Genomic DNA, 54,959 nt, shown 5'->3' on the forward strand with positions numbered 1-54,959 from the left:
ATCAAGGATGGGCGGGACGTCGTGCTACTCGGTGCCCTGCCCGCTGTCGAAATCATCATCCTCGACCAGATCGACACCGGACAGGCAGATATCCCCTTCCCCGTCGATCGTCACGTCGATCGCGGTGAGGCGCTGGCCCATGCACGGTCCCTGAACGCATTCGCCGCTGCCCAGGTCGAACAGCGCGCCGTGTTTGCCGCACTGGATGCGCGTACCCTCGCCATCGAGGAATTCACCGCGTTCCCAGTCGAGATGCGTATCCTGATGCGGGCAGCGGTTCTCGAAAGCGCGGACATTACGGCCCCAGCGCAGAATGAAGATCGGCCAGGGCACCACATCGCCTTCGCCATTGCGGCGGGCGAGAACCAGCGGAATCGCGCGCCGGTTGGGGATCTCTTCCAGCGCGCATACCGCGAAAAGCTCATCCGCCATCATGCCGGGGCACCAAGCGGACGGGCTTTCGGCTCCGGAAGCGGCAGAAGCCCCATCTTGAAACTTTCAGTCATATGCCGGGCGCGCTGCATGGCCGGTTCGGCCAGCTCGGGCGGAAGCTCTTCTTCCACCGCCTGCCCGAAAGCCGCCATCCAGCGGTCGAAGTGCGCTTCCTCGACTTTCAGCCTGGTGTGATGGACATAGGGCGTGCCGCGCTTGTAGCGGTCGGTGCCGAGCAGCGCGTGCGACCAGAAATCGGCCACGATGCCGTAATGCTCCTCGAAATCGTCGATCTCCGCCCGGAACATCGGCCCGAGCAGGTCATCGTCAAGCGAAAGGGCGTAGAAGCGGCGGACCATCGCCATGATCGCGGCTTCCGGGTCATTCTTCACTGGCAGGCCTCCTGTGCCGAAACAGATTTGCCGTTCGCGATCCGGGCGAGCAGGGCTTCGCCGTCCTCGGCCCCGAAGCAACTTTCGAAATCGTCGCACTCGGTGCAGACCGGGGCGGAGCAGAGCCGGAACCCTTCCGCGCTGCACATCATGCGGTAGAAGAACTTCTTCCACTTCATGTCGGCACTGTTCTTCATCGCCAAACGCGGGAAATGCTGTTCCATCAGCATCGAAAGTTCGATCCGGCTGGCCAGCCCCAGATCCTGCCAGAGATGATTGGGCCGCTGGCAGCGCCGGGCGATCATCCGCGTCAGCAGCAGTTCGAGCACCGAGGCTTCGGAACAGTTCATCCAGAGGATATCGCGCAGCGCCTGCTCCTCCTTGCCCACCACGGGATCGCCCGCTTCGGGCAGGCTGACATTCGGGTAGACCAGCCGGCAAAGCTCGGAGAGTTCCTCTCCATCCAGCCCCGTGGCATCGGCCAGACTACTCCCCTCACACTCGGATTCGAACAGCGACAGAGCAAGGATGCAGGAAGCGATGTGAACGTCGAATGCAGGGACATGCGCGTTGCCGCCCTCCCAGAGAAGCTCCGCGTAGATCGATTCGGCACGTCCCATCACCGTTCTCCTTGCTATATCATGCCATGCCTCCGGCTCCTCTCCGATAGACTGCCCGCCGTTTTGTTTTTTCAGGCCGCCAGACCGTGAGTCTGGCAGTTGGTCGGGCACACGCGCGCGCAGGCGCCGCAGCCGATGCAGGCATCGACGTCGTTCATCGCCATCACGCGCTTTTCGATTTCATCGTCATCGTCGTCGTCCAGCTCGACGATATCGCCATCCTCGTTAAGGCCCTTGAGCGTCATCACGTCACGCCCGCAAACCTTGAAGCAGCGGCCGCAGCCGATGCAGACTTCGGGATCGATCGAGACGAGGTAGTCCGGCTGCCAGTCCCGCCCGCCTCGTGTCAGGAACGCGGTCACGCCGCCGCCTCCAGCGCCTTCAGTTCGGCGCGCTTGGCAGTCAGCGCGGCATAAGAATCGCGCACGCGCTCGGCAGTGGCCATGACGTTTTCCACGCCCACCGGCAGCTCCTCTGACAGATCGTGCAGGTCCATCTTCGCCTGCATGGCCTTGGCCGAGAGCTTCTTCACTTCAGCCTTCAGAGTCTCGACATCGGACATCTTGAACGTCTCCCTCAGTAGTCGGCGACCGCCGGGAATTTCTCGATCATATCGACCGCCTGACCGATCAGCTTTTCCGCCTCGGCATTGAGCTTTTCGAGGCTGTCGAAGCCGAAGCGGTGCGCGTCGCGCAGCTGCTTGTTGAGCACGATCAGGCGCCCGGCGATCAGCACCATGCGGCCAAAGCCCTCATGGCTCATCTTCATCATCGGCTGGACCATGCGCTTGGTCCGCCGCTCGATCTCCAGGCACATCGCGCCATAGAACAATTCGAGGCGCCACAGCGTATCGGGATCGGGATCGCCGATGATCGGGATCGCACGGCGCTTTTCTTTGTCCATGATATAGGGTTCGAGCAGCTGGTAGTCGCTCTTGCGCTCCCAGTGCCCGTGCGTGTCCTGCGCCCGGACCTGGCGCACCAGCGCGGCGGCAAAGCCTTCGACAACGGGTGTTTCAACGACGGCTTCGCTCATCTCAGGCTTCCTCTTCTTCGAAATCTTCGGCATCGAACTGGCGCTCGCCGCCCTTGGCCATGACCTTGCGCAGCCACGGCGGCGGCGTGCCCCGCAGCACTTCGCGCAGCTTTTCCAGCATGCCCTCGATCGGTTCGGGCTGGGGCACTTTCATCGGGTGAATGTTCTGCGCGACGACGCGCGCCGCCCCCGAACCGCCGATGGCCGCAACCACCAGGATCGAAACGCCCTTCAGCGCATCGAGCTTGGGCGCCAGCTTGTCCTCGTCGCCATCTTCCTTGAGGTCTCCGGTGAAGGATTCCACTTTGTCGAGCGACCAGCCCTCGGGCGTCAGATCGTAGATGGCGAGGTTCTTCGCCCATCCGAAGTGGGCATCGATCCGTTCCAGGTCCTGTGTGGCGAAAGCGACTTTCATGGGACAAGCTCCTTTTCGGGCTCTGGTGAAACGGGGGAATTTCCTTGCTCGGGCCAGGCATTGCGCCAATCGTCCGGCTGCGGCTCGTGGTGGCGGTGCATCAGCATGTTGCCGATCGCGAAGATCAGATCGCGCGTGCCGCGGTATCCCACCGTGACGAGATGCCCGGCGCCCAAAGTGTCGAACATCGGGATGCCGATGCGGAAATGCGGCATGTGCAGGCGCTCGGCCGCCTGACGGCCGTGGCTGTGCGTCACGAGGATATCCGCATCCGCCGCCCCGGTTTCGAGATCTTCCAGATCGCCGATCATCACCGTTTCGCAGGGCAGCTTCGCCAGCACCGGGGACGTCGTGGTGGTAATGGCCGAAGCGATCACTCCGCCCATCTCGGTCAGCGTCGAAACCAGTGCGTAGAGCAGATCGGGCTCGGCTCCGATGGCGAACCGCCGCCCGCCGATATGGAAATGCCCATCCAGCATGGCATCGACCAACTGACCGCGCTGGCGCCGGTACTTGCGCGGCACGGCTTTTCCGGAAATCTCGCTGAGGAACAGCATCAGCTCGTCGCAGGCGGCAAGGCCCGTGAGGCGCTCGAACAGACGATAGGGGACACTACTGCGTCGTTCGAGCGCCTCCGCTGGGGACCGCATCTGTTCGCCGACCGCTAGGGTCCAGCCTGCGTGGCCCAGCGCGCGGACCTCCTCACATCCGGCGCCGCCCAGCGTCGTCGGGGTGAAATCTTCGGGAATATGCCCGTCCAGCGAGCCGGAAAGATCGGGCACGAATGTGGGCTCCAGCCCGAAAGCCTCGATCACGTCCCGCAATTCATCGATGTCGCCGGGGGTCAGGTGGCATCCGGGCAGAACGTTCACCCGCTTCATATCCCGCTTGGCGACGGTGGCTTCCGGCACGATCTCCTCGATCATCGCCGTCACCGCTTTCGACCAGCCATCCTCGAACGCCCCGGAAAAGTCCGGCGTGGAGCACTGGACAATCGCCACGTTGTCCAGTTCCGGATGGCGCTGGCGAATGGTGTGCACGAAACCCTTGAGGTCATCCCCCTTCACTTCGGTCACGCCGGTAGAGCAGATGCCGATCACCTCGGGCTTGGTCTTCTTCACGATGTTGAGCACCGCCTGCTCGACATTCTCGAAACCGCCCAGCACCGTGGCGACTTCGGACATCGCCGTGGTCTGCAGCGGAATCGCCTCGCGGAAGTGGCGCACGAACAGCACGAGGCCGAAGCTGGTGCAGCCCTGCGAGCCATGCAGCAACGGCATCGCCCCGCGCAGCCCCATGAACGCGAGCGCGCCGCCGATCGGCTGGCTCATCTTGAGCGGGTTGACCGTGCAGGCCTTGGGGTTCTTGACCAGTTCGGCCATCACGCCGCCTCCGCCACGGCGCCGCCCGCCTCGACGATATCCTCGACCAGCGGCCCGCAGCCGCCGCAGCCGGTGGAGGCGCCTGTCGCGCTGGCGACCGCCTCGCGCGACTTCGCGCCTGCCGCCACGGCATCCTCGATCTCTCCGGCGCTGACCTGCTTGCACTTGCAGATGCGTGCGGCGCGGCGCTGGGCTTCGGCTTCCTCGGGTGTCATGGATGCGGCGATCTCGGCTTCCTCGGCCATCGCCTTGTCCTGCCAGCTCACCTGATCCGGGGTTTCCCAAGGCGCGGGCTTGCGGACCTGCTCCCACATCGGGTTGGAGAGCGTGCGGTCGATCTCCTTCACCATCTCGACCATGCCGTGATAGCCGGCGAAAGCGACGTGGCGCTCCTGATTGATGTCCATCCACGGCATCGAGGCCTTGAGCGCGATGAACTGCGAACGCCCGCCCGAGAGCATGATGTCGGCCTCTGCGGTCTTCAGCTTGCGGTACATCTCGCGCGGGGTCAGATCGTCGAACATGTGGGCGTCCTCGCCCATCAGTTTCTTGATCTTGTCCTTGTCCTCCTTGGTCGATTTCTTGACCGAGGTGCCGACGATCTCCATGCCCGCTTCCTGCAGCGCAGCCACGACCGACCATGATTTCACGCCGCCAGTAATCAGCAGGACTTTCTTGCCCTTGAGCCGTTCGGCATATGGCGCGATCGCCTCCCAGGCGCGCGCTTCCTCGCGCGCGATCACGGCTTCGGTACGGTCCATCAGTTCGGGATCGGCGCCGCGCTCGATGAGCAGACGGGCAATCTCGCGCAAGGAGTCGGACATGTCGCCGATGCCGTAGAACGAGCCTTCGAAGAAGGGGATCTCGTACTTTTCCTCCATCTTGCGGGCGACATTGATCATCGCCTTGGAGCAGACCATCATCGCCGCCTTCGCGCGGTGCGACCAGGCGACTTCCTTGTACCGGGCATCGCCCGAAATGCAGGAAAGGATGCGGATGCCCAGTTCGTCGAGCAGCGGCTTCACCTGCCACAGTTCTCCGGCAAGGTTGTATTCGCCGATGATGTTGATGTCGTAAGGCGTGGTGTATTCGGGCTCCTCGGTCCCGATCACGTGCTTGAGCATCGCTTCGCCCGCGAGCTTGTTGCCCAGGTTCTTGGGGCCGACGAAGCCCGGCGACTGGATCGGGATGCACGGCGTCTCGAACTTGGCCGACGCGGCCTTGCAGACGGCCTCGATATCGTCGCCGATCATCGCGGGCACGCAAGTCTGATAGACGAAGACCGCAGGCGGGGCATATTTGCCGACGATCTCCTTGATCGCCTTGAACAAGTGCTTCTCACCGCCGAAGACGATGTCGTTCTCGGTCATGTCGGTAGTGAAGCCGGTGCGGTAGAGCGAAGAACCCGAGCTCTTGGCGCCGCGGTTGTCCCAGGAATTGCCTTCGCAGGCGATGGGACCATGAACGAGGTGCGCCACGTCCGTAATCGGCTGAAGCGCGATCTTCGCCCCGTCGAAGGCACAGCCGCCGGCCGCGCCCCCGGGCTGGAGTTGCTTGGTGCAGCCCTTCTTGCGTTCCTTTTCCGACTTGGCCTGGTTCTTCGCGCAACCGGGTTCGTTGAACACCTCCTGGATGGTCTGGTTCACACTGCTCATGGAAAAGCTCCCCGGTTGCGCTTGAAACCTCCCCCGTCATTCCTGCCGCAGCGGGAATGACGGGAGCGAATGGGACATCAGCGAATGATGTCGTAGCTGTAGTCGGTCTTGGCGGGCACGTTGGTGGTCGCGTCCATGTGCTCGAAGATCCGGTCGAGGATCGTCACGAGGACGTTGAGACCGCCCTGATAGCCCCACACCGGATAGCGGTGCTTGTGATGCCGGTCGAAGATCGGGAAACCGATCCGGATCAGCGGCACCCCGGTGTCACGCTCCAGATACTTGCCGTAAGTGTTGCCGATGATGAAGTCCGGCTTCTCCGTGAACAGCAGCGAGCGCATGTGCCACAGATCCTTGCCCGGATAGGCCTTGCAGTTCGCACCGAACGGTGAGGACGCGAACAGTTCCTCCATCTTCGCCGCCCAGGCCTTGCCGCCGTTGGTCGAGAGGACCACCGTCGGCTCGCCGCCCAGTTCCATCACGAACTTGGCAAGACCATAGGCAAGATCCGGATCGCCGTAGATCGCGAACTTCTTGCCGTGGATATGGGCGTTGGAGTCCGCGATGGCATCGACCAGACGGCCGCGTTCCTTGGCCAGCTCCTCCGGAATTTCGACACCGGCAAGGCGGGCCGCTTCCATGATGAAGCTGTCAGTTGCCTCGACGCCAATCGGGTGGTTGAACGCCGCCGTTTCCTGGCCGTGGTTGGCGATGAAGGGCAGCGTCTTCTCGGTGCAGTATTCCTGCATCGAGATGGTCGCCTTGGCGTGGATCGCATTGGCGGCGTCTTCGAGCGTAGTGCCGCCGTCGTACATGCGGAACTCGCCGTCGGTCGGGGTGTCCCAGACGTCCGACTGATCGCCCAGGATCGTGTAGTCGATCTTCATCATGTCGAAGATGCGCTTCACTTCCCGCAGGTTGCCCACGGCATAGCCATCGAAGCCGTTGAGGAAGTTGATCTTCCCGTTGGGTTCGCGCACCAGCGGCTCGGCGGTCTTGGCCTTGCCGTCCCAGAAGTGCTCCAGAATGCCCTTCATGGCATTGTCGTAGCCGGTGATGTGGCTGCCGACGAAAGCCGGGGTATGGGCGAAGGGAACGTCGAATTCCTGCGGAACCGATTCCTTTTCCTTCGCCGTCTTGATGAAGGCGTTGAGGTCGTCACCGATGACTTCCGCCATGCAGGTGGTGGAGACCGCGATCATCTTGGGCTTGTACATGTTGTAGGCGTTGGCGAGGCCGTCGACCATGTTGTTCAGCCCGCCGAATACCGCCGCATCCTCGGTCATCGACGAGGAGACGCACGACGTCGGCTCCTTGAAGTGGCGCGAGAAGTGCGAGCGGTAATAGGCCACGCAACCCTGCGATCCGTGAACGAACGGCAGCGTGCTTTCGAAGCCCACCGCGGCGAAGACGGCGCCGAGCGGCTGGCATGCCTTGGCCGGGTTGACGGTGAGCGCCTCGCGGCTGAAGTTGAGGTCTTTGTATTCCTCGGTCTTGGCCCATTCGCGAACCCGGGCCACCTCTTCGGCGGGATGCGGGTTCTCGAATTCGGCCTTCTTGCGGGCGAGCATGTCGGTGTATTCCTCACCGCGGAACAGCTCGAAGTGGTCTTTAACCTTTTCTGCGTCCTGGGGCATCTGAGCCTCCTGTCAAAATGGTTGGTGAGAAAAGCCGGTTACTCGGCCGCGATCGCCATGTAGTCGCCGTCGTCCTTCTTCCAGGGCGTCGGGGCCATCTTCCAGACCGGCGAGTTGATCGCCATGTCCATGTCGCGGGCGAAGATCGCGAAACCGTCGTAGCCGTGGTAAGGGCCCGAGTAGTCCCAGGAGTGCATCTGGCGGAACGGCACGCCCATCTTCTGGAAGACGTACTTTTCCTTGATGCCCGAACCGACGAGGTCCGGCTGGATCTTCTCGACGAACTTCTCGAACTCGTAGCCGGTCACGTCGTCATAGATCAGCGTGCCGTCCTTGACGTAGTGCTGGGCGGTGCGCTGATAGTCGTCGTTATGGCCGAATTCGTAGCCGGTGCCGACCACTTCCATGCCAAGGTCTTCGTAAGCGCCGATCACGTGGCGCGGACGCAGGCCGCCAACATAGAGCATGACCTTCTTGCCTTCGAGGCGCGGCTTGTACTTGGCGATGACCGCTTCGGTCAGGGCCTTGTACTTGGCGATCACGCGCTCGGCGCCTTCCTGAATGCTCTCATCGAAGTAGCTGGCGATCTTGCGCAGCGATTCCTCGATCTTGGTCGGGCCGAAGAAGTTGTATTCCACCCAGGGAACACCGTACTTTTCTTCCATGTGGCGCGAGATGTAGTTCATCGAGCGGTAGCAGTGCAGGACGTTGAGCTTCGCCTTGGGCGTCGCTTCCAGTTCGGCGATCGAACCGTCGCCAGACCACTGCGCAATCACGCGAAGGCCCATTTCCTCCAGCAGGATGCGGCTGGACCAGGCATCGCCGCCGATGTTGTAGTCGCCGATGATGGCCACGTCATAAGGGCCGGGTTCGAACGCGGCGGGCTTGTCCTCGGTCTTGTCGAAGACCCAGTCACGCACGGCGTCGTTGGCGATGTGGTGCCCCAACGACTGCGAAACGCCGCGGAAGCCTTCGCAACGCACCGGAACGATGGTCTTGCCGTCGTATTCCTTGCTCTTCATCTTGGAAACGGCTTCGATGTCGTCACCGATGAGGCCGATCGGGCATTCGGACTGGACGGTGATGCCCTTGTTCAGCGGGAACAGCATCTCGATCTCGTCCATGATCTTGGCCAGCTTCTTGTCGCCGCCGAAGACGATGTCCTTTTCCTGGAAGTCGGAGGTGAACTGCATCGTCACGAAAGTGTCGATGCCGGTCGTGCCGATGTAGTAGTTGCGGCGGGCGGCCCAGCTGTACTGGCCGCAGCCGACGGGGCCGTGGCTGATGTGGATCATGTCCTTGATCGGGCCCCAGACCACGCCCTTCGAGCCGGCATAGGCACAGCCGCGGATGGTCATCACGCCCGGGATGGACTTGATGTTGGACTTCACGCCGCAATCGCTCTTGCCGTCCTCGTGGACGTTGAGGTGCTTGGCGCGGCGCTTGGCGGCCTTGGCCGGATAGACTTCAAGGACTTCCTGGATCAACGCCCGGTTGCGTTCCTTGACTTCTGCGATGTCGGTTGGTGTCGAGACGCTCATTTCGATACACTCCTGCTTTTATCGGGCCCGTTGGATCCGGGAACCGTCCCCCGCCGGGTTGCGGGCAGCGGGGGACGGGCCTTGCGGCTACCTGGGATCAGGCTTCGGCAGCGGTCAGGCCGATCTGGCTTTCGTCGACCGCCGACATGATGCCGTGCTCCATGAGCAGGTCTTCGAGCTCGTCCATGGTGATCGGGGTCGGGATGATGCCGTTGCCCGAGTTGTTGTGGACCTTCTCGGCCAGCTGGCGGTATTCGTTCGCCTGGTTGCTGTCCGGTGCGTACTCGATGACCGTCATGCGGCGCAGTTCGGCGTGCTGCACGATGTTGTCGCGCGGAACGAAGTGGATCAGCTTGGTGCCGAGCTTGGCAGCCAGCGATTCCGCCAGTTCCAGTTCCTTGTCGGTCTGACGTTCGTTGCAGACCAGGCCGCCCAGACGCACGCCGCCCGAGTTGGCATACTTGAGAATGCCCTTCGAGATGTTGTTGGCCGCGTACATGGCCATCATCTCACCCGACATGACGATGTAGATTTCCTGGGCCTTGTTCTCACGGATCGGCATGGCGAAGCCGCCGCAGACCACGTCGCCGAGCACGTCGTAGGAGACGTAGTCGATGTCGTCGTAGGCACCGTTTTCTTCGAGGAAGTTGATCGAGGTGATAACCCCGCGGCCAGCGCAGCCGACGCCCGGCTCCGGACCACCCGATTCAACGCAGCGGATGTCCTTGTAGCCGATCTTCATGACGTCTTCGAGTTCGAGATCCTCGACCGAACCGGCCTCTGCAGCGAGCGAGAGGATCGTGTCCTGGGCCTTGGCGTGAAGCATCAGGCGGGTGGAGTCGGCCTTGGGATCGCAGCCGACGATCAGAATGCGCTGACCGAGATCGGCGAGCGCGGCGAGGGTGTTCTGCGAGGTGGTGGACTTGCCGATGCCGCCCTTGCCGTAGAAGGCGATTTGACGAAGTGACATTGCATGCTCCTAAGCTGTTCTTCGCGGTTCTCCGGAGTGGTTGCCCGTCTCCGGCTCTCCCCGTCGCCCATGTTCTCCTGCGGCGGGTCAGCGGGTCGAAACGCCGCTGCACCGGCCTTTCTGCAATGGCCGTGCCAAACGCTCGCAGACGCAACAAAGTGGCTATTTTCCGTGCATTTCACCGCTGTGTCGGACGATGTTGCGACATGTGACAAAGCGGACAAACGGGCCGTGCTTGTCGCAAAAGGCACATGTGTCATGGCAGCCTGAGGGCATCTGCCTAGCGGTTTGTGCGGCGCAGCACGATTGGCGCGCGACTTGCTTGACCAAAAGAGCAAACAACTGATGGAGATGCCCCATGCAGATCGGTGTCGAAACCTCCAAGGCCGTCGACCAGCGGCGGATATTCGTCGTCGATGAAGACGAGATCACCCGTGCCGCGCTCCAGTTCATGCTGCACGACGAAATCGAGACGCACGAACTGACCACGCTCGCCGAAGCTTTCGAGAAGGGACAGGACTGGCTCCAGCCCGACGTGTTCATTCTGGGCATGTCGGTCCTGAAAGCGCAGGGCATCGAAGCTCTGGCCGAAATCGCTCAGCGCTACCCCGCCGCACGTGTGCTGATCGTCGCCGGGCCGGAGGACGAGGAACTGGGGCTGGCCGCCTTGAAGGCCGGAGCCTCGGGAGCCTTGCTCAAGCCGCTGCGGATCGAGGCCGTGCGCCAGAAGGTGGACACCATCCTGGGCCGCGCAGGCGGCGCCGAATTGATACAGTTGGGCGGCCTCTAACAAGAGCGGCCTCTGCCGGGAACAGGATGTCTGCGAGGCACACCTTCAACCAGGGAGTGCCAGCAGATGAAGATCAGTGCGCGAAATCAGATTTCCGGAACCGTTACCGCCATCACGCCCGGCGCCGTGAACGGCGCAATCAAGGTGGATATCGGCGGCGGGACCATCATCACCTCGAACATCACCGAAGAAGCCATTGCCGATCTGGGCCTGGCGGCGGGCGATGCCGTAACCGTGATCATCAAGGCAAGCGATGTCCTGATCGGAAAATGACAGTGCCTTCCCGCCGGTAAATCAGTATTCGGCGGCGAGAATGATGTGCGAGGCCTTGAAACAGGCCAGCGTCTGGGCGCCGGGGACCAGATTCAGTTCGCGGCGCGAATGGCTTGTCACGATCGCGGCCAGTTCCCGCCCGCCACCGATGTCCAGAACCACTTCGCTTTCGACGGGGCTGTCGGTCACTTCGACCACAGTCCCGCCGATCAGGTTGCGCGCCGAAAGCCGCAGATCCGGCGTATCGGCCAGCAAGGTGATGAAGCTGGCATTGATGAGCGCCACCGCACGGCCGCCGGGATGAAGATCGAGCGAGGCAACGCACGAATTCGTCACCAGCGCGTCAATCACGATGCAGTCGTTGACCAGCAGCCCCACTTCCGCGTTGACCGGCCCATGGACGATAGCCGTCACGATACCGTCGAGCATGTTGCGGGCACTGGTGCGCAGGCGCCGCTGGACCAGAGCGCCCGGCCGTGCGCCAAGGCGGGTGGCACTCGCCACGGTCACGCGCTCTCACCTGCGAACAGCGCCTGCAGTTCGCCGCTGGCGAACATGTCACGCACGATATCGCAGCCGCCCACGAATTCGCCGTTCACATAGACTTGCGGCAGAGTCGGCCAGTCGGAATATTCCTTGACGCCTTCGCGCAGGAACGGATCGTCCAGCACGTTAATGCCCACATAGGGCCTGCCGATCGCGTCCAGCACTTTCACCACGCCTGCGGAAAAACCGCATTGGGGAGCGTCGGGATCGCCTTTCATGAAAACGACGATTTCGTTTTCGCTGACAAGCGCCTTGATACGGTCTGACGTGGCCATGGAAAATACTCCCGCTAGCGTGAAAGGACGACGACCAGATCTTGGGCCAATTGATCCTTGCGCACGTGGCTTTCAAAGATCCTGTCGATATCGTCTTCGTTCTGCGGCCTGTACCAGACCCCTTCCGGATAGATGACCATCAGCGGACCGGCGGAGCAGAAACCCATACAGCCCGCGATCGTAAAACCGACTTCGGCGGAAAGGCCGCTTTCCTCGATCTTCTTGCCCATCCGTTCCCAGAGCGGCTGCGCGCTGTTGCTCCCGCAGCTTCCGCGCGGGTGCATCGGCGGGCGCTGCGTCGCGCAGGCGAAAATGTGGCGTTTGAAAAGCTGCGGCAGTTCCTCGGGAAGCTTCATGCTCATGCCGCTCCCTGCGGGGTGACGAGGGCCTGCAGCTCGCCGCTTTCGTACATCTCGCGCACGATATCGCTGCCGCCCACGAACTCGCCCTTGATGTAGAGCTGCGGAATCGTCGGCCAGTCCGAATATTCCTTGATCCCCTCACGGATGAAGGGATCTTCCAGCACATTGACGCTGGCGTAGGGCTTGCCCAGCGTTTCCAGCACTTTCACGACGGCCGCCGAAAAGCCGCACTGCGGCGCCTGCGGCACGCCCTTCATGAACAGGACAATGTCATTTTCGGTAACTAGCTTCGTGATCCGGTCGCTGGTGCTCATGATCGCGTTTCCCCTGTTTGGGCGGTAAGGTCAGGCATCGGGCGTGAAGGTCTGAAGGGCGAGCGCGTGCAGCTCGCCCCCCATGTCGGTACCGATGGCCGCGTAGACCATCTTGTGCTGCTGCACGCGGCTCTTGCCGGCGAAGGCGGCAGACGTCACGCGTGCCGCCCAGTGATCGCCGTCACCGGCCATGTCGACCATCAGCACTTTGGCATCGGGAAAGGCCTCGGTGATGCGGCTTTCGATTTCGGCTGCGTCCATCGGCATGGCACGGCTCTCCTGTTGCGAAAGGCGGATCTCAGACGAATGAAAGGACTTCGACAGTCACGTCCTCGGTACCCAGCACCGTCGCCATGCAGGCGTAACGCGACTTCGAACTGGCTCCGACGATCATGTCGAGCTTGCCGTTCTCGTCCGGCGAAATCTTGGACAGACCCTTGCGGCCTTCCAGCACGAACAGATGGCAGGCATCGCTGCACTGGTGATCGGCCGGTTCGCCGCCGCCGATCAGTGAAAGCAGCGAGGCACCTTCCGGTGCATCAACGGTCTTGCCTGCCGGCATGATGGTAAGCGTAGTCATTTCAAGTCTTACTCCGGGTGTTAATAAATCGCAGCGCCCGCGCCCGAATTGATCGAGGCGTCCTTCATGCGTGCAACCATGAAAGAGACCTGCTCGGGCGTGAGGTGGGCATGAAACGGCAAGGCGACGGCCCGGTCCGCAACCTTCTCGGTCACGAACAGGTCGCCCTTCTTCCACCCCAGTTCGCGATAGACGCGCTGCAGATGGAGCGGGCTGGAATAGGCATGGGCATCGATCGCCTCGGTGCGCATGTCCTCCAGAATCGCATCGCGCGAGGACTTGCTGAACCGGGTGCCGAGATGGACGACGTAGAGGAACCAGTGGACCTCCTCCACTTCCGGCGCAATGTAAGGCGGCTTGATCCCTTCGAAGCTCTGCATGAAGCCATCGTACATGGCCTGCACCCCGCGCCGCCGCTCCAGCAGCACGTCGAGCCGGGAAAGCTGGGAGAAAGCGAGCGCGGCGGTCATTTCGCCCATGCCCGCACCGAAAGGCGCATCGACACCGGCGGAAACCGAAGTCCGGTCCGCCAGCGAGCGGGACCGCAACCGGCGCATCGTCATCGCGAGCGTGGTATCGTCCGTCACGATCATGCCGCCCTCGCCGCAGCAGATCACCCCGGGCTGCGCGAAGTCGAACACCGCCACATCGCCGAAGCTGCCGACAATGCCCGCCTTGTGGCGCGAGCCGATCGCCTCGCTGGAGTCCTCTATCAGGAATAGGCCATGGGCATCGGCGAGTTCGCGAAAGACAGGCCAGTCCGCAGGGTGCCCTGCGGTATTGCCAGCAACGATCGCACGAGTCTTGCCGGTGATCTTGTCCGCTGCCTTCTCCGCGGAGAGGCAGCCCGACCAGTAATCGATGTCCGCAAAGACCGGCACCGCCCCGCTGCGCAGCACGGCATGGCCCAGTTCGCGAAAGCTGTGGGCGGACAGGATCACTTCGTCACCGGGGCCGATGCCCTTGGCGGTGAGCGCGATCAGCAGCCCGATTCCGGCGCCCGACACCGCAATCCCCTTGGCCCGTCCGCAATGGGCGGCAAAGGCACGTTCGAGCTTTTCGGCCACCGGGCCATCGCCCAGCCGGTCGCCGCACAGGACGGCATTGATCGCTTCCAGATCCTCCTGCGTCAGATCGGGATCGCAGAGCGGGATCTGCAGCGGCTCGCCCGTGGCGATCGAGACGACTTCGCCGCTCATGCCGCCACCTTCGCCGCGAGCAGGAGGCCTGTGGCTTCGGCCGGATCATCCGTCACCCGGATGCAGTGGTTGGACGTGTCGAGCAAATGAATGTCGCAGGCCCTGACGGCCCGGAATGGGTCTTCCAGCACATCGGCGGCATCGCACTGGCGCAAGCCAAAGCCGGGCAAGAGGCGTTGCAGCGCGTAGGCCACGCTACCGGCATCCGCCTCATCCCCTATCGCCGCGACCAGCGCATCGATCCGGGCGATTGCTTCGGTTTCAAGCGCCATCCCTTCAACCCTCCTTCACTGCCAGAACTGCCGCGCCGGATCGGCATTGAGGCGCATCAGCAGTTCGCCCAGCCGGGCGAAGCGGCCATCCTCGATCCAGCACTGCGCCGCGTGATCGCGGCGCGAAAGCGACCATTCGCGCAGCCCGTCGTCCCAGGTGAGCAGCGCCACGTCGATTTCCCCGCCTTCGGGATCGACATTGCGCGAGCAGCAGGGGCTGCGCACCAGATAGCCATCGGCCACGGACAGCACCGTTGGCGTGACGTATTTGTACCGTTCGCGCTGTTCGAGCGAACGCGTCACGCGCATCAGGTCGATCTCGTTCGGCTGGCGGGCCATGACCGGTTCGGCGGTGCGTTTGCGCAGGGCAGAAGCGATGGACATCCCCTTCCTCCCTCAGGGCCGGACCAGTTCTTCTTCAAGGCAGCCGACGACCACCGGGCCGTTCGACTCCGTGAGGAATTCCACCAGATAGACAGGGGTATTGCTGTCGGAATGGTGCCCGACATTGACGATTTCCCCGGGCGTGCCCGTGGCCGCCAGCACCGCTTCTTCCGCAACGCCGGGATAGGTGCCGTCGTTCACCAGATCGACAGCGGCAATTACCCGCTCGCCCCATTGATAGACCGGCTCGCGCAGATCGAACATCATAGTCCCCTCCCCGCCGGAAGCGCGCAGGGCAGTTCGTCTTCCTCCTCGCCATCCCAGATCGGCAACAGTTCGCGGCGCTTCATGCCCACGCGGTTGCCACTCTCGGTGAATTCGACACCGTAAATATAGAATTGCTGGAGGAACGTGCCGATCGAAACGACAACACCTTGCTCGCCTTTCTTGACCAGCAGTTCGCCGATTTCCTTGCCGGCATACGTGCCGTCGTTGCGCACCATGCGCTTGGCCTTCACCTTTTCGCCATAGCGGAAGGCGGGCGGGCGGTTGAGTTCGACCACCTCGCTGTCGCGGACGATGTTACTCATCGGTTTCTTCCTCCATCCGGTCGAGGACATCGATCAGAACTTGCGCGCCGATCCGGTCACGCGGATCGAGTTCGAGCAGCTTTTCCGCCGCCTCCCGGCCTTCATCGAGCTTGCCCAGCCGCATCGAGAGATAGGCATAACCCTTGAGACTGAAGAGAAAGAAGCGCGGCAGCAGCGCTTCCCATTCGCCGAACGCGGCATCTTCGGCCCTGACCCGGCGCCAGTTCTCGTCCAGAACATTGAGACGCAGCGCCTTTTCGACGCAGACACGCGCCACATCGAGCGCTTCGGAAAGCCGCCCCTTGTAGAAATAGAAGCGATAGAGCGCGATCAGCACCGCGGCGTGATCGGGCGCTATCGCCTCGGCCTGGAACAAGTGCGTTTCGGCCACATCGGTGAGGTGATAGCGCTCCGCCGCCCTGTCGAGGTGGGCGCGCGCTTCGGCGGGCAGCCCACCGCCGAGCAGCGGGCTGGCAAGGATCGAACGCTCGACTGCGTCCGATGCCCCGCCGAAGCCTTCGAAGAGCGGCCCCTCCATCACCGCCTCACGCCTCGTACCGGGGGTAGGCGTTGTCGATCACGCATGTGTCGTCGACCGGACAGATGGCGACACATTGCGGCGAGTCGAAGTGGCCGATGCACTCGGTGCACTTGGCGGGATCGATGACGAAAGTGCCTTTCGCCTCCGATATCGCCATGTTGGGGCACAAGGCCTCGCAGGCGGTGCAATTGGTGCACTGGCTGCCAACGATCTTGTAGGCCATGGCCGCCTCAGCCCGCTTCGCTGATCAGCGCACCCTGACGGATGGCTGCATCGCCGCGATCGGCATGGACGATTTCGCCCGATTCCACCTTGTCCAGATAGTCCTTGAACCAGACCAGCGCCGACTTCTCGATGAATTCGTGCGCGTACTGGTCCACGGGCTCGATCCCGGCTTCGGTGAGGTCCGCCTTGGGGCAGCCGCCGATCTTGGCGACGAACACCGCGTGGCAGTCGTTGATCGCCTTGATGACGGTTTCGAGCGCGTCTTCCTCGCCGTAACCGCCCTGGCAGTAGAGATCGACGCGGCGGTGGCCGACGAACTTGGCGCCCGTCTGCGAGAGTTCGTAGATCTGGAACTCCTTGGCATGGCCGAAGTGCTCGTTGATGATGCCGTGGCCCTTGGTGGCGACAGCGACGAGGATCTTCATGTCGCCCGCCTTTTCAAGGCCGTCGAGTTCGTCCTGCTTGGCTGCGACCTTGGCCAGACGCTCGGCTTCCACGGCTTCCTGATAGGCCTTGCGGCCCGCGGAGTCGTAGTTGACTTCCATCGCCATGATCTTGTCGGTGGTGAATTCGGCCGAACGGTCCTCGCCCAGCAGACCCACCGCGTCGGCACGGCACTGGCGGCAGTGGCGCATCATGTTCATGTCGCCTTCGCACTCGTCCTGCAGGGCCTTGAGTTCCTGCGCCGTCGGGCCGCGCTGGCCGTTGAGGCCGAAGACAGTGCCGTGCTCGGGCGCCGAGATCAGCGGCATGATGTTGTGCAGGAAGGCGCCGCGCGATTTCACCGCCTTGTTCACTTCGACAAGGTGCTTGTCGTTGATGCCGGGGATCATCACCGAGTTGATCTTGGCGAGAATGCCGCGCTCGGTGAGCATTTCGAGGCCCAGGAGCTGACGTTCGGTCAGGATCTTGGCGGCTTCGTAGCCGGTGAGGCGCTTGTTCTCCCAGAAGATCCAGGGATAGATGTGCTGGCCCACTTCGGGATCGACCATGTTGATGGTGATCGTGACGTGATCGACCTTGTACTTGGCGATCTCGTCCACCCAGTCAGGCAGCGCGAGGCCATTGGTCGAAACGCACAGCTTGATGTCGGGCGCCACTTCGCTGATGAGACGGAAAGTCTCGAAGGTCTTGCCCGGATTGGCGAGCGGATCGCCGGGGCCGGCAATGCCGAGAACGGTCATCTGCGGAATGGTGGAGGCCACGGCCAGCACCTTCTTCGAGGCCTGCTCCGGCGTCAGACGCTCGGACACGACGCCCGGGCGGCTTTCGTTGGCGCAGTCATACTTGCGGTTGCAGTAGTTGCACTGGATATTGCAGGCAGGCGCCACGGCCACGTGCATGCGCGCATAGTGATGGTGCGCTTCTTCCGAATAGCAGGGATGGTTCTTCACCTTTTCCCAGATTTCGGGGGGCATGTCTTCCGGGCCGCCACTGCTGCCGCAGCTGGCCTTGCCGCTGCCGCCTTCGGTGCCGCACCCTTTGTGCTCGGCCATCTTCTGCATCACGTCTGCGATATCGACGGCGGAATCATCGGACCCATTCGAATGGCTGTCCTCGAACATAGCTTCGGTCATGGAAACTCCCCGGTCTGTCGCGCGGCGGTGGGGGCTACCGCCGGCATTTGCTGATGGAATGCTGCGTCGCAAACACCATGCCAAACATCGAAAACGCGGGATTCCGGGCATTCCTTGCCGCGCTGCAACAGGCAATGTCACAAATGTCCCGTGCGCTTTGTTCCATTGTCGCCATCGCGACAGACGCGGCACGCTTGTGACAAGGATACGACGCGCGGCACGGCGCTATGCGACAAGGACGAAGAGCCAAAAAAAGGGCGCCGCCCGCATCGAAATGGGGGCGGCGCAGGGTTCCACTCCGGTCGCACGGTGAACCGGGTCTCGTGAGGAAAGGGTCAGGCCATCAGGCTCTCCAGCGCTTCGGCGAGCGGCAGGTCTATCGCCTGGATGCCTTGCTCATCGAGGAAGCGCCGTTCGTTGCGGGTCAAGGCGTCCAGATCGACAATCGCATAGTGACGGTCGGAGGAACGCTTCATCACCTGGCGCGCGTAAGTACGCAAAAGCTGATCGTGGAAACGGCAGCCGATAAAGACGAACCCCATGCCGGTGCGGCGCTGGCGTACTTCTTCCGGAATCGGCGTCTGAATATCGATCTCGGTCAGAACCTCGACATAGTCGGCATCCGAGATCAGGAAATTCGCATCCGGCACAGCCCCGCCGTGCGGCGTGTAGAGCAAGGTCTTCGCCTTGGCCGCCGTCTCCGCGTCCACCGCCTTGCCCGCCGCATCGTAGAAGCGGAACCAGCGATCCTCGCCGATCCCGGCGCGGGTGATGCCCTGCACTTCGGCCCAATCGTCACGTCCGGCCATGGCCGCACGCATCTCGCCCGCATACCAGGTATCGATGATCAGCGGCAGCGGCAGGCCCGCCAGCCAGGCATGGAACGGCGAGGGCGCCACCGCCGTGGCAAAGGCTTCCTGCATCCACAGCGTCACGGTGTCGCGGAAGCGGTAGCTTTCGATGTACTGCGCCGCCGCCCAGGGATTGCCCTGCGCACGCTTGGGCAGCGTGGTCTTGGTGGCGAAGAAATCCGCCAGCGCTTCCGGCCCCATCGGCACCACCTGCTCCTGCAGGGCCGAAATGCCGGGGCCGATGTAAGGCACCATGCTGCCCGCCTTCAGCCCGGCAGAAACTTCTTCCAGCAAGACTTGCGGGTTCTCAAGGACGTCGGTCATGATCAATCCTCCTCGGCAGTGGCGCGCTTGCGCGCCTCGACGGTGATCGGCAGCCGGGTGTCTTCCGCCATCTCGGGCAGTTCGAGGATCCAGCCGTTAGCCAGCTTCACCCATCCGCCCCAGAGCGTGTCCAGTTCGGTTTCGACGACAGGCTCTTCCAGATCCTTCTTGGGGACATAGGCGGACAGCACGCCCTCGGCACGGCGGATCATGACTTTCATCGGCTTGGTTCCTTGGGCGCTAGATCGGTGGAAAGGGAATCGGCAGGCGGGTTTTCGGTATCGAGCAGGCGCAACTGGCCCGTCCTGGGTTGCAGCATGTGCGCCAGGTGCGGCACTTGCGCGATGCGCTCGCGCGCCAGTTCGCGGATCGCCAGCTCGGGATCGTCGAGCAGCGGCTCCAGCTCTTCCTCGGCAATGCGTTCGGCCACTGTGAAGCGCACGCGCAAGTCGCTGTCGTTCACCAGCAGGCGCAGCTGATCCATCGGCAGCCTTTCGGCCACTTCGCGGCGCACCAGCGGATCGGTGTCGAAACACATGTCCGGCAAGGCGCGCAGATCGATACGCCGCGCCACCCAGGAGCGCACTTCCGGATCGGGATCGTGGCAGACCAGCGGCAGCAGCTCGGCGGGCATCCGGCGCACCGCCGTGATGCGCACCATATAGGCGTCATCGTGGATCGCGGGCATCAGATCCGCCCCCTTGAGGCGCGAGGCGGCGGCAATGCGCACATCGATGTCTTCGTCTCGGATCATGTCGCGTATCCGGTCCTCCGGCAGTCTCAGCGTCGCCATGGCGCGCACTTCGGGTTCTGGGTCTTGCAGCAGCGGCGGCAGGCGGAACACATTGGCATAGCGCGCCGCCCCGGCCCGCACTTCGAAGTACGGGTGATCCAGATACTGGTCGGCGAGATCGGGGTTCCCTTTCAGGAACCGGTCCACCCGCCGGGCCCGGCGATCGCGGATACAGGCCTTGCCCTTGACGCAAAGCCCCATCGCGTTGATCGCCCGGTGATTGCACTCCCGGCACCGGATCGGCCGCCCCTTCCAGTCAAGCGGAAGGCCCAGATCGTCATCCGGCATTGGCCCTGCCCGGACAGTGCGGTTCAGGCCGGGACGCAGGTCTTGGGCACCGGGCAGACGGTGTCGCACTGCGGGTGATCGAATTCACCCTCGCACTCGGTGCACTTGTTCGGATCGATGATGAAGGTATCGCCCTTCATCGAGATCGCCGCATTGGGACACTCGAACTCGCACGCGGAGCACCCGGTGCACTGCGAAGCGATGATCTTGTAGGCCATGGATGGTCTCCTGAGTTGTTTGCCGTCAGCAAAGCAGGAACCATGCCAGCCATGGGAACCGCGGAAATCTCCCGTTTCTGCGGTTCATCCAATGTAGCGTCTGCGACAATGCATGTCTGCAATGTCGCATCGGCGGGAAGGATCAGTCCGCCAGCACCAGCTTCTGCGTGCGGCGGTAGAGCGCCCAGATCAGCGCGAAGAACAGCACCGTCCCGCCGATCAGCGCGGAACCGGCAAAGCCGTTACCCACCAGAACCAGCGGACTGTCACTGCCCGAGGCCGCAACGATGCCCGCGAACGTGACGCCCCACAGAGACTCGCCGACAATCAACCCGGTCGCGGTCAGCACGCCCATGCGCTCCGCAAACGCCGGATCGGCGCGGCCCGCGGCCCAGCGGTCATAGAACCAGCCCAGCACCGAACCGATAACCACCGGCAGGATCGCGGCCATCGGCAGATAGATGCCAATGCCGACACCGAGTGGCGGCAGGCGCAAGCGGCCCATCAGGCCCAGCACTTCGTCGAGCACCACGAAGACCACGCCCGCCGCGGCGCCCCAGCCGATCATCGCCCAGTTGAGATCGCCGCCGAGCACGCCTTTCGCCAGGGCCGAAATCAGCGCGGCCTGCGGCGCGGGCAATGCATTGGGCCCGGCATTAGGCGCGCCCGCGAACCCGAAAGCGGTGTTGAGGAGGTCCAGCACCGGCGGGATCACCAGCGAGCCGAAGACGACGCCGATCACCAGCGCCACCTGCTGCTTCCACGGCGTCGCGCCGACGAGCTGGCCGGTCTTGAGATCCTGCAGGTTATCGTTGGAAATGGTGGCAACGCCAAAGACGATGCCGGTAACGATCAGCGCATAAGCGACAAGCGCCGCCGTCGTGTCCGGATCCTGCCCGCGCCCGAACAGCCCCACCAGCATCAGCGATGCGGCCACCACGGACAGGATGCCGATGCCCGACACCGGCGAGTTCGAGGCCCCGATCAGCCCGGCCATGTACCCGCAGACCGCCGCGATCAGCAGGCCGATCACGACCACGAAAACGAGAGCCCCGGCGATCAGCACCACTTCCGACCCGGCCAGCGGCCCGCCCGATACCAGGCTCCACAGCAGGATCGCGATAGGCGCCAGCATGGCCAGCGCCCCGGCGAAGACCCAGGCGATCGGCAAGTCCTGCTCCTCGATCGCGAGGGCCTCGCCCGCATGGCGCGCGCGGCTCGTCGCCATGGCCGAACGGATGCCGCCGATCACCGGACCGGCGATGCGCAGCAGCGTCCAGACCGCGGCCACACCGATCACGCCCGCGCCGAAAAAGCGCACATTGGCGCTGAACACGCTGTTCGCCCAGACTTCCGGCCCGCCCGCCATGGGCATCTGCGCGGTCAGCACCGGCAGGAGCACCCACCAGCCCACCACGAGGCCCAGGAACATGGCCATGCCGACCGAAAGCCCCACAAGGTGCCCCACGCCGAGCAGCGCGAAGGACAGGCCGCCGGAAATGCCGGTCGCCCCCGGCCCGGCCCGGAACCAGATCGCCGCTTCCCCCGCGACGAGGCGGGTCTGGGTCAGCACGGCAAAGCCTGCGGACGCCAGCGCGTTCCAGATCAGCACCGAAAGCCCCTTGGCGCTTTCCGCCGCGCCTTCGCGCGATTGCGAGCCGACGCGCAGCACTTCGGCCGCCGCCTTGCCTTCGGGGTAAGGCAGCGGCGTATCGACCACCAGCGCGCGACGCAGCGGCACGGAGAACAGCACGCCCAGAATGCCGCCCGTCCCGGTGATCGCGGCGGTCGTCCAGTACGGGAAACCCTGCCACCAGCCGATCATGACGAGGCCCGGCAACACGAAGATGATCGCCGCCAGCGTTCCCGCTGCGCTCGCCACGGTCTGGACGATGTTGTTTTCCCAGATCGTCGAATCCTTGAAGCCGCGCAGCACCGCCATCGAAATGACCGCCGCCGGGATCGAAGTGGCGAACGTCAGCCCGACCTTGAGCCCCAGATAGACATTGGCCGCCGTGAACAGCAGCGTGATCAAGCCCCCCAGCAGCACGCCGCGCAGCGTGAGTTCCGCCACCGAACCGCCTCGTGCCTGCACGCTGCCTGCTTCGCTCGCCATGAAATAACCTTGTCCTATCAATCCAGAGGCCCGTTCATGGCACGGCGAAGGCGCCGGCAACAGCCCCAGGTTGCATCCGCGTCAAGGTTTCCCGGCTTACGGTGCAGCCCCGCATGGGCTGAATCCCCACAGGCCCTAATCTATACGACTACGCCACATGATCCGAACGACTATGGGCCCCGTCCCGGTTGAGCGCCACAGTCCGCCCCGAAGCCCGGCATCGGAAGGAGGCGGCGATCATGGATATTCAAGGTTCGATGCGGGTCGATACGAATCCCGGCAGCGGCAGCACGCTTGCGGACCAGCCTGCCCGCTCTCCTCTCGAAGAGCTGATGGCGGAGCCCTCCGCGCTCGACCGGATCGCCCCGCCGCCCAGCTATACGGTAAAACCGGGCGATACGCTGACGGCCATCGCCACGCGCTTTGGCACCGATGCCGCCACGCTTGCACGGATCAACGGCATTCCCGATCCTGACAGGATCGGCGCAGGTCAGACCATCCGCCTGCCCGAAAGCCAGGTGGCCACGCACATCGTCCACGCCGGAGAGACACTGAGCGGGATCGCGGCGGCCCATGGCACGGACTGGCAGACACTCGCGCGGATCAACGGCATTTCCAATCCCGATGTCATTCAGCCGGGGCTGGAACTCCAGCTGCCCGGGCATGCACCGGTAGCCAAGCCTCTATCGCCTGACGCAGCGCCTGCTCCGGCACCAATACCGGCAGCCACCCACAACGCCACGCAGGCGCCCGTTGCCACGCACCAGCTTGGTTCGCTGTCCGAACGCTATGAGACCAGCGGCCGCGGCCCGGGCACGGTATCCTCGGGCGTGAACGATCCGGGCGGCGTGTCCTATGGCAGCTATCAATTCTCCACCAAGGCGGGAACGCTGCAGTCCTTCCTCCGCTCAGAAGGCCAGCCATGGGCAGGCGAACTGACCGGCACACCCGGCCGCGCCACGTTCACGGGACAATGGAAGGCCATCGCCGCGCGCGAGCCGCAAGCCTTCAAGGCCGCTCAGCACGCCTTCATCGAACGAACCCACTATCAACCGGCGGCCGATACCGTGAAGGAAGCGACCGGCCTCGATCTCACCGCACGCCACGATGCGGTGCGCGACGCCACCTGGTCAGTCAGCGTGCAGCATGGCGGCGCGGCGAAGATACTCGCAGCCGCTGTGCGCAATACCGATGCCACGCATCAGCGCGGCTCGGCCGGTTACGACAAGGCGCTCGTCCGGAATATCTATTCCGAACGGACAAGCTATGTGCTCGGCCTCGCCGCCAACGGCAAATATACGGCCGGTCAGGCAGCCCAGCTGCGCGATGTCGCCAACACGCGCTATCCCAACGAACTGCGCGATGCGCTGGCGATGTTCAAATGAGCATTAGCCATAACGCCGCAGCGGGGCCCGCAGGGTGCCAGACGCTCAATCCCTCCGGTTTCGGCGCACCGCCGGTGGAACTTGGGAACCGGCCCCGGTTAAGCTACGTACTCGCTTATGCCCATCCGTAGACCTCTTGTTCCTGCGCGGATTGCCACGGCCGCCGTTGCCGCCCTCGTTCTGCTGGCGGCCTGCGGCGGGGCATCCGGGCAGAACGGGACTGTGGCACCGCAGCCCGATCATTCGGCGGCCACGGCAGCGGCAATGCCATTGGGGACCTCCCCCGGTGCCGCTCCTATCCCGGGTGCCGATTGCGATCCGCAGGCACCCGAAAGCCCCTGTTCCATCGCCGGTCACTGGCGCATCGCCAAAGTATACAACCCTGCCGCAGCCGACCCGCTGGAAGACGACCGCGAGATGATCGGCGCGACCCTGACGATCTCGGCGAACGGCGATGCGCCGGGCGTGCTGCGCTGGGATGGCCCCGACACGGGACAGTTCGACGTCAGCGACATCTGCACCGGCCCTTATCTGAGCCCGCGCGGCCAGCCCGCCGGAGATCCCCAAGCCCACAGCGCCCTCAAGGCTGCTCTCACCGCCTGGCAAGAGCCTGGCGACGCCGGGGCCGCCCGCTCGCTCGGCTGCGGCCAGGGGCAGTGGACAGTGCCTTCCGATGCCAGCGGCCAATGGTACGGGCTGGTGCTTCCACTCGGCCGGCATCTCGTGCTGCAGTGGTATGAGGGACGCTTCCTGCTGCTGGAAGCCATTCGCTAGTTTCAGGCCAGGCCTTTCGCTTTCGTCATAAACGCAGCCTGATAGTGGGGTATAAGGGCATGCCGGCGGCGACTCGCGCTAGAGGTTGGCCCGGATCTTTGCGGAAGATCGCCGGCAGCCGCGAACAAAGGGCCATACCTCAGGCCAGCGAACGAAAGGAGCCATGCCATGACGTTCGAAGTGCCCAAAAATGCTTCGCCGATCCCGCTGATGCAGCCCGAAGCGCCGTTCCTGATGGCCATGCGGGCGTTCGAATCGCTGCAGGAATTCCAGATGGAATGGTGGCGCGCCTGGTCCGGCCTAATGGGACAGGTCGTTCCGCCCGAAGCCGCAGCGAAGGCCGAAGAAATCGTCACAGCTTCACAACCGGATGAGGCTACCGCGCCTGAACAGCCGAAGGCGGACAGCTCCGAAACCGCATAACAAGCCAGAAAGGGGACGCTGCAAGCGCCCCTCATTCTGGACGGATAACTCAGCGCTCCAGCACGTAGCGCCCCGGCGCATCGCCCAGAACGGGATACCCCGCCTTGGCATTGCCGGGTTCCCGGGCGGGCACGGACTGGCCGGAATGCGCCAGCAGCCATTCGGCCCAATCGGTCCACCACGATCCCTCATGCTGGGCCGCGATTGCCAGCCAGGCATCGGCATCGTGGTGGTTCTCGTCCTGCGGGCGGTCAAGCACGCGGTAGTGCCGGTGCTTCCCTCCGGGCGCCGAGACAATACCTGCATTGTGCCCCCGGTTGGTCAGCACGAAACGCACCTCGCCATCGGTCAGAGAATGGATCTTCCATACCGAGCGCCAAGGCGCGACATGGTCCGTCTCGGTGCCCACGACATAGAGCGGCGCGGTAACGTCGGTCATCGCCACCGTCCCTCCGCCCGCGACATAGCGCTCGCGCGCCAGTGCATTGTCGAGGAACAGGCGGCGCAAGTACTGGCTATGCATCGCATAGGGCATCCGCGTGCCGTCCGCATTCCAGGCCATGAGGTCGTTCATCGGCGCCCGCTCGCCCATCAGGTATTCCTGCACCGCGCGCGACCAGATGAGGTCCGCCGAGCGCAGCATCTCGAACGCGCCGCCCATCTGGCGGCTGTCGAGATAGCCCTGCTGCCACATCAGGTTTTCCAGATAGCGCACCTGGGCATCGTCGATGAACAGGCCGATCTCGCCCGGTTCGGTAAAGTCGGTCTGCGCCGCCAGCAGCGTGACTGTGGACAGGCGCGTATCGCCATCGCGCGCCATCGCCGCCGCCGCGATCGACAGCAGCGTGCCGCCCAGACAATAACCGCAAGCATGGATCGATTCCGCCCCGGTTATCGCCGAGACGGCATCGAGCGCGCGCATCACCCCGTCACGCCGGTAATCCTCCATCCCGGTATCGCGCATCTCCGGCCCCGGATTGCGCCAGGAAATCGCAAAGACCGTGAACCCCTGATCGACCAGATAGCGGATCAGCGAGTTTTCCGGCGAAAGGTCCAGAATGTAATACTTCATGATCCAGGCCGGCACGATCAGGATCGGTTCGGCGCGCACCCGCTCGGTGGTGGGGCTATACTGGATCAGTTCGATCAGCTCGTTGCGGAACACCACTTTGCCCGGCGTCACCGCCAGATTGCGGCCGACTTCGAAATCGCCGCCGGTATCGGGCGGCTCGCGCCGGACCTGCCGCTGCCAGTCCTCCGCCCAGAGCTTCGCGCCATCGAACAGGCACTTGCCCCCGGTTTCCACCATGTGCTGCTGCACCACGGGATTGGTCGCCGGGAAATTGGCGGGCGAGATCAGATCGAGCATTTGCCTGAGGCCAAAGCGTAGAATCGCCTCATGGTGCGGGGCCACGCCGGGGCAATCGCGCACGGCGGCATCGATCCACTGCTGGGTAAGCAGGAACGTCTGCTGCCACAGGCCGAAAGGCCAGGTGTCCCACGCCGGATCGTCGAAACGGTGATCGTGCGGCAGCGGCGCGATGCAGCGCTCCGCCCGCCCGCCGCTGCCCAGCGCGCGGGTGGCATAGTCGCTCAGCCGCTGCGCCTTGCGCACGCCCTTGGCCCCCAGCAGCAGCGAGCGGCCGGGAGAGCGCACGAAATGCACTGCCCAGTCGGCATAAGCAGCCGCGAGCGATTCGGGCGCGATGCCCATCGTCCATTGCGCCAGCGAGGAGCCCGCGACCCGGTCCAGCAGGTCGGCCACGCCTTCCATCGGATCGGGCGCGGCCTCTTCGTCGCAGGGGCGGCGGGCGGTGATCTGGGTGGCCATGTCAGTCCATCCTCATCCCGCCGTTCACCGAAAGCGTGGAGCCGGTGATGTAGCCCGCCTCCTCCGCCGCGAGGAACAGCACGCAGCGCGCGATTTCCGAAGGCTGGCCGATCCGTCCCACCGGAATGCGCGCGACGATGCCTTCCATCACCTTTTCAGGCACCGCGCGGACCATTTCCGTTTCGATATAGCCGGGCGCAATGGCGTTCACCGTGATCCCGTGGCGCGCGCCTTCCTGCGCCAGCGCCTTGGTCAGCCCCAGCACGCCTGCCTTGGCCGCCGAATAGTTCGCCTGCCCGAACTGCCCGGCCTGCCCGTTGACCGAGGAGAGCGAGACGATCCGACCCCAGCCGCGTTCCTTCATCCCACCCCAGACCGCGTGGCTCATCGAAAAGCAGCTGTCGAGATCGTTGCGCACCACTTGCCGCCATTGCTCCGGCGTCATCCGCGCAAAGCTGGCATCGCGGGTGATCCCGGCATTGTTGACCAGAATATCGACCGGCCCGAGCGCCGCCGCCACTTGCGCCACGCCTGCAACGCAAGCATCGCTGTCCGAAGCGTCCCACTCGAACGAGGGGATGCCGCTCTCCTGCGAAAAGGCTTCGGCCTGCTCTGCATTGCCGAGATAGGTCACGGCAACGCGGTATCCCGCATCGCGGAAGGCACAGGCGGTGGCCGCGCCGATCCCAGTCGTACCTCCGGTAATCAGCGCAACACGGGCGGATGAAAGTATTTCGTTCATGGGGGGCTCCAGTCCAGACTGACGGATTCGTGACGGGCGCCGATGCGCGCGCCGCCAAACTCTGCTTCAGATAGACGGCAAACCGATGACGCGATGTGATCCCGGTCAAGCGGCACCTTAAAAAGTGACGTATAAGGGCACATCTTGCAAGTGCGGCCTGCCAGAGTCGTAAGACAATCCTCCTGCCGGAAAGGAGCCTCCCCATGACGATCCAGGCCATAACGATGCACGCCATGCAACTCGATGCCCCCGGCAAGCCGCTGCGCCCGGTCGAACGCCCGCTGCCCCGGCCCGGACCGGGCGAAGTGCGCATCAGGATTACGGCCTGCGGCGTATGCCGCACCGATCTCCACGTCGCCGACGGGGACATTCACGGGCCGCTCCCCATCATCCCCGGCCACGAAATCGTCGGCCACGTCGAGGAACTGGGTGCGGGCGTTACGGATTTCGCCATCGGCCAGCGCGTCGGCGTGCCCTGGCTCGGCCATACTTGCGGCGCGTGCCCCTATTGCACCAGCGCGCGCGAGAACCTGTGCGACGATCCGGCCTTCACCGGCTTCACCCGCGACGGCGGCTTTGCGACGCACTGCGTGGCCGACGCCCACTTCTGCTTCGCCCTGCCCGATGCCTTCGACGACGTGCACGCCGCCCCGCTGCTCTGCGCCGGGCTGATCGGCTACCGTTCCTATCGCATGGCGGGCGAGGCTCCCGTGCTCGGCCTCTACGGCTTCGGCGCCGCCGCGCACATCCTCGCCCAGCTCGCGATCTGGCAAGGCCGCAAAGTCTTCGCCTTCACGCGCGAGGGCGACACGGCAGGCCAGGCCTTCGCCCGCGAGATCGACTGTGCCTGGGCAGGTGCCTCCACCGAAATGCCGCCCGAGCCGCTGGACGCGGCCATCCTCTTCGCCCCGGTCGGCCCGCTTGTCCCTTTGGCGCTGAAAGCCGTGAAGAAAGGCGGCCGCGTAGTCTGCGGCGGCATCCACATGTCGGACATCCCCGCCTTCCCCTACGCCGACTTGTGGGAGGAACGTTCGATCCTCTCGGTCGCCAACCTCACCCGGCAGGATGGCACGGAGTTTCTCGATCTGGCCGCGCAAGCAGGCATCCGCACGCATGTGACGCCGATGCCGCTGGCGCAGGCGAACGAGGCGCTGGAGCGGCTACGCAAGGGCGAAGTGGAAGGGGCGCTGGTGCTGAAGAGTTAGGGTGTGAACCACAACGGCTGCTTCGCGCCCATTCCCGCCAATATTGTGGCAGCGTTTAACCACCTAAAAGCGGCATGACAGAACGTCACCTTGTGGTTCAAACAGCGCCTTAAAGGCAAGCCTACAGAGAATCGAAATGAACTTAACACTCGCTTGCCAACTGCTTATGTTTACAGTGCGGCCGTAAATTCAAGGAGAATCACTTCCAAAAACATGCTATTAATCGATATGGCGTGCTATCACGCCTCGTGCTAGAGGCAAAGACTGCAACAATCTCACCTCAAATGCATCACTGAAAAACACAGCCCTAGAATATAGAACAAGCTCCTCAAAATCATCAATAAAACATTTATATAATAGCAAAATTTAGAAACTTTGCGCAGTGTTTTTATTTAATTTATAGCTTCGCGGAAGATAAATAGATGGCAAATGTTAAATACGCACTATTGTCGACGAAAAAAAGAATTTTAGGGAGTAGCAACTCCTGCCCATCCTGCAGTTCTAGAAAATTCAACCTGGTGTCAGCACCTGAGTTTAAAAAGTTCCCAACATCCCTGCGCCATTGCAACAACTGCAAATTGCTCTACCGGCACCCTACAACTTCAGAACACGAGTCCAAGGCGTTCTACGAAAAAGAATATTATCAGCCAGGCTTAACAACAGATCTTCCAAATAGTGAAGCTTTAAAAAAGCTAATTAAATCCAACTTTGCGGGCTCCGAAAAAGATTTCAGTAGATGGCTCCCCTTGATACACTCCATTTCTAAAAAACTCAATAAAAAAATTCGCGTATTAGACTATGGAGCAAACTGGGGATACACAGCACATCAGCTTAATGAGCAAGAATACATAGAAGACGCACTCGCATATGAATACTCTTCTGTCAGGTCAGCTTTTGGCGCCAAGAACTTGAACATAAAATATGTAAATGAAAACGAATTCTCTCAAGATTTTGATCTAGTCTTCTCGTCTCACGCGATAGAACACATGCACAACCCAAGTATATTCAAAAAACATATGGATAAGTTACTCCCCATCGGAGGGTACTGCATCGTCACATGCCCAAACGGAAGCCTAACAGCAATGATAAACAAATCATCTGGATGGCGTAAATTATGGGGAGAAGCCCACCCTAATTTTATTTCTGATGAGTTTTTGTTAAATCAGTTTAACAATTATGAAGGTGCTATATTTAGAGAAGACCTTAGTGATTTGAAAAATTTTGACTATCTAAATCACCTAAGCACTCCACCTGCATCTTTTCTACCTATCAGCAGTAACTTAATTGGGGTTTTTCGCCGCACAACGCTCGGATCAAATCCTGGAAGCCATTGAGTTATGAAAAAAGATCGCAAATTTGTAAATTACAAACACCACGCACTATTTTAAAAATAACAAATATAACGCGACCATCGACAACCTAAAAACAAACCAACCCTACCAACAAAAACATCTTACACTATATTTACAAAGGCCTATCGCGATTCATTTACTCCCTTTTAGAAAATATTCATGCAATGCAGGAACCTAGCGACTGTGGAATGTGAATCAATCGGAGCGCTTCCACCGCCTGAGTGACAGCAAGCCCGCTTGTCCCACAGGTACAGGTGGCAACCGGTGCTTACTCAACGTAATACAGCACGTCCTGCAGCCTAGGTCCGATCGACATTCAGGATTGGCTTTGTTGCGCAAATGGCCAATGGATTCCGTTAGCGAATCCATTGGCCATTTGCGCAACAAAGCCCTTCGGATGGCGCGATGGTGGCGAGTGTCTCGGTTCCGGGGACCAGACCATCGTGATATGCGGTTCCGGCATCGGTATCGAGGAACCAGCCCAAGCCATAAAAGGGAGATAGCCTGTCCGCCGGACGCAGCATTTTCGCCTTGTCCGCAGCGCTGATGATATCGTCTTTTCCATCAAGCATCATGGCGAGATAGAGCGCCAGATCGTTGGCACTTGCGAATATGCCGCCAGCAGGGCCGTCGACGGGCTTCGTCCGGCCCGGGTTATAGGCGCGCTTGCCGCCGAACCAGGGACGATGGCCGACGGCGACCTTTCCGGGTTTTCGGCCATCGGAGACGAAGCTGTTCCTCATGCCGATCGGGGTGAGAATGTGCGCCTGCACATAGTCGGCATAATCCTGTCCGCTCACGGCCTCGATCAGTGCCCCGAGAATTCGGTAGTTCGTGTTCGAGTCGCGCCAGAGGATTGTCCCCGAAACACGGCAAGATACGTGTCGATGCCAGCATCGAGATTTACTTTCTTGGCTTCGACCAGCTGCATGATCGCAAGTGCCGTAAAGCTCTTTGAAATCGATCCGATCAGGAATGGCGTGTCGGGTGTGACAGGCTGATCGCTGCCCGCCTGAATCGTGCCTCGCGCTCCGGAGCGAACTTTGCCTTGATCGACTATCGCATATGCAGCTCCCGGTGCGCCGGATGCTTGCAGTTCCCTATCAATGAACGCATCGATCGATTGATCTGGCGTGCTGCCTTGCAACCCCGACGCCAGAATGAACGCGAACAGCATGAGCAGCAGCCGCATAGTGCCTTCCCCCTCTTCTGCGGATCAGTTCCTACCGGATTTGAGGCTGTTACAAAACCGGGGCAGGTCTGGCATGAATATCCTCGATCACGGAAAGTTCGCCCGCCACGCGATCAGCAGTTGCGCACCGCCCCCGGGCTGCTAGGTCCGTCGGAGGAGGCTGCAAGGGCACGGGATGCCGTTATATTCGTCGACGATCCTGACACTGGCGCTGGTGGTGATGCTCTTTGCCATTGCCGCCACGGTCGAAGCGCGGCGCAAGGCTTTCGCGCACCGCCCGCTGCTGCGGCGCTGGGCCTATACGCTGGCGCTGGGGGTCTATTGTTCGAGCTGGACGTTCTACGGCGCCGTGGGCACCGCCGCACGCGAGGGGTGGAACTACCTGCCGATCTATGCCGCGCCGATGCTCGTGCTGCTGGGCGCGCCGCGCTTTCTGGCGCGGCTGACGCAGGCCGTCGCCGCCGAAAAGGCCGCCACCGTATCGGACTTCATCGCTGCCCGCTTCGGTCATGACGTAATCGTCGCCCGGCTGGTGACAGTGACGGCGCTGCTGGGATCGATCCCCTATATCGCGCTGCAATTGCGCTCGATCGGCAGTGCCATGTCGATCGTTTCGGCACGTGCCGTCACCGAGCCGGTGATGATGATCGCAGCGCTGCTGCTGGCGCTGTTCGCGGTGCTGTTCGGCGCGCGCCGCTATGAACTGGCCGGGCGGGCCGAAGGGCTGGTCTATGCCATCGGGCTGGATGCGCTGTTCAAGATCCTCGCTCTGGGGGCCGTGGCCGCGCTGGCCTGCGTGCTGCTGTTCGAGGCCGGGCCGCAGGCCGTCTCGCAAGGCGTCGAGGCGATCGGCGAGCAGTTCAGCCCCGGCCATCTCTCGCTGGATTTCGCGGTCATCACGCTGATCGGGGCCATGGCAATCGTGGCCCTGCCCCGGCAGTTCTACATGGGGCTGGTGGAGGCGCGCCAGCCGGGGGACTTCGTGCAGGCGCGCTTCGGGCTCGCCGCCTATATCGCGCTGATGGCGCTGCTGGTGCTGCCGATCGCCCTGGCCGGAAGCGCGCTGCTGCCGGATGCGATCGGGCCGGACCGCTATGTGCTGCAATTGCCCGAGCGTGCGGGCAGTGGTTTCATGCTGGCCGCCGCGCTGCTGGGCGGTGTGGGGGCGGCGGCATCGATGGCCATCGTCGATTCCACCGCGCTGGCCACCATGGTTTCCAACGACCTGGTATTCCCGTCCGTCATGAAGGGCGGGCTGGGGCGGCAGTCCGGGCAGATGGGGCGGCGGATGCTGCGGGTGCGGCGCGCCGCCATCTTCGCGATCATGGCACTGGCGCTGGTCTGGGCGCTGCTGGTTTCCTCGGAGAACTCGCTGGCCTCGATCGGGCTGATCGCCTTTGCGGCCATGGCGCAGTTCACCCCGCACCTGCTGATGGCGACGTACAGCAGCGGCTGCGACACCATCGCCGCGCGCGCCAGTCTGGCGACGGGGCTGGCCTTCTGGCTCTACACGCTGGCGCTGCCGCCGATCCTGCCCCCGGACTGGCTTTCCGCGCTGGAAGACAGCCTGTTCGACCCGCTGCAGCTTTTCGGCATCGGCAAGGCGACGCCGCTGGTCCATGGCGTGTTCTGGAGTCTGGGCTCCAATGTCGCGGTCTATGCGGTGATCGCCGCGCGGGGCCTGAAAGCCCCGGCCCTGCCCCGTTTCGGGCGCGGGCAGCACCATGTGACCGACCTCGCCGATCTCGCCGCGCTGACCGGCAGTTTCGTCGGCGAAGAGCGCGCCCGCCGCGAATTTCCCGAAGCCCGCGAAGGCATGCCGCTGGACCGCGCCTCGGCCCAGCGGGCGGAAGAGCTGATCGCCACGGTGGTCGGCGTCTCCTCGGCCCGCGCACTGATCAATTCCGCGTTCGAGGGCGGGACGATGCGGCTGCCCGAAGTCGCCCGCCTGCTCGACGAGGGCGGGCGGAGCCTGCGCTTCTCGCGCCAGTTGCTGGCCGCCACGTTCGAAAACCTCGATGCCGGGATCAGCGTGATCGATGCCGAACTCAATGTCGTCGCGTGGAACAGCCGTTACGAGGCGCTGTTCGATTACCCGCCCGGGATGCTGCGCGTCGGCGCGCCGATTGCCGAACTGCTGCGCCACAATGCCCTGCGCGGCGATTTCGGCCGGGGCAGGCCCGAAACGCACGTCGAAAAGCGGCTCAACCATTTCCGCCGCGGGCTGGACCATACGTTCGAGCGCAAGCTGCCCGACGGGCGCGTGATCAAGACCGTGGGCGGCCCGATGCCCGGCGGCGGCTATGTAACCAGCTTTACCGACATCACCGAGGACGCCCGCGTGCGCGAGGAACTGCGCCGCACCCTCGAAACCCTCGAACAGCGCGTGGCCGAGCGCACGCGCGCGTTGAGCGAGGCGAACCGTCGTCTGGCCGAAACCGACCGCGAGAAGACCCGTTTCCTCGCCGCCGCCAGCCATGACCTGCTGCAGCCGCTGCACGCCGCACGCCTGTTCACCGCCGCGATCGAGCGCGATGTGCCTACGGACACCCTGCCGCTGGTGGAGCGCGTGCAGAATGCCATTTCGGCGGCGGAAGACCTGCTGCGCGCGCTGCTGGACATCAGCAAGCTGGACGCGGGCGGCGTGCAGGCCCGGCCCGAAGCCCTGGCGCTGGCGCCCTTCCTTTCCGATCTGGCCGAAAGCTTCCGCCCGATGGCCGAGCGCAAGGGGCTCGGCCTGCGGGTGGGGCCGCTGCCGGGGCATGTCTTCACCGACCCGGGCCTGCTGCGTTCGGTGATCCAGAACTTCCTCGCCAATGCGGTGCGCTATAGCGAGCATGGGGGCGTGCTGCTGGGCGTGCGGCGGCGCGGCGGCGGCGTGCGCATCGACGTAATCGATACCGGCGTGGGTATCGAGCCCGGCCAGACCGAGGCGATCTTCGGCGAATTCACCCGGCTGGGCACTGTGGAGGCCGAAGGCGTGGGGCTGGGCCTGGCGCTTTCCACCCGCATCGCGCGGCTGCTGGGCGGCCGGATCACGGTACATTCGCAGCCGGGCTGGGGCAGCCGTTTCAGCTTCTGGCTGCCCGAACTGGCCAGTTCCCCCGGCAAGCCCCCTGAAACGCCCGCCAGCCCGGCGCAAAGCAGCACATCCGGGCCGCTCGACATTCTCGTGGCCGATAACGATCCGCGCATCGTCGAGGCCAGCATCGCCCTGCTCGAACGGCTGGGGCACCGCGCCTTCGGCGTCTCCACAATAGCCGAAGCCGTGCCTTACAGCCGCCGCGTCGATGCCGTGCTGGCCGATTACCGGCTCGACAATGGCGAGGACGGGCTGAGCCTGATCGCGGCCATGCGCACCGAGGCGCCGGGCCTTGCCGCCGTGGTCATCAGTGCGGAGGATGGGCCGGACTTGCGCGAACAGGCCACCGCGATCGGCGTGTCCGTACTCGCCAAGCCTGCGTCGGCGGAGGCGATCGAGGCCTTCCTCGCCGCTCTGTCAGTGCCGCAGGTCCAGCCCTAGCGAACGGGCGACGAGAGCCGCCTGCGTGCGGTTCGAAACGTCGAGCTTGCGCATGATCGCGGTCATATGCGCTTTCACCGTGGCCTCGCTGATGCCGAGCGAATGGGCGATCTGCTTGTTGAGCTGCCCTTCTATCACCGCCAGCAGCACTTTGAGCTGGGTGGGGGTGAGGTTCGCGACATCGCGGCGGATCGTGTCGATCTGCTCTTCGCCGCTGCCCTGCGAAATGGCCTCCTTGCCGCCCAAGGCATCGCGGATGGCAGCTTCGATCGCGGCCAGATCGCTGTCCTTGCGCAGGAAGCCGATAGCCCCGAAGGCGCGCGCTTCCTCTGCCGCGCCCGCCCCGTCGGCGCTCGACACGACGAGGATGGGGACGGAAGGCCGTTCGGCATGCAGCAGGGCAATGCCCGAATAGCCGACCGCGCCCGGCATCTTGAGATCGAGCAGGATCAGCCGCAGATCGTCCGCCTCCACCGCCGCGTGGGCCGCTGCCGGCAGCGTTCCCGCCTCGCGCACCCGCGCGCCCGGCAGCACCTTGCCCACGGCCAGCGCCAGCGCCTGACGGAACAGCGGGTGGTCGTCCGCGATCAGGATCGTATCGGTCAATCGCCTCTCATCATGCGTGTCATCACGAGTGTCATCATCACGCGTCGGCCGGCTGCGGCCTGTTCGCGATGAGGTTATCGACGACGGAAGGGTCCGCAAGAGTCGAGGTGTCGCCGAGGTTGGAGAAATCGTTCTCGCCGATCTTGCGCAGGATGCGGCGCATGATCTTGCCCGAGCGGGTCTTGGGCAGGCCCGGCGCGAACTGGATCACATCGGGCGTGGCGATCGGGCCGATCTCATGCCGGACCCACTGGACCAGTTCCTTGCGCAACGCCTCGTCGGGTTCGACTTCGGCATTGCAGGTGACGAAGGCATAGATGCCCTGTCCCTTGATCTCGTGCGGCATTCCCACGACGGCGGCCTCGGCCACTTTGTGGTGCGCCACCAGCGCGCTTTCGATCTCCGCGGTGCCCATGCGGTGGCCCGAGACATTGATCACATCGTCGATACGGCCGGTGATCCAGTAGTACCCGTCCTCGTCGCGGCGGCAGCCGTCGCCGGTGAAGTAGTACCCCTTGAAAGTGCTGAAATAGGTCTGGAAGAAGCGCTCGTGATCGCCCCAGACGGTGCGCATCTGGCCCGGCCAGGAATCGGTGATGACCAGGCAACCGTCGCCCGGCCCCTCGATCTCCACGCCATCGTTGTCGAGCAGCTTGGGCTGCACGCCGAACATCGGGCGCGTGGCCGAACCGGGTTTGAGCGCGGTGGCGCCGGGCAGCGGAGTGATCATCACGCCGCCGGTTTCGGTCTGCCACCAGGTATCGACGATCGGGCAGCGCCCCTCGCCCACCACCTTGTGATACCATTCCCAAGCTTCCGGGTTGATCGGCTCGCCTACAGACCCCAGCAGGCGCAGGGACTTGCGGCTGGTCTTCTTCACCCACTCGTCCCCCTCGCGCATCAGTGCGCGCAAGGCGGTGGGTGCGCCGTAGAAGATCTCGACATCGAACTTGTCGACCACTTGCCAGAACCGGCTGGCGTCGGGGAAGTTGGGCACGCCCTCGAACATCACCGTGGTCGCACCGTTCATCAGCGGGCCGTAAACGACATAGGAATGGCCCGTGACCCAGCCGATATCGGCGGCGCACCAGTAAATCTGCCCCGGCCGGTAATCGAAGACATATTCGTGCGTCATCGAGGCCCAGACCGAATAGCCGCCGGTTGTGTGCAGCACGCCCTTGGGTTTGCCGGTCGAGCCGGAAGTGTAGAGGATGAACAGCGGGTCTTCCGCGTTCATTTCCTCGGGTTCGCAATCGGCGGACATGCCCGCAACGGACGAGGCCCAGTCGATATCGCGCCCGTCCACCATCGGCACGCCCGCGCCGGTATGTTCGAGCACGATCACGGTATCGACGCCGTGGCACTGCGCCAGCGCCTCATCGACATTGGCTTTCAGCGGAACGTGCTTGCCCCCGCGCAGACCTTCGTCGGCGGTGAGCACGACATTGCTGTCGCAATCGGTGATGCGCCCAGCCAGCGCATCGGGCGAGAAACCGGCGAAGACGATCGAATGGATCGCCCCGATCCGCGCGCAGGCGAGCATGGCCACGGCCGCTTCGGGCACCATCGGCAGGTAGATGGTAACGCGCTCGCCCTTCTTGACGCCGCGCTCCTTGAGGAGATTGGCGAACTTGCAGACCTGTTCGTGCAGTTCGCGGTAGGTAATGCGGCGCTCCGGGTTCTTCGGATCGTCCGGCTCCCACAGGATCGCGACCGCGTCGCCCCGCTCGGCCAGATGGCGGTCGAGGCAATTGGCCGAGAGGTTGAGCGTGCCGTCAGTGAACCACGAAATGCCGAAGTCCGCTTCGTCAAAGCTGGTCTGCTTGACCACGCTGAACGGCTTGATCCAGTCGATCCGCTGCGCTTCCTCGCGCCAGAAACCGTCCGGGTCGGTTACCGAGCGCCGGTGCATGTCCAGATAGCGCTCGTTGCTGATCAGCGCGCCCTCGGCCCATTCGCCGGGAACCGGATATATCGCCTCGGTCATTCCATCATCTCCTCTCCGGTGGGTCTCGCCGGGTGGTCCCGGCTTTGCACGGGTCGCCCCGACTTTGCAGATGTCCTTATCACAAGGCAAGCCGCGCTGCGGCATTAGACATTGGTCGTAGAGACCCCACCAAGGTCGGGATGGCCGCTCTCCTTCTCAAGGGCCAAAGGTATCACGGCCACGGAATGCCGCCAGAGCACTAGGCGGCAGCCAGGCACGGGAAGGAGAGGATGATGACAAACACCAACAGGGGCCTTACCGGCGCGCTGCTGGCGGCCAGTGCATTGATCACCCCGCAAGCCGCCTTTGCACAAACCGGCCGCGAAGCCCGGCTCGAAGCCCGCCTCGAAAGGCTGGAAGCGGAAATGCAGCAATTGCGGGCCGATCTCGCCGCCGCGCGCCAGGAACAGGCCGCCAGCGCCGAGCAGGCCCAAACCGCGATTGCCGCCGCCAATGCCAAGACCGAAGAAACCGCCGCGAAAGTCGCCGCCGTGGAAAGCCAGCCGCAGGCGGACGGCTTCAAATCCGGCGACACCACGATCAAACTGGGCGGCTATATCAAGATGGTCGCATCGGCCAGCCGCTTCAGCGACGGCGAAGTGGCCACCAACTCGCTCGGCCGCGACTTCTATCTGCCGCAAGCGCTTCCAACCGGCGGCGGCAAGGCCCAGAAGGTCGAGGATTTTACCGCCAAGCAATCGCGCTTCTGGCTCAATCTGGACACGGCCGTGGGCGGGCAGAGCGTGAAAGGATACGTGGAAGTCGATTTCCAGACCTCACCCGGCACGCAAGGCTCGCAGCGCACCACCAATGGCTATAACCTGGCCTTGCGCCGCGCCTGGATGAAAGTGGGCCGCATCACCATCGGTCAGGACTGGTCGACTTTCCAGTACACCGGCGCCCTGCCCGAAAGCACCGATTTCGTCGGCACGACCGAAGGCACGGTCTTCGTGCGCCAGCCGGTGATCCGCTACAGCCTCCCGCTTGGCCGGGGTCTGGCCCTGCACGCATCCATCGAGGAACCCGAGTCGGGAACGGCCACGCTGGGCACCCCCGCCCTGACCGAGAACGGCGACGACCGCATCCCCGATTTCGCCGCCCGCCTCGCTTATGCGGGCAAGGCCGGGGAAGGCTCGCTGGCGCTGCTGGCCCGGCAGGTGCGCGTCGATTCGGCGGGCATGGGAGACAGCGCGTTCGGCTGGGGCATCAGCGCGGCGGGCAAGATCTGGCTCAACGATGCAAAGTCCAGCGATGTGCGGGCCATGGTGACATACGGGCACAACGCCAGCCGCTACATCGGCCTCAATTTCGCGCCCGATGCGGTCTACGTGCCCGCCACCAGCAAGCTGGAAAGCGTGAACGTGATCGCCGCGCTCGCCGCCGCGCGCATCGCCATCGCCCCGCAGTGGCGCATCAACGTGATGGGCAGTTACCAGCACGTCGATTACGCGGACGCCCTGAGTTCCGCCGCACTGGCCGCTTACAACAAGCAGGCCTGGAGCGCGGCGGCCAACGTGTTCTACTCGCCGGTCCGGAACATCGATCTCGGTTTCGAATACCGGCACGGCGAGCGGGAACTGGTCAGCGGCGCCGACGGCGCGCTCGACCGCCTGGAATTCGCCGCGAAGTACAGCTTCTGACGATGACTTGCCCGGTCCTGCAACGACAGCACCGGGCCCACCTGGGAGAGTGAGCAATGGCTACGACTTATGACGCCATGCCGAAGCACCACAAGGCAACGCATGACGAGAAACTCGTCATCACCGCCTCGTCGCTCGGCACCGTATTCGAATGGTACGATTTCTACCTCTACGGCCTGCTGGCCACGTTCATTTCGAAAGTCTTCTTCGCGGGCGTGAACGAGACGACCGGGTTCATCCTCGCCCTCGGCGCTTTCGCGGCGGGTTTTGCGGTGCGGCCGTTCGGCGCGCTGGTGTTCGGCCGCGTGGGCGACCTTGTGGGGCGCAAGTACACGTTTCTGGTCACCATGGCGCTGATGGGCCTTTCGACTTTCGCGGTCGGCCTGCTCCCCGGCTATGACACCATCGGCATTGCCTCTCCCATCATTCTGGTGGCGCTGCGCATCGTGCAGGGCCTGGCGCTGGGCGGCGAATATGGCGGTGCGGCGACTTATGTGGCCGAGCACGCGCCCAACAACCGGCGCGGCCTCTATACCAGCTTCATCCAGATCACCGCAACTTTCGGCCTCTTCGCCGCGCTGCTGATCGTGCTGGGCGTGCGCACCGGCATGGGCGAGGACATGTTCGCGGGCTGGGGCTGGCGCGTGCCGTTCCTGCTTTCGGCGGTGCTGCTGGCGGTTTCGATGTGGATTCGCCTCCAGCTCAACGAGAGCCCCGTCTACCAGAAGATGAAGGACGAAGGCACGACTTCGAAATCGCCGATCAAGGATTCCTTCGGCAAGTGGGGCAATCTGAAATTTGTGCTGATCGCGCTGTTCGGCGCCGTCGCCGGGCAGGCGGTGGTCTGGTACACCGGCCAGTTCTACGCGATGTTCTACCTCGAAAAGATCCTCAAGGTGGATGGCGCGACGACGAATTACCTGATCGCCATTGCGCTGGCGCTCGGCACCCCGTTCTTCGTGTTCTTCGGCTGGCTGTCGGACCGGATCGGGCGCAAGTACCTGATCCTGGGCGGCTGCGCGCTGGGGGCGCTCACGTACTTCCCGGCCTTCCATGCGCTGTCCGATGCCGCCAACCCGGCCCTCGCCCGGGCCTCGCAGACCGCGCCGGTGGTCGTGACGGCCAACGACGCCGAATGCTCGTTCCAGTTCGACCCGATCGGCAAGAACAAGTTCGACGCGTCGAGCTGCGATATCGCCAAGGCCTTCCTCGCCAAGAGCGGCATCAATTACACCAATGCGCAGGCCCCCTCGGGCACGCTCGCTTCGGTTTCGATCGGCGGCCAGACGCTGACCGCGCCCAATCCGGCCGAAGTCACCGGCGAAGACCGGGCAGCCGCAATCAAGGCCTACCAGGAGCGGATCAAGACCACGCTGGCAGAAGCAGGCTATCCGGCCAAAGCCGATCCCGCGCAGATCGACACGGTCACGGTGGTCGCGATCCTGTTCTACCTCGTGATCCTCGTCACCATGGTCTACGGCCCGATCGCCGCCATGCTGGTGGAACTGTTCCCGAGCAACATCCGTTATACCTCGATGTCGCTGCCCTATCACCTCGGCAACGGCTGGTTCGGCGGCTTCCTGCCGACCACGGCCTTCGCGATGGTCGCGGCCACCGGCGATATCTACTACGGCCTGTGGTATCCGGTCGTGGTGGCCGTGGCGACCGTGGTCATCGGCCTGCTCTTCCTGCCCGAGACGTTCAGGAGAAATATCGACGCCTGATTGTCTCACGGCGCCGCGCCCCGATGGAGGAAATTGCCTCCGGTCAAGGCGCGGCGCTCCCTTTTGGTTCAGCCGATGGAGTCATCATGACCAAGACAGATCACCTCACCACCCGCACCGGCATCCGCCTGACCGTCCGCCCGGCTACCGAAGCCGACGAAGCTGCGCTGAGCACCTTTTTCGACGCCGTCAGCGACGATGACCGGCGTTTTCGTTTTCTCTCGGCAAGCGAGCACGTCAGCCACGAACAGATGGCGCCGCTGCTGAAGGCGGACCATTTCCAGTCGGAAAGCTTCCTGGCCTTTGACGGCGGGGAACTGGTCGCCTCCGCCTTGCTGGCCTGCGATGCCGCACTCGACACCGCCGAAATCGCGGTTTCCATCCGCAGCGATTACAAGGGCAAGGGCGTGGGGTGGGCCATGCTCGATTTCCTGGCCGGGGAAGCGCGGGAGCGCGGGGTGCGCCGAGTCATCTCCATCGAAAGCCGCGACAATCATGCTGCCATCGAACTGGAGCGCGAAAAGGGCTTCACCCCCGAACCGTTCGACGACGACCCCACGCTGGTCCTGCTCTCGAAGATCCTGCGCTGAAACAAGCCTCTTACGGAGACCGGAATGAGTAACGCCTACAAAGCCGCCTGGCAGGCCAGCATCGACAATCCGCAGGGATTCTGGCTCGAAGCCGCCAAAGCCCTGGACTGGGCACAGGCACCTGCCTCCGGCTGGAGCGAGGCGGACGGGTGGTTCCCCGGCGGGCAGATCAACACCTGCCACAACGCGGTGGACCGCCATGTCGCCGCCGGGCGGGGCGATGCCAAAGCGCTGATCTACGACAGCCCGGTCACCGGCACGGTCCAGACTTTCACATATGCCGAACTGCTGGAGGAAGTGGGCCGCGTCGCCGCCATGCTCGCAGCGTTGGGGGTGACGAAGGGCGACCGCGTGGTGATCTACATGCCGATGATCCCGCAGACAGTCTTTGCCATGCTGGCCTGCGCGCGGCTCGGCGCAATCCATTCGGTGGTGTTCGGCGGCTTCGCTCCGCTGGAACTCGCCAAACGCATCGACGATGCCGCGCCCAAAGTGCTGATGGCCGCGTCTTGCGGCATCGAGGGCCAGCGCACCATTGCCTACAAGCCGATGGTCGACGAAGCGCTGAAGCTGGCGAAGCACGCGGTCGATCACGCCGTGCTGTTCCAGCGCGAGCAAGTGACGGCGCCGCTTTGCGCCCCGCGCGATCTCGACTGGATGGCCCTGCGCGAACAGACCGCGCAGGCGCCGGTTCCCGCCTGCGTGCCGGTGGCGGCCAGCGATCCGCTCTATATCCTCTACACTTCGGGCACGACCGGCACACCCAAGGGCGTCGTGCGCGACAATGGCGGCCATGCCACCGCGCTCACATGGTCGATGGCCAATATCTACGGCATCGGCGCGGGCGACGTGTTCTGGGCGGCATCGGACGTGGGCTGGGTCGTGGGCCACAGCTACATCGTCTATGCCCCGCTGCTGGCAGGCGCGACGACGGTGCTGTTCGAGGGCAAGCCGGTGGGCACGCCCGATCCCGGCACGTTCTGGCGCACTATAGACCGCCACGGCGTAAAGGCCTTCTTCACCGCCCCCACCGCGATCCGCGCCGTGCGCAAGGAAGACCCGGACGCCACATTCCTCACCGAAACCGGCACTGGCCCCTGTCAGGCCATCTTTCTGGCCGGTGAGCGCGCCGATCCCGACACCATCGCCTGGCTCGAAGAGAAATCCGGCCTGCCGGTGATCGATCACTGGTGGCAGACCGAACTCGGCTGGCCCGCCATCGCCACGTGCTTTGCGCTGGGCGACTTGCGCCGCAAGCGCGGCAGCGCGGGCTTCCCGGTGCCGGGCTATGCCTTCACCATCCTGGGCGACGACGGCAAGCCCGTCCCCGACGGAGAAAGCGGCTCGGTCGCGATCAAGGCGCCGCTGCCGCCCGGCGCGTTCCGCACGCTGTGGAACAACCCGAAAGGCTATGCCAAGAACTTCGAGGGCTTTCCCGGCTACTACGAGACGGGCGATGCCGGGCACTTCGATGCGGACGGTTTCCTCAACATCATGGGCCGCACCGACGACATCATCAATGTCGCCGGGCACCGCCTCTCAACCGGCCAGATGGAACAGATCGTCGCGCAGGAAGACGGCGTGGCCGAATGCGCGGTGATCGGCGCGGACGATGCGATCAAGGGCATGATCCCGGTTGCCTTCGTGGTCGCCCGCGCAGGCGCGGAAACCGACGAGACGCTGGTCAAACGCGTGGTGAGCGCCGTGCGCGAGGAACTGGGCCCGGTCGCGGCGCTCAAGACCGTCTATGCCGTGCCGCAATTGCCCAAGACGCGCTCGGGCAAGATCCTGCGCAACCTGCTGCGCAAGATCGTCAACGGCAGACCCTACGACACGCCCGCGACGATCGAGGACGCGTCGGTTCCGGCCACGCTGCACGGGATCGTGCATGGCTGACTGGCCTAGAACAGACTGCAGGAGACCTGAATCAAACCCCGCTCACCCTGAGCTTGTCGAAGGGTACTGGCGCAACGCTGGGGTCAGCACCCTTCGACAAGCTCAGGGTGAGCGGAGGTAGGGCGGATTTCACGCGGGAGGCTCTGACGCCCATAGTCATTGCAAGGTTCGAACGAGCCTAGCAATGACTATGGGCGTTTTGCGCCTTACCCCAGATCCAGCGCTCCAGTCAGATCTCCGGGCGCGACGCCGCCTGCGGCGGCCATCGCCTGTTCGCGCATGGCAAGCCCGGGCAGCTTCTCCAGCCCGAAACGGCGGGTGATGAAGCGCGCGATCGAGCCGGTATCGTACACCGTGTGATCGACGCTGCCCTTGCGCGCGTGCGGGGAGACGACCATCGCGGGAATGCGCGTGCCCGGCCCCCAGCGGTCGCCCTTGGGCGGGGCGACGTGATCCCACCAGCCGCCGTTCTCATCGAACGCGATGACCACCAGCATCCGCTCCCACTGCGGGCTGGCGCGCAGGGCATCGACCACCGCCGAGATGTGCCGGTCGCCCGCGTCCACGTCCGAATAGCCCGCGTGCATGTTGAGATTGCCCTGCGGCTTGTAGAACGTGACCGGCGGCAGCTTGCCCGCCTCGGCCGCGGCGAGGAAATGGTTGGTGCGCGCGGTGCTGCCCTCGCCCGCATCGCGCAAGTGCGCGGCACGGTCCGCCGTGCCGGGGGCGAAGCGGCTGTAGTAATTGAACGGCTGGTGATGCGGCTGGAAATTCGGGCGCGAGGGGTAGGAACCGTCGTTCGCTTGCCCTTCCAGCGCGGCGTCCCAGCCGCCCGCGTACCAGGCCCAGTCCACGCCTTTGACGGAGAGCGCATCGCCGATGGTCTTGTGCTGCTGCGGCACCAGCGTGTGTCCGTTCGACCAGTCAGCATATCCTGGCCGGGCAGGATCGAGCTGGTAAGTCGGCGCATAGGGCGGCAGCATCGTGTTGACCGCCCAGAAATCAGGCGAGAGCGAGCTCGTCACGAAACGCGCCGGGCCATCCATGGCACTGGCGGGAGTCTTGGGATCGAGCTTCAGGCGAATACCCTTGGGATCGCCATCCACTTGCGCAATGCGATTGGCCGCAGGCCCCTTGTCCGCATCGGGATAGAACGGCGGCTGCGCGGCGATCAGGTACTGGTGATTGAGGAATGAGCCGCCGAACGCGCCCATGAAGAAATTGTCGCACAGCGTGAACTCGCGCGCGATCTGCCACAGGCGCAGCTGCGAGCGGTTGTCTCCGTAATACCCCATGACCAGCCCGCCAGCATCGCTCCAGGCCGCGAACCCGTCGTTACGGCCGCCGTTGATCTGCAACTGGTTGTGATAGAAGGCGTGGATCAGGTCGCGCGTCACCAGCCCGTGCGGCAGCGGATCGCCTTCGGGGGTTTTCAGCGCGAAAGGCGCATTGGGCATCAGCGGCAGATCGTCCGGGCCGACCTGGTATTCGGCGTGTTCGACCACCTGCTTGTGCGGGATCAGCCCTTCCCAGATCTTCGGCAGCTTCTCCAGCGGCGTGCCGTCGCGGTCGCGCTGGATGAAGCGTTCGGGCGGCACTTGCGACAATGGCTCTTCCAGCCCCGGAAAATCCGCGAAGAGATTGTTGAAGCTGCGGTTTTCCGCATAGATCACCACGACCGTGTCGATCGCATCGCGCAGACGGGCATCGCTGACCGGCTTCGGGCTGCCCGGCTTCGCCGCGCGCGCCTCGGCCTCTCCGCCGGACACGGCTGCGGCGGCGCCCAGCGTGGCGGCCAGACCGCCCAGAAACTCGCGGCGGTCAGGATGGAAGGAATCGGACATCGGAAGGCTCCTTTGGGGGTAAGGCAGTGGGCGCTGTTTGTGACGGCGGATGGACCCGCGTCAATCACCTTGCCGCCGAATTTTCCATGACGGGTGAAATGCTTGATGGGCGCCCGTGTCAGCCACCCGCCAGCGCCAGCGCCCCCAGCAGCCCGGACCGTTCGCCCAGCCCCGGCCGCACGATCACATCGGCGGGCTGGCCCCGGAAATAGCCTCCGCCCAGCCTCGCGGCCTCTTCCCGCACCCGTTCGACAAGTCCCGGCGTCTCCATCACACCGCCGCCGAAGATCAGGCGTCCCGGCTCCAGCATGGCCTGTACCGTGACGGCCGCCTGCGCGAGGTACCAGGCGATGATCCCCTGCCCCGGATGACCGGCAGGCAATTGCGAAAGCGAATGGCCATAGCGCGCGATCACGGCAGGCCCGGACGCCATGCCTTCAAGGCAATCGCCATGGAACGGACAGATCCCGGCAAAAGCCTTGTCCGCTTCGTGCCGGGGCGTGCGGATATGTCCCATCTCTGGATGCGAGAGGCCACGCAGGGTTTGCCCCTCGATCACGGCACCGCCGCCGATCCCGGTTCCCACCGTCAGGTAGACCACGCAGCGCTGCCCCTGCCCCGCGCCCCAGCGGCTTTCCGCCAGCGCTGCCGCATTTACATCGGTATCAACGCTTACCGGGCAACAAAACGCGCGCGCCAGCGGCCCGGCAAGATCTGCTCCGCTCCAGCCCGGCTTGGGCGTGTTGAGGATATGCCCCCACTTCGGCGAGGCCCTGTCCAGTTCGACAGGCCCGAAGCTGGCGAGGCCAATCGCATCGAGCGGCCCGCGCGCGCCGAACCATTCGCAAACCGCGCCGATCGTCTCGTCCGGGGCTGTCGTGGGAATTCGTATCGTTTCCAGCACCGCATCCGGGCCATGGGCGATACCCAGCACGAACTTGGTGCCGCCAGCCTCGATCAATCCGTAGGTTTTCCGTGCCATCGCTATCCCAGATCTGCCCCGGCAAGCCACATTGCGCCAGCACCGAGCCTCCGGCCGGTTAACACCGCTGCCCCCCAAGCGCACCGCTTTGTTGCAATGCGACATTGAAACGTCACGCAGCCCGCCTATCGGGCCCCACATATTCAAAATGTCGCATCCAAAGGAAATGAAATTGAAACCAGGGGCTTTGTTCGCAGTGCTGATGGCAGGGTCTTGCCTTGCCGGGATCCACACGACCGCTTTCGCGGCAGAGGCGGACGCGCCCGCTGGCGAAGTCCAGCTCGACGCCAATTCCATCGTCGTCACCGCGCAGAAAGTGAAGCAGCGTGCCGTCGACGTGCCGATCACGATGTCGGTCGAAACGCAGGAACGCATCCGCGAACTGGGCGTGACCAACCTTGGCGACCTCTCAAACTATGTGCCCGGCCTCAATGTGCAGGTGCAGAGCGCCAACAACCCCGGTTTCGTGATCCGCGGCATCACCTCCGACAGCGGCTCGGCGCAGCAGTCGCCGCGCGTCACGCTCTACTACAACGGCGTCGATATCTCGCGTTCGCGCGGGGCCTATCAGGGCCTTTACGATCTGGAACGCGTCGAAGTCGTCAAAGGCCCGCAGGCGACCCTGTTCGGCACGGCGGCTGCGATCGGCGCGATCAGCATGATTTCGGCCAAGCCGCAGCCCGGCGTTTCGGCCGAACTCACCGGCAGCTATGGCAATTACGATGCCTACAAGCTGGAAGGCCATGTCAATGCCGGCAACGACGTGCTGGCCGGGCGCATCGCCGGGCAGTGGATCAAGCGCGACGGCTATGTTCCCAATCTCGCCCCGGGGCAGGACGATCTCTATGCGCAGGACCAGCTCGGCCTGCGCGGATCGCTGCGCTACACGCCGACCAGCGATTTCACTGCGGACCTCATCTTCACCTATGACCGCGAGCGCAATTCCGGCACGCCGTTCCTCAGCAAGTCGCTGGGATCGACGGCCGTCGATGGCGTGTACGGACCGGCCTACCTCGGCGGCTCGCCGCTTTCGGGCGCCGTGCTGGGCGCGGACAAGCTGGGCCTCACCCGCGACGTCTACGACGTGAACTTCACCGCGAGCTGGGACTTCGCAGACGGCTGGAACTTCACCACGGTCAACGGCTACCGCGATTTCGATGCGCGCGAAGTGTTCGATGCCGATGGCTCGGCCGCCTGGTATCTCGAATTCGCCGAACATGCCAAGGGCTGGGAAGCCAGCCACGAAGGCCGCTTTACCTATAGCGACGATCAGTGGCGCGCCTCGTTCGGCTGGAACTACTTCATCGAGGACAGCTACCAGAACGTCCCCTTCTCGACCGAGGAAGGCACGTATCTGCAGTGCACGCTGAACATCATCCCGGGCCTCGGCTGCGTCGCGCCTGACAACACCGTCACCGCCTCTGCGGCGACGGGGCTGGCGAGCGGCGGCCTGGCCACCGCCATTCCCTATTCGAGCTGGTTCGAGAACAAGGGCCGCAACCAGACCTGGTCCATGTTCGGTGACGCAACGTGGAAACCGTCATCGAGGCTGGAACTGACCGCAGGCGCGCGCGTGCTGATCGAAAAGCGCCGTTCGGGCTACGGTTCCTTCCAGCCGAACGCTGTGCTGGCGGGCGTGCCGCTGCTGCCCGTCACCGATACCGGCGGCGATTTCTTCCGGGCGGAGCGTTCCTTCTCGGCCGTACTGCCGCGCTTCAACGTGCTCTATCACCTCACGCCCAACCTGAACCTCTATGCCACGGTTTCCGAAGGCCGCCGCTCGCCGGTGGTCCAGCTTTCGGCCGCGCCCGGCCCGGTTCCCGCGCTCAGCACGATCCCGGCCGAAAAGGTCTGGAACTACGAAGCCGGTATCAAGGGCAGCGCGGGCATCTTCTCCGGGTCGCTGGGGGTCTATTATGACGACTACAGCAACTTCCAGGTAACGATCCTGGAAATCGACAACACAACCGGCCAGCCCACCGGCAGGACCATCACGGAAAGCGCCGGTTCCGCCGCCAACCTCGGCGTCGAGGGCGAGATCGAAGCGCGCTTCACCGACTGGCTGCGCGCCTTCGGCAACTTCGGCTTCATCAGCGGCGGCGTGGACGATACGGCCTCCAACGGCGTCTATGCCGGCAACCAGTTCCGCCTCCAGCCCAAGTGGCAGTGGGCGGCAGGCTTCATGCTGAATGCGCCGGTGACGGAAAACACCCGCGTGTTCCTGACGCCGAGCGTGACCTATCGCAGCAAGATCTACTTCGAACTGCCCAACAGCGAAGCGATCAGCCAGGATCCGGTGACGCTGGTGAACCTGCGCGGCGGCGTCTCCTTCGCCAACGACCGGTTCGAAGTGGCGGGCTATGCGCGCAACCTGACCGACAAGCGCTATCTGCTCGATGCCGGCAATACCGGCGGCGGCTTCGGTTACCCGACGTTCATTCCCGCCGAGCCGCGCACTTACGGCATCGAACTGACCGCCCGCTACTGATCCTGCTGCCGGAGAACACCATGACACTCGCCATCGACCGCCGCCTGCTCATCAAGGCCGGAGCTTTCGGCCTTGCCGCGCTTTCCACGCCCGGCGTCGCGCAAGTCCTGATCGCGCGCGGCTTTACCCACGGCATTGCCAGCGGCGAGCCTGCGGCCCATTCGGTGCTGCTGTGGACCCGCTATGTCGGTTCGGGCGAAACCCGGCTGCACTGCGAAGTCTCGCATGACGAAGAGTTCAAACAGATCGCGGGCGGCGGCGATGTCGTGGCGTCTCCCGAGCATGACAATTGCGCCAAGCTGGTCGTGACCGGGCTGGAGCCGGACAAGTGGTATTTCTACCGCTTCGTGGCGCCCGACGGCACCAAAAGCGAAGTGGGCCGCACCCGCACGCTGCCGGTGAGCGATGTTTCGCGTTTCGGCATCGGCCTGTTTTCCTGCTCGAACATGCCGTTCGGCTGGTTCAATGCCTATGCCCATGCCGCCAAGCGCGGCGATCTGGACCTGATGGTCCATGTCGGTGACTATTTCTACGAATACCAGCCCGGCCACTATCCCGAAACGGTGATGCAAGGCCGCGAGATCGAACCGAAACACGAAACCGTGACGCTCGCCGATTACCGCCTGCGCTTCGCCTGCTACCGCCTCGATTCCGATCTGCGCCGCCTGCACCAGCAGTTCCCGATGATCGCGCAGTGGGACGATCATGAATTCGCCAATGACGACTGGCAGAACGGCGCCGAAAACCACGATCCCAAAACCGAAGGCCTCTGGTCCGTGCGCAAGGCGGCGGCGATGCGTGCCTACCGCGAATGGATGCCGGTTTCGGACGACCTCTACAACAGCTTCCAGATCGGCACGCTGGCCACGATCTTCCGCCCCGAAACCCGCGTCTCCGCGCGCGCCAAGCAGCTCAGCCTCGGCGATGCGCTCAAGGGGCAGACAGACATTGCCAAGGCTCTGGCCGCATTCCGCGACGGTCCGTGGATGTCTCCGGAGCGGACGCTGATGGGCGCCACGCAGGAAGCCTGGCTCTACAAGGGATTCCGGGATTCGGTGAAGTCCGGAACCCGCTGGCAGGTGCTGGCGCAGGAAATCGTGATGGGCAATCTGCGCGCGCCTCCGGCGCTGGCGGACCTCACCCCGGCCTCTGCCGATCCCAAGAGCCGGATGCGGGCGATGGTCTCTGCCGCCGCCTCGAAGATGGGCCTGCCCTTCAACATGGATTCGTGGGACGGCTATCCCGCCGCCCGCGAACGCCTGCTGCGCGCCGCGCGCGAGGCGGACTGCAACCTCGTCGTGCTTTCGGGGGACAGCCACAATGCCTGGGGCAACGAACTCAGCCTCGGCAGCGAGGCGGCGGGCGTCGAATTCGCCGGGCACTCGGTCACTTCGTCCGGCTTCGAAAGCTTCCTGCCCACCATCGCGCCGCGCAATCTTGCCGCGATGGTGCAGGAGACCAACCCGGCCCTGACTTTCACCGATACCAGCCGCCGCGGCTATGTCTCGCTGCAGCTCACCCCGGAAGAGGTGCAGGGCACCTGGCACTTCCTGAGCACCGTCGCCGCCCGCACGACAGAGGGCGTGCAGGATCACACTCTGGGCGTGAAGTGGGGCGAACGCCGCTTCACCAAGGCCTGAACAGGCGCCAGCGCACGATCTGCTCTCTCCCCTTCAGGGGAGAGATACGCAGGCTTGCGAGCTTGCTCGCTAGCCGCAGTTGAGAGGGGCGCGGGCACGCAATCCCCTCTCCCAACCCTCTGCCCTGAAGGGGAGAGGGCTTTCAACGTGTCTTGGGATCAGCCCGCAGCCTTTGCCGTGGCCATGGCGAAGCTGCGGGCCAGATGCTGGCCGAACCCATCCTCGGCCGGGTGGAACGTCCACTGGCGGCTGTCGTCGCGGATCGCATCGAGTTGCCCGGCCACCTCGTCGATGGTCCACGACGGCTGATAGACGCCTTCGGTCTCGGTAATGAAAGCCCGCGCGATGCGCCCGGCGACCGAGACGTACATCTCGCCCGTAACCGGGCAGCTTTCGTGCGCCAGAAAGCCGACCACCGGCGCCACCAGTTCCGGCCCCATCGGCGGATATTGCGAAGTATCGAGCCCTTCGGCCATGCGCGTCACCGCGCCGGGCAGGATCACGTTGGACTTCACCCCGAAATCCTTGCCCTCGATCGCGACGATGTTGTTGAGCCCGATCATCGCGGACTTGGACATCGCATAGTTCACCACGCCCGGCATCGAATAGAGCCCGCCGATCGAGCCCGTCAGCACCACGCGGCCGTATCCGTCCTTCACCATCCGTTCAAACGCGGGGCGCACGACGTGAAAGGCGCCGAGCATGTGCACATCGAGCACGGCGCGGAAATCCTCGTAACTGGTTTCCGCCAGCGCGGCGAAGCGGTTGTTTCCGGCATTGTGGATCAGCACGTCGATCTTGCCGAAAGTATCGAGCGCGGTCTCGATAATCGCCTTGCCGCCTTCGGGCGTCGCCACGCTGTCCGTGCTGGCGACGGCCTCGGCGCCCATCGCGCGCAGGGCCTGCGCCGCCTCCTCGGCAGGTCCGGCATCGCTGCCCGAACCGGAGAGCGCGCTGCCGTTGTCATTGACGACGACCTTGGCGCCCAGCCCGGCCACCATTTCCGCATAGGCCCGGCCCAGACCGCGCGCGCCGCCGGTCACGACGACGACGCGGCCGTCGAACCGGCGTTCGGATGTGTGCACGTTCATTGTCCGCTCCATGTGGTGTCGCCCGGCGCCCAGAGCGGTGCGCCCCGGCTTTCGCGCAGCGAGGGGATCGTGCGCCCATCCTTGTCGGTCACGCCATATTCGGCGGCCAGTTCGGCATTGATGAAGCTGCCGCCCGAGCGCGCCTTGAGCTGCGGGTCCATCGCCAGCGCCGCAATCACGCGCCCCGGAAACTCCGGCGAAGAGCCCACAGCGCTGTTGAGCTGGCTCGCCATGCCGGGCACCGATTTCAGGTTCTCGGTAGCGCGCTCGGTATAAGTAAAGCCCTGCCAGAGCGAGACGGCCGAGACGCCCGTGTCGCGCAACTCGTGGCCCATGTCGCGGATCATGCGGTCGGTCGCGGTCTTGGTGGTGCCGAAGACCACGTCATAGGTGTACGTCACCCCCACATAGCCCGAAAGCGCCGCGATCAGGCCCGAGCCCTGCGGCACCATGATCCGTGCGGCGTGCCAGGCGGCGATAAAGGCCGCGCGCGCGCCGGTATCCCAGATCTGCCATTCGGCATCGAGCGGTTTTTCCCAGAAGCCCGCGCGCTGCGTCATGCTGTCCGGGATGGCCATGGCATTGTTGACGAGCACATCGAGCCGCCCTTCGTCCCGCGCGACTTGCGCGAACACGGCGGCGATCTGCGCCTCGTCCAGCAGATCCATCGCCACCGCCACGGCTTTGCCGCCGCGCGCCTCGACTTCGGCAACCGTCTCTTCCAGCGAGCCGGGCAGCGCATGGCCGCCGGGGTTCACCGTGCGCCCGGTCACATAGACCGTCGCGCCATGCTCGGCGAGCGCGCAGGCCGTGCCCTTGCCGATGCCGCGCGTGGCGCCGGTGACGACCGCGACTTTGCCTTTCAGCCTGTCCGACAAAGCGCCCATCGCTCAGCCTTTCGCCGGATTGGCAGGCGCTCGCTTGTTAAGCAACGGGCGCTGGTAGGACGGGTCTTCCTTGCTGCGCGCGGAGACGCCGTTGGCGGCGATATCGGGCACATCGGCAAAGGGGATCGGCATCGGCGGCGGCAGGCAGCCCCACTCGATCACATTGGTGCGCAGCGCGATGCGCCACTCGCCGTTCCGCTTCTCCAGCCGGTCGATATAGCGGCCGCCCGCGATCCACAGGCTCTCGTCCTTGTTGCGGCCCACGAACTGATAATAGGTCTCACTATGCGCCACATCGCCATCGAGGTCGATCGTGGTCTGCAACAGGGCATGGTGGTGCAGGATCTGCCCGGCGTCGTGCATCGGCACCGCCCAGTCCCAGCAATCCGCCGGACTGCCCACGAAAGGCCCCGCCGCCATCTCGCCGTCTTCCCAGAAGGCCGAGAGGTAGATGTCCCGGTCGAACCGGTCCATCCCGCGCGAGAAGCGGGCGAGGCATTCCATGATGTCCTGCTTGTCGAGCAGCGCGTCGATGCGCTTTTCGCGGTCACTTGCCACGGTAATCGACCTCCGAGATAGGTTTCCAGATGGGCGAGCCCCGCGTCGCCCGTGCGGAGGCGATCGTGCTGCCGTCGACATCGGTAATGCCGTATTCCTGCGCCAGTTCGGCGGTGACGTATTCGCCGCCCGAGCGCTTCATCACCTCGGGATCGGCGGCCAGCGCGGCGATCACCCGGCCGGGATGCTCGACACTGCTGCCCTGCATCTGGGTGATCGACTTGGTCATCTTGTCGCCCATCTTGGCGAGGTTGTCTTTGGCCTTCTCGGTCAGCGTCAGCCCCTGCCAGATCGCCAGCGAGGCCACGTTATGGGGCTCCAGCTCGATCGCCATGTCGCGCGCCATGCGGTCCACCGCGGACTTCGAGGTGCCGAAGATCACGCCATAGGTATAGGTCACCGCGGCAAAGCCCGAGATGGCGACGATCAGGCCGGACTTCTGCGGCGCCATGATTTGCGCCGCATGCCAGGCTGCCACGTAGTTGGACTTCACGCCCACGTCCCACATTTCGAGGTTCGACAGCGGCTTTTCCCAGAAACCTTTGGGTTCGAGCAAGTCTTCGGAAAGCGTGAAGGCATTGTTCACGAGGATATCGAGCCGCCCCTGTTCGCTGCGGATACGCTCGAACAGGCTGGCCACCGCCGCGTCATTGCCATGGTCGCAAGCCACCGCCACGCCCTTGCCGCCGCTCTCCCCGCCGCGCGCATCGCATTCGGCGGCGGTGCCGCCGACCGTGCCGGGCAGGTAATAATCGCCTTCCTTCACCGTGCGCCCGGTCACATAAACGGTTGCCCCCTGCTCCGCGAGCACCAGCGCGATGCCTTTGCCGATGCCCCGGCTGGCGCCCGTAACCAGCGCCACTTTTCCCGCGAGCGGCGCGCTCATTTCGCCCCCCGCGCGAACCACTGCTCGCTGAAATCGCCCTTGGCACGGCCGGGGAAGTGTTCCGCCGTGAACGGGTAGCCCATCACCCCCGTCGACCAGTCGGCCGCCTGCCCCCAGTCCTGTTCCCAGTCATAGAGCATCACGCGGTCGGCAATGCGCCATTCGCCCTCGCGCTTCTCGAAGGTGTCGAGATAGCGCCCGCCGATGCAGGTATCGTGCTCGCCGCCGTTCTCCGCGCCCATGTCGACGCGGTGGTAGGAGATCACGTGCGTTTCCGCCTTCGCATGGGCGCCGTCCAGCTCGATGTAGGTCTGGCCGAGCACGTGCTGGGTATCCTTGATCGCCTCCGCGCCGGGCACGACCCAAGCGAGGTACGCCTCGAAATCGCCGTTGTAGACGCCGTAATCGAACATGGCTTCGGGCCACCAGCAGGAGCGGATCAGATCGGCGCTGCGCCGGTCCTCGCCGCGCGCCAGCCGGGCCACGCAATCGCGGATCGCCTCGCGGTCAACGAATGACTGGATGGTCGGGTCCATTTTTTCCTCTCCTCGGTTGCCTTTGCGGCCCGGACTGCCGTTCCTAACGCAATCCCCTGCCAGCCCTTTGACTTTTCCGGACACTTTCTACGCAGCCATCCTGCATCGCCCGGGTGGCATCTGTCCAAGACTATCCCAAGACTATCAGGGCCGCCGCGTTCCCAGATGGCGGCGCACGACCTGGCGGTTCTGCCGGTTCGCCTCGAAACGGGCGAGTTCGGCGTCGCCCGCCAGAATGGCATCGATGATCTTGCGCCGTCCCTCGCACCAGCGCGCGGAATCGGTCTGCAGTTGATGGACCTGCGGCCCGCCCCGCCCCCATGCGTAGTGCAAGGTCACGCGCGTGAGCATTTCGAACAGCGGGCGGCTGACCATGCGGAACAACTGATCCTGAAACTCCAGCTCGAAACTGCCGAGCGCGGCAGCGGTGCGCTCCAGATCGTCAAGCCGCTCGCCCAGCTTTCCGAGTTGCCCGAGCATGTCCGCCTCGCGGCACCCGGCCGCTGCCGCCACCAGTTCGTTGAACAGCAGCGAGGTCATGTCGAGCGCTTCCTCGTAAGTTGCCGGGTGCACGCGCAGA

At 64.0% G+C, this 54,959-nt stretch carries 59 protein-coding genes (1 of these 59 only partly in view); 14 read left to right on the forward strand and 45 right to left on the reverse strand.

Features of this window, described 5'->3' with window-relative positions; genetic code table 11:
- Positions 1–24 precede the first annotated feature (24 nt).
- From MTR66_RS02375 to nifH, 12 genes are all read right to left on the reverse strand, one after another.
- Positions 25–435, reverse strand: a complete 411-nt coding sequence (locus tag MTR66_RS02375) for a Rieske (2Fe-2S) protein (protein WP_243917560.1) — start codon at positions 433–435, stop codon at positions 25–27.
- The gene (locus tag MTR66_RS02380) at positions 432–824 is read right to left on the reverse strand and encodes a group III truncated hemoglobin (RefSeq protein ID WP_243917561.1); all 393 of its coding nucleotides are present in this window, start codon (positions 822–824) and stop codon (positions 432–434) included. The genes MTR66_RS02375 and MTR66_RS02380 overlap by 4 nt, the downstream gene beginning before the upstream one ends.
- Positions 821–1,444: a nitrogen fixation protein NifQ gene (locus MTR66_RS02385; protein WP_243917562.1), complete on the reverse strand. Its 624-nt coding sequence runs from the start codon at positions 1,442–1,444 to the stop codon at positions 821–823. The genes MTR66_RS02380 and MTR66_RS02385 overlap by 4 nt, the downstream gene beginning before the upstream one ends.
- 71 nt (positions 1,445–1,515) lie before the next feature.
- Positions 1,516–1,806 carry a ferredoxin III, nif-specific gene (gene fdxB, locus MTR66_RS02390; protein ID WP_243917563.1) on the reverse strand — a complete coding sequence of 97 codons (291 nt, stop codon included), beginning with the start codon at positions 1,804–1,806 and terminating at the stop codon, positions 1,516–1,518.
- Positions 1,803–2,006, reverse strand: coding sequence for a CCE_0567 family metalloprotein (locus tag MTR66_RS02395; protein WP_243917564.1), 204 nt, complete (start codon positions 2,004–2,006; stop codon positions 1,803–1,805). The genes fdxB and MTR66_RS02395 overlap by 4 nt, the downstream gene beginning before the upstream one ends.
- 14 nt (positions 2,007–2,020) lie before the next feature.
- Positions 2,021–2,479 (reverse strand): NifX-associated nitrogen fixation protein, encoded by a 459-nt coding sequence (locus MTR66_RS02400; RefSeq protein ID WP_243917565.1) that lies wholly within the window; start codon positions 2,477–2,479, stop codon positions 2,021–2,023.
- Between the two features lies 1 nt (position 2,480).
- The gene (gene nifX / locus MTR66_RS02405) at positions 2,481–2,894 is read right to left on the reverse strand and encodes a nitrogen fixation protein NifX (protein ID WP_243917566.1); all 414 of its coding nucleotides are present in this window, start codon (positions 2,892–2,894) and stop codon (positions 2,481–2,483) included.
- Positions 2,891–4,276 carry a nitrogenase iron-molybdenum cofactor biosynthesis protein NifN gene (gene nifN / locus MTR66_RS02410; protein ID WP_243917568.1) on the reverse strand — a complete coding sequence of 462 codons (1,386 nt, stop codon included), beginning with the start codon at positions 4,274–4,276 and terminating at the stop codon, positions 2,891–2,893. Before nifN ends, nifX begins: the two co-directional genes overlap by 4 nt.
- Positions 4,276–5,931, reverse strand: a complete 1,656-nt coding sequence (nifE, locus tag MTR66_RS02415; protein ID WP_243917570.1) for a nitrogenase iron-molybdenum cofactor biosynthesis protein NifE — start codon at positions 5,929–5,931, stop codon at positions 4,276–4,278. Before nifE ends, nifN begins: the two co-directional genes overlap by 1 nt.
- A 77-nt stretch (positions 5,932–6,008) precedes the next feature.
- On the reverse strand, positions 6,009–7,568 hold the full coding sequence (gene nifK / locus MTR66_RS02420; RefSeq protein WP_243917572.1) for a nitrogenase molybdenum-iron protein subunit beta: 1,560 nt from the start codon (positions 7,566–7,568) through the stop codon (positions 6,009–6,011).
- A gap of 38 nt (positions 7,569–7,606) precedes the next feature.
- On the reverse strand, positions 7,607–9,109 hold the full coding sequence (gene nifD / locus MTR66_RS02425) for a nitrogenase molybdenum-iron protein alpha chain (protein WP_243917574.1): 1,503 nt from the start codon (positions 9,107–9,109) through the stop codon (positions 7,607–7,609).
- Between the two features lie 97 nt (positions 9,110–9,206).
- Positions 9,207–10,079 (reverse strand): nitrogenase iron protein, encoded by an 873-nt coding sequence (gene nifH / locus MTR66_RS02430; RefSeq protein ID WP_243917576.1) that lies wholly within the window; start codon positions 10,077–10,079, stop codon positions 9,207–9,209.
- Positions 10,080–10,437: 358 nt separating this feature from the next.
- Here nifH and MTR66_RS02435 point away from each other — a divergent pair, with 358 nt between their 5' ends.
- Positions 10,438–10,869 carry a response regulator gene (locus tag MTR66_RS02435; protein WP_243917578.1) on the forward strand — a complete coding sequence of 144 codons (432 nt, stop codon included), beginning with the start codon at positions 10,438–10,440 and terminating at the stop codon, positions 10,867–10,869.
- Between the two features lie 66 nt (positions 10,870–10,935).
- Positions 10,936–11,142 carry a TOBE domain-containing protein gene (locus tag MTR66_RS02440; RefSeq protein WP_243917580.1) on the forward strand — a complete coding sequence of 69 codons (207 nt, stop codon included), beginning with the start codon at positions 10,936–10,938 and terminating at the stop codon, positions 11,140–11,142.
- A gap of 21 nt (positions 11,143–11,163) precedes the next feature.
- Here the strand turns inward: MTR66_RS02440 and MTR66_RS02445 are convergent, their stop codons facing one another.
- The 19 genes from MTR66_RS02445 to MTR66_RS02535 form a co-directional block, all read right to left on the reverse strand.
- On the reverse strand, positions 11,164–11,652 hold the full coding sequence (locus MTR66_RS02445; protein WP_243917582.1) for a TOBE domain-containing protein: 489 nt from the start codon (positions 11,650–11,652) through the stop codon (positions 11,164–11,166).
- Positions 11,649–11,963 (reverse strand): Grx4 family monothiol glutaredoxin, encoded by a 315-nt coding sequence (gene grxD / locus MTR66_RS02450; protein WP_243917584.1) that lies wholly within the window; start codon positions 11,961–11,963, stop codon positions 11,649–11,651. Before grxD (MTR66_RS02450) ends, MTR66_RS02445 begins: the two co-directional genes overlap by 4 nt.
- A 14-nt stretch (positions 11,964–11,977) precedes the next feature.
- Entirely contained in the window at positions 11,978–12,325 is a 348-nt protein-coding gene (locus MTR66_RS02455; RefSeq protein WP_243917585.1) for a (2Fe-2S) ferredoxin domain-containing protein, read from the reverse strand.
- The gene (grxD, locus tag MTR66_RS02460) at positions 12,322–12,639 is read right to left on the reverse strand and encodes a Grx4 family monothiol glutaredoxin (RefSeq protein ID WP_243917586.1); all 318 of its coding nucleotides are present in this window, start codon (positions 12,637–12,639) and stop codon (positions 12,322–12,324) included. Before grxD (MTR66_RS02460) ends, MTR66_RS02455 begins: the two co-directional genes overlap by 4 nt.
- 30 nt (positions 12,640–12,669) lie before the next feature.
- Positions 12,670–12,906, reverse strand: coding sequence for a BolA family protein (locus tag MTR66_RS02465; RefSeq protein WP_243917587.1), 237 nt, complete (start codon positions 12,904–12,906; stop codon positions 12,670–12,672).
- 31 nt (positions 12,907–12,937) lie between these two features.
- Positions 12,938–13,219 carry a 2Fe-2S iron-sulfur cluster-binding protein gene (locus tag MTR66_RS02470; RefSeq protein ID WP_243917588.1) on the reverse strand — a complete coding sequence of 94 codons (282 nt, stop codon included), beginning with the start codon at positions 13,217–13,219 and terminating at the stop codon, positions 12,938–12,940.
- A gap of 20 nt (positions 13,220–13,239) precedes the next feature.
- Positions 13,240–14,418, reverse strand: coding sequence for a DegT/DnrJ/EryC1/StrS family aminotransferase (locus MTR66_RS02475; RefSeq protein WP_243917589.1), 1,179 nt, complete (start codon positions 14,416–14,418; stop codon positions 13,240–13,242).
- Positions 14,415–14,690: a hypothetical protein gene (locus MTR66_RS02480; protein WP_243917590.1), complete on the reverse strand. Its 276-nt coding sequence runs from the start codon at positions 14,688–14,690 to the stop codon at positions 14,415–14,417. The genes MTR66_RS02475 and MTR66_RS02480 overlap by 4 nt, the downstream gene beginning before the upstream one ends.
- A gap of 15 nt (positions 14,691–14,705) precedes the next feature.
- Positions 14,706–15,074 carry a DUF3024 domain-containing protein gene (locus MTR66_RS02485; RefSeq protein WP_243917592.1) on the reverse strand — a complete coding sequence of 123 codons (369 nt, stop codon included), beginning with the start codon at positions 15,072–15,074 and terminating at the stop codon, positions 14,706–14,708.
- A gap of 12 nt (positions 15,075–15,086) precedes the next feature.
- Positions 15,087–15,341 carry a nitrogen fixation protein NifZ gene (locus MTR66_RS02490; RefSeq protein ID WP_243917594.1) on the reverse strand — a complete coding sequence of 85 codons (255 nt, stop codon included), beginning with the start codon at positions 15,339–15,341 and terminating at the stop codon, positions 15,087–15,089.
- Complete coding sequence (locus tag MTR66_RS02495; protein ID WP_243917597.1) at positions 15,338–15,664, reverse strand: nitrogen fixation protein NifZ; 327 nt, start codon at positions 15,662–15,664, stop codon at positions 15,338–15,340. The genes MTR66_RS02490 and MTR66_RS02495 overlap by 4 nt, the downstream gene beginning before the upstream one ends.
- A complete protein-coding gene (locus MTR66_RS02500; RefSeq protein ID WP_243917599.1) occupies positions 15,657–16,202 on the reverse strand; it encodes a hypothetical protein in 546 nt (181 codons plus the stop codon). The genes MTR66_RS02495 and MTR66_RS02500 overlap by 8 nt, the downstream gene beginning before the upstream one ends.
- Before the next feature lie 7 nt (positions 16,203–16,209).
- A complete protein-coding gene (locus MTR66_RS02505; protein ID WP_243917601.1) occupies positions 16,210–16,428 on the reverse strand; it encodes a 4Fe-4S dicluster domain-containing protein in 219 nt (72 codons plus the stop codon).
- A gap of 7 nt (positions 16,429–16,435) precedes the next feature.
- Complete coding sequence (gene nifB, locus MTR66_RS02510) at positions 16,436–18,007, reverse strand: nitrogenase cofactor biosynthesis protein NifB (RefSeq protein ID WP_243917603.1); 1,572 nt, start codon at positions 18,005–18,007, stop codon at positions 16,436–16,438.
- Between the two features lie 335 nt (positions 18,008–18,342).
- The gene (locus MTR66_RS02515; RefSeq protein ID WP_243917605.1) at positions 18,343–19,182 is read right to left on the reverse strand and encodes an SIR2 family protein; all 840 of its coding nucleotides are present in this window, start codon (positions 19,180–19,182) and stop codon (positions 18,343–18,345) included.
- Between the two features lie 2 nt (positions 19,183–19,184).
- On the reverse strand, positions 19,185–19,403 hold the full coding sequence (nifT, locus tag MTR66_RS02520; RefSeq protein WP_067734421.1) for a putative nitrogen fixation protein NifT: 219 nt from the start codon (positions 19,401–19,403) through the stop codon (positions 19,185–19,187).
- Positions 19,400–20,263: a 4Fe4S-binding leucine-rich repeat protein gene (locus tag MTR66_RS02525; protein WP_243917607.1), complete on the reverse strand. Its 864-nt coding sequence runs from the start codon at positions 20,261–20,263 to the stop codon at positions 19,400–19,402. The genes nifT and MTR66_RS02525 overlap by 4 nt, the downstream gene beginning before the upstream one ends.
- A 23-nt stretch (positions 20,264–20,286) precedes the next feature.
- Positions 20,287–20,481, reverse strand: coding sequence for a 4Fe-4S dicluster domain-containing protein (locus tag MTR66_RS02530; protein WP_243917609.1), 195 nt, complete (start codon positions 20,479–20,481; stop codon positions 20,287–20,289).
- 142 nt (positions 20,482–20,623) lie between these two features.
- On the reverse strand, positions 20,624–22,597 hold the full coding sequence (locus tag MTR66_RS02535; RefSeq protein ID WP_243917611.1) for an OPT family oligopeptide transporter: 1,974 nt from the start codon (positions 22,595–22,597) through the stop codon (positions 20,624–20,626).
- Positions 22,598–22,836: 239 nt separating this feature from the next.
- On the opposite strand from MTR66_RS02535, the gene MTR66_RS02540 reads away from it, so the two are divergent.
- From MTR66_RS02540 to MTR66_RS02550, 3 genes are all read left to right on the forward strand, one after another.
- Entirely contained in the window at positions 22,837–23,982 is a 1,146-nt protein-coding gene (locus MTR66_RS02540) for a LysM peptidoglycan-binding domain-containing protein (protein ID WP_243917614.1), read from the forward strand.
- Between the two features lie 117 nt (positions 23,983–24,099).
- Positions 24,100–24,756 carry a hypothetical protein gene (locus MTR66_RS02545; RefSeq protein WP_243917616.1) on the forward strand — a complete coding sequence of 219 codons (657 nt, stop codon included), beginning with the start codon at positions 24,100–24,102 and terminating at the stop codon, positions 24,754–24,756.
- A gap of 168 nt (positions 24,757–24,924) precedes the next feature.
- Positions 24,925–25,179: a hypothetical protein gene (locus MTR66_RS02550; RefSeq protein WP_243917618.1), complete on the forward strand. Its 255-nt coding sequence runs from the start codon at positions 24,925–24,927 to the stop codon at positions 25,177–25,179.
- Between the two features lie 49 nt (positions 25,180–25,228).
- Here MTR66_RS02550 and MTR66_RS02555 read toward each other — a convergent pair whose 3' ends face one another.
- Both MTR66_RS02555 and phbB read right to left on the reverse strand, forming a co-directional pair.
- Positions 25,229–27,010, reverse strand: coding sequence for a PHA/PHB synthase family protein (locus tag MTR66_RS02555; RefSeq protein WP_243917620.1), 1,782 nt, complete (start codon positions 27,008–27,010; stop codon positions 25,229–25,231).
- A 1-nt stretch (position 27,011) separates the two neighbouring features.
- Positions 27,012–27,752, reverse strand: a complete 741-nt coding sequence (phbB, locus tag MTR66_RS02560) for an acetoacetyl-CoA reductase (protein WP_243917622.1) — start codon at positions 27,750–27,752, stop codon at positions 27,012–27,014.
- Positions 27,753–27,955: 203 nt separating this feature from the next.
- Here phbB and MTR66_RS02565 point away from each other — a divergent pair, with 203 nt between their 5' ends.
- Positions 27,956–28,957, forward strand: coding sequence for a zinc-dependent alcohol dehydrogenase family protein (locus MTR66_RS02565; RefSeq protein WP_243917625.1), 1,002 nt, complete (start codon positions 27,956–27,958; stop codon positions 28,955–28,957).
- Positions 28,958–29,475: 518 nt separating this feature from the next.
- Positions 29,476–30,291 carry a class I SAM-dependent methyltransferase gene (locus MTR66_RS02570; RefSeq protein WP_243917627.1) on the forward strand — a complete coding sequence of 272 codons (816 nt, stop codon included), beginning with the start codon at positions 29,476–29,478 and terminating at the stop codon, positions 30,289–30,291.
- 374 nt (positions 30,292–30,665) lie between these two features.
- Here MTR66_RS02570 and MTR66_RS02575 read toward each other — a convergent pair whose 3' ends face one another.
- Together MTR66_RS02575 and MTR66_RS02580 are read right to left on the reverse strand one after the other, a co-directional pair.
- Complete coding sequence (locus MTR66_RS02575; protein WP_243917629.1) at positions 30,666–31,109, reverse strand: serine hydrolase domain-containing protein; 444 nt, start codon at positions 31,107–31,109, stop codon at positions 30,666–30,668.
- A gap of 8 nt (positions 31,110–31,117) precedes the next feature.
- A complete protein-coding gene (locus MTR66_RS02580) occupies positions 31,118–31,501 on the reverse strand; it encodes a serine hydrolase domain-containing protein (RefSeq protein ID WP_243917631.1) in 384 nt (127 codons plus the stop codon).
- Positions 31,502–31,676: 175 nt separating this feature from the next.
- Between MTR66_RS02580 and MTR66_RS02585 the strand changes: the two genes are divergently transcribed.
- Positions 31,677–35,024 (forward strand): PAS-domain containing protein, encoded by a 3,348-nt coding sequence (locus MTR66_RS02585; protein ID WP_243917633.1) that lies wholly within the window; start codon positions 31,677–31,679, stop codon positions 35,022–35,024.
- Here the strand turns inward: MTR66_RS02585 and MTR66_RS02590 are convergent.
- Together MTR66_RS02590 and acs are read right to left on the reverse strand one after the other, a co-directional pair.
- Positions 35,001–35,630: a response regulator transcription factor gene (locus MTR66_RS02590; RefSeq protein ID WP_243917636.1), complete on the reverse strand. Its 630-nt coding sequence runs from the start codon at positions 35,628–35,630 to the stop codon at positions 35,001–35,003. The genes MTR66_RS02585 and MTR66_RS02590 overlap by 24 nt on opposite strands.
- A 37-nt stretch (positions 35,631–35,667) precedes the next feature.
- Positions 35,668–37,617, reverse strand: a complete 1,950-nt coding sequence (gene acs / locus MTR66_RS02595; protein ID WP_243917638.1) for an acetate--CoA ligase — start codon at positions 37,615–37,617, stop codon at positions 35,668–35,670.
- Positions 37,618–37,850: 233 nt separating this feature from the next.
- On the opposite strand from acs, the gene MTR66_RS02600 reads away from it, so the two are divergent.
- The 4 genes from MTR66_RS02600 to MTR66_RS02615 all read left to right on the forward strand — a co-directional run bounded on the left by MTR66_RS02600 (position 37,851) and on the right by MTR66_RS02615 (position 43,467).
- A complete protein-coding gene (locus tag MTR66_RS02600; protein ID WP_243917640.1) occupies positions 37,851–39,257 on the forward strand; it encodes a DcaP family trimeric outer membrane transporter in 1,407 nt (468 codons plus the stop codon).
- A gap of 56 nt (positions 39,258–39,313) precedes the next feature.
- Positions 39,314–40,981 carry an MFS transporter gene (locus MTR66_RS02605; RefSeq protein WP_243917643.1) on the forward strand — a complete coding sequence of 556 codons (1,668 nt, stop codon included), beginning with the start codon at positions 39,314–39,316 and terminating at the stop codon, positions 40,979–40,981.
- A gap of 86 nt (positions 40,982–41,067) precedes the next feature.
- Positions 41,068–41,571 carry a GNAT family N-acetyltransferase gene (locus MTR66_RS02610; RefSeq protein WP_243917645.1) on the forward strand — a complete coding sequence of 168 codons (504 nt, stop codon included), beginning with the start codon at positions 41,068–41,070 and terminating at the stop codon, positions 41,569–41,571.
- A gap of 24 nt (positions 41,572–41,595) precedes the next feature.
- Complete coding sequence (locus MTR66_RS02615; RefSeq protein ID WP_243917647.1) at positions 41,596–43,467, forward strand: AMP-binding protein; 1,872 nt, start codon at positions 41,596–41,598, stop codon at positions 43,465–43,467.
- 206 nt (positions 43,468–43,673) lie between these two features.
- Here the strand turns inward: MTR66_RS02615 and acpA are convergent, their stop codons facing one another.
- The gene (acpA, locus tag MTR66_RS02620; protein ID WP_243917649.1) at positions 43,674–45,311 is read right to left on the reverse strand and encodes an acid phosphatase; all 1,638 of its coding nucleotides are present in this window, start codon (positions 45,309–45,311) and stop codon (positions 43,674–43,676) included.
- A gap of 118 nt (positions 45,312–45,429) precedes the next feature.
- Positions 45,430–46,293 carry an ROK family protein gene (locus MTR66_RS02625; RefSeq protein WP_243917651.1) on the reverse strand — a complete coding sequence of 288 codons (864 nt, stop codon included), beginning with the start codon at positions 46,291–46,293 and terminating at the stop codon, positions 45,430–45,432.
- Between the two features lie 202 nt (positions 46,294–46,495).
- Between MTR66_RS02625 and MTR66_RS02630 the strand changes: the two genes are divergently transcribed.
- Both MTR66_RS02630 and MTR66_RS02635 read left to right on the forward strand, forming a co-directional pair.
- Complete coding sequence (locus MTR66_RS02630) at positions 46,496–48,781, forward strand: TonB-dependent receptor (RefSeq protein ID WP_243917653.1); 2,286 nt, start codon at positions 46,496–46,498, stop codon at positions 48,779–48,781.
- A 20-nt stretch (positions 48,782–48,801) separates the two neighbouring features.
- Positions 48,802–50,421 carry an alkaline phosphatase D family protein gene (locus MTR66_RS02635; RefSeq protein WP_243917655.1) on the forward strand — a complete coding sequence of 540 codons (1,620 nt, stop codon included), beginning with the start codon at positions 48,802–48,804 and terminating at the stop codon, positions 50,419–50,421.
- Between the two features lie 158 nt (positions 50,422–50,579).
- Here MTR66_RS02635 and MTR66_RS02640 read toward each other — a convergent pair whose 3' ends face one another.
- From MTR66_RS02640 to MTR66_RS02665, 6 genes are all read right to left on the reverse strand, one after another.
- Positions 50,580–51,512 carry an SDR family NAD(P)-dependent oxidoreductase gene (locus MTR66_RS02640; protein WP_243917657.1) on the reverse strand — a complete coding sequence of 311 codons (933 nt, stop codon included), beginning with the start codon at positions 51,510–51,512 and terminating at the stop codon, positions 50,580–50,582.
- Positions 51,509–52,399: an SDR family NAD(P)-dependent oxidoreductase gene (locus MTR66_RS02645; RefSeq protein ID WP_243917659.1), complete on the reverse strand. Its 891-nt coding sequence runs from the start codon at positions 52,397–52,399 to the stop codon at positions 51,509–51,511. Before MTR66_RS02645 ends, MTR66_RS02640 begins: the two co-directional genes overlap by 4 nt.
- Before the next feature lie 3 nt (positions 52,400–52,402).
- Positions 52,403–52,957, reverse strand: a complete 555-nt coding sequence (locus tag MTR66_RS02650) for a nuclear transport factor 2 family protein (protein ID WP_243917661.1) — start codon at positions 52,955–52,957, stop codon at positions 52,403–52,405.
- Positions 52,947–53,843, reverse strand: a complete 897-nt coding sequence (locus MTR66_RS02655; protein WP_243917662.1) for an SDR family NAD(P)-dependent oxidoreductase — start codon at positions 53,841–53,843, stop codon at positions 52,947–52,949. Before MTR66_RS02655 ends, MTR66_RS02650 begins: the two co-directional genes overlap by 11 nt.
- Positions 53,840–54,379, reverse strand: coding sequence for a nuclear transport factor 2 family protein (locus tag MTR66_RS02660; protein ID WP_243917663.1), 540 nt, complete (start codon positions 54,377–54,379; stop codon positions 53,840–53,842). The genes MTR66_RS02655 and MTR66_RS02660 overlap by 4 nt, the downstream gene beginning before the upstream one ends.
- Before the next feature lie 144 nt (positions 54,380–54,523).
- A protein-coding gene (locus MTR66_RS02665; RefSeq protein WP_243917664.1) for a FadR/GntR family transcriptional regulator crosses the window boundary here: on the reverse strand, positions 54,524–54,959 show its 3' portion. Its footprint extends 278 nt past the window's final position; 436 of the gene's 714 nt are visible here — the last part of the coding sequence; its start codon lies beyond the right edge, outside the window — the gene reads right to left on this strand; it ends in the stop codon at positions 54,524–54,526.

The sequence above is a fragment of the Novosphingobium beihaiense genome (genome assembly GCF_022832375.1).
GTDB lineage: Bacteria > Pseudomonadota > Alphaproteobacteria > Sphingomonadales > Sphingomonadaceae > Novosphingobium > Novosphingobium beihaiensis.

What these genes read in the sequence shown, in the direction of transcription:
- MTR66_RS02375 (WP_243917560.1), bottom strand. Translation starts at nt 435, where the DNA reads ATGATGGCGGATGAGCTTTTCGCGGTATGCGCGCTGGAAGAGATCCCC.
- MTR66_RS02385 (WP_243917562.1), bottom strand. Translation starts at nt 1,444, where the DNA reads ATGGGACGTGCCGAATCGATCTACGCGGAGCTTCTCTGGGAGGGCGGC.
- MTR66_RS02395 (WP_243917564.1), bottom strand. Translation starts at nt 2,006, where the DNA reads ATGTCCGATGTCGAGACTCTGAAGGCTGAAGTGAAGAAGCTCTCGGCC.
- MTR66_RS02400 (WP_243917565.1), bottom strand. Translation starts at nt 2,479, where the DNA reads ATGAGCGAAGCCGTCGTTGAAACACCCGTTGTCGAAGGCTTTGCCGCC.
- nifX (WP_243917566.1), bottom strand. Translation starts at nt 2,894, where the DNA reads ATGAAAGTCGCTTTCGCCACACAGGACCTGGAACGGATCGATGCCCAC.
- nifN (WP_243917568.1), bottom strand. Translation starts at nt 4,276, where the DNA reads ATGGCCGAACTGGTCAAGAACCCCAAGGCCTGCACGGTCAACCCGCTC.
- nifE (WP_243917570.1), bottom strand. Translation starts at nt 5,931, where the DNA reads ATGAGCAGTGTGAACCAGACCATCCAGGAGGTGTTCAACGAACCCGGT.
- nifK (WP_243917572.1), bottom strand. Translation starts at nt 7,568, where the DNA reads ATGCCCCAGGACGCAGAAAAGGTTAAAGACCACTTCGAGCTGTTCCGC.
- nifD (WP_243917574.1), bottom strand. Translation starts at nt 9,109, where the DNA reads ATGAGCGTCTCGACACCAACCGACATCGCAGAAGTCAAGGAACGCAAC.
- nifH (WP_243917576.1), bottom strand. Translation starts at nt 10,079, where the DNA reads ATGTCACTTCGTCAAATCGCCTTCTACGGCAAGGGCGGCATCGGCAAG.
- MTR66_RS02435 (WP_243917578.1), top strand. Translation starts at nt 10,438, where the DNA reads ATGCAGATCGGTGTCGAAACCTCCAAGGCCGTCGACCAGCGGCGGATA.
- MTR66_RS02440 (WP_243917580.1), top strand. Translation starts at nt 10,936, where the DNA reads ATGAAGATCAGTGCGCGAAATCAGATTTCCGGAACCGTTACCGCCATC.
- grxD (WP_243917584.1), bottom strand. Translation starts at nt 11,963, where the DNA reads ATGGCCACGTCAGACCGTATCAAGGCGCTTGTCAGCGAAAACGAAATC.
- MTR66_RS02455 (WP_243917585.1), bottom strand. Translation starts at nt 12,325, where the DNA reads ATGAGCATGAAGCTTCCCGAGGAACTGCCGCAGCTTTTCAAACGCCAC.
- grxD (WP_243917586.1), bottom strand. Translation starts at nt 12,639, where the DNA reads ATGAGCACCAGCGACCGGATCACGAAGCTAGTTACCGAAAATGACATT.
- MTR66_RS02465 (WP_243917587.1), bottom strand. Translation starts at nt 12,906, where the DNA reads ATGCCGATGGACGCAGCCGAAATCGAAAGCCGCATCACCGAGGCCTTT.
- MTR66_RS02470 (WP_243917588.1), bottom strand. Translation starts at nt 13,219, where the DNA reads ATGACTACGCTTACCATCATGCCGGCAGGCAAGACCGTTGATGCACCG.
- MTR66_RS02475 (WP_243917589.1), bottom strand. Translation starts at nt 14,418, where the DNA reads ATGAGCGGCGAAGTCGTCTCGATCGCCACGGGCGAGCCGCTGCAGATC.
- MTR66_RS02480 (WP_243917590.1), bottom strand. Translation starts at nt 14,690, where the DNA reads ATGGCGCTTGAAACCGAAGCAATCGCCCGGATCGATGCGCTGGTCGCG.
- MTR66_RS02485 (WP_243917592.1), bottom strand. Translation starts at nt 15,074, where the DNA reads ATGTCCATCGCTTCTGCCCTGCGCAAACGCACCGCCGAACCGGTCATG.
- MTR66_RS02490 (WP_243917594.1), bottom strand. Translation starts at nt 15,341, where the DNA reads ATGATGTTCGATCTGCGCGAGCCGGTCTATCAATGGGGCGAGCGGGTA.
- MTR66_RS02495 (WP_243917597.1), bottom strand. Translation starts at nt 15,664, where the DNA reads ATGAGTAACATCGTCCGCGACAGCGAGGTGGTCGAACTCAACCGCCCG.
- MTR66_RS02500 (WP_243917599.1), bottom strand. Translation starts at nt 16,202, where the DNA reads ATGGAGGGGCCGCTCTTCGAAGGCTTCGGCGGGGCATCGGACGCAGTC.
- MTR66_RS02505 (WP_243917601.1), bottom strand. Translation starts at nt 16,428, where the DNA reads ATGGCCTACAAGATCGTTGGCAGCCAGTGCACCAATTGCACCGCCTGC.
- nifB (WP_243917603.1), bottom strand. Translation starts at nt 18,007, where the DNA reads ATGACCGAAGCTATGTTCGAGGACAGCCATTCGAATGGGTCCGATGAT.
- MTR66_RS02515 (WP_243917605.1), bottom strand. Translation starts at nt 19,182, where the DNA reads ATGACCGACGTCCTTGAGAACCCGCAAGTCTTGCTGGAAGAAGTTTCT.
- nifT (WP_067734421.1), bottom strand. Translation starts at nt 19,403, where the DNA reads ATGAAAGTCATGATCCGCCGTGCCGAGGGCGTGCTGTCCGCCTATGTC.
- MTR66_RS02525 (WP_243917607.1), bottom strand. Translation starts at nt 20,263, where the DNA reads ATGCCGGATGACGATCTGGGCCTTCCGCTTGACTGGAAGGGGCGGCCG.
- MTR66_RS02530 (WP_243917609.1), bottom strand. Translation starts at nt 20,481, where the DNA reads ATGGCCTACAAGATCATCGCTTCGCAGTGCACCGGGTGCTCCGCGTGC.
- MTR66_RS02535 (WP_243917611.1), bottom strand. Translation starts at nt 22,597, where the DNA reads ATGGCGAGCGAAGCAGGCAGCGTGCAGGCACGAGGCGGTTCGGTGGCG.
- MTR66_RS02540 (WP_243917614.1), top strand. Translation starts at nt 22,837, where the DNA reads ATGGATATTCAAGGTTCGATGCGGGTCGATACGAATCCCGGCAGCGGC.
- MTR66_RS02545 (WP_243917616.1), top strand. Translation starts at nt 24,100, where the DNA reads ATGCCCATCCGTAGACCTCTTGTTCCTGCGCGGATTGCCACGGCCGCC.
- MTR66_RS02550 (WP_243917618.1), top strand. Translation starts at nt 24,925, where the DNA reads ATGACGTTCGAAGTGCCCAAAAATGCTTCGCCGATCCCGCTGATGCAG.
- MTR66_RS02555 (WP_243917620.1), bottom strand. Translation starts at nt 27,010, where the DNA reads ATGGCCACCCAGATCACCGCCCGCCGCCCCTGCGACGAAGAGGCCGCG.
- phbB (WP_243917622.1), bottom strand. Translation starts at nt 27,752, where the DNA reads ATGAACGAAATACTTTCATCCGCCCGTGTTGCGCTGATTACCGGAGGT.
- MTR66_RS02565 (WP_243917625.1), top strand. Translation starts at nt 27,956, where the DNA reads ATGACGATCCAGGCCATAACGATGCACGCCATGCAACTCGATGCCCCC.
- MTR66_RS02580 (WP_243917631.1), bottom strand. Translation starts at nt 31,501, where the DNA reads ATGCGGCTGCTGCTCATGCTGTTCGCGTTCATTCTGGCGTCGGGGTTG.
- MTR66_RS02585 (WP_243917633.1), top strand. Translation starts at nt 31,677, where the DNA reads ATGCCGTTATATTCGTCGACGATCCTGACACTGGCGCTGGTGGTGATG.
- acs (WP_243917638.1), bottom strand. Translation starts at nt 37,617, where the DNA reads ATGACCGAGGCGATATATCCGGTTCCCGGCGAATGGGCCGAGGGCGCG.
- MTR66_RS02600 (WP_243917640.1), top strand. Translation starts at nt 37,851, where the DNA reads ATGACAAACACCAACAGGGGCCTTACCGGCGCGCTGCTGGCGGCCAGT.
- MTR66_RS02605 (WP_243917643.1), top strand. Translation starts at nt 39,314, where the DNA reads ATGGCTACGACTTATGACGCCATGCCGAAGCACCACAAGGCAACGCAT.
- MTR66_RS02610 (WP_243917645.1), top strand. Translation starts at nt 41,068, where the DNA reads ATGACCAAGACAGATCACCTCACCACCCGCACCGGCATCCGCCTGACC.
- MTR66_RS02615 (WP_243917647.1), top strand. Translation starts at nt 41,596, where the DNA reads ATGAGTAACGCCTACAAAGCCGCCTGGCAGGCCAGCATCGACAATCCG.
- acpA (WP_243917649.1), bottom strand. Translation starts at nt 45,311, where the DNA reads ATGTCCGATTCCTTCCATCCTGACCGCCGCGAGTTTCTGGGCGGTCTG.
- MTR66_RS02625 (WP_243917651.1), bottom strand. Translation starts at nt 46,293, where the DNA reads ATGGCACGGAAAACCTACGGATTGATCGAGGCTGGCGGCACCAAGTTC.
- MTR66_RS02630 (WP_243917653.1), top strand. Translation starts at nt 46,496, where the DNA reads ATGGCAGGGTCTTGCCTTGCCGGGATCCACACGACCGCTTTCGCGGCA.
- MTR66_RS02635 (WP_243917655.1), top strand. Translation starts at nt 48,802, where the DNA reads ATGACACTCGCCATCGACCGCCGCCTGCTCATCAAGGCCGGAGCTTTC.
- MTR66_RS02640 (WP_243917657.1), bottom strand. Translation starts at nt 51,512, where the DNA reads ATGAACGTGCACACATCCGAACGCCGGTTCGACGGCCGCGTCGTCGTC.
- MTR66_RS02645 (WP_243917659.1), bottom strand. Translation starts at nt 52,399, where the DNA reads ATGGGCGCTTTGTCGGACAGGCTGAAAGGCAAAGTCGCGGTCGTCACC.
- MTR66_RS02655 (WP_243917662.1), bottom strand. Translation starts at nt 53,843, where the DNA reads ATGAGCGCGCCGCTCGCGGGAAAAGTGGCGCTGGTTACGGGCGCCAGC.
- MTR66_RS02660 (WP_243917663.1), bottom strand. Translation starts at nt 54,379, where the DNA reads ATGGACCCGACCATCCAGTCATTCGTTGACCGCGAGGCGATCCGCGAT.